Consider the following 56,803-nt stretch of genomic DNA (forward strand, 5'->3'; position numbering starts at 1 on the left):
TGTTCGAGCAGGATCGCGCCGATGAGGCGAACGACGGCGTTCTCGTTGGGGAAGATGCCGGCCACCTCGGTGCGCCGCTTGATCACGCCGTTGAGGCCTCAATCGGGTTGGTGGAGTGCAGCTTGGTCCGGTGCTGCGGCGGGAGGTCGTGTAGGCGAGCACGTCGGTCTCCGCCGCCTCGAAAAGGCGCAAGCTTCGGCAGCTTGTGGCGGAACTGATCGGCGACCTCGCGCCACTGCATCTTGGCAGCCTCGGCATCGTCCCGGGCAAACAGTTTGGAAGGTGGAGACGACGCGCCGTCCGGTCTTGCGGCATGCGCCAATGCATCGCGCATGAAGTCGAAACAGCAGCGCTGCCAGCCGGATTTAAGCAGATTTGCGACGGTGGCCTTCATGCCCTCGTGGGCATCGGACACACGAACTGAACGCCTCTGGCGGCGTGCCCCGAGCGAGTGGAATGGAAACCATAACGACCAGGCACTTCTAATGCTTGGCGTACTGTCATAGGTTTCCTGTGTGTCTAACGGGCTGACCCTTGACGATTGTGCAGAGTGCTTGCTGGCATACGGCGGCACGAGCAGCAAAGCACGTAGGAGTCACTGATGTCGTTCCGCTTCATAACCAAATCTGTCCACGCTTACCTGATCGACTATCCCGCCGCGATCGTCCTGATCGCAGCGCCATTCGTGCTGAACCTGGGCCAGAGCGAACCACTCGCGATGTGGCTTTCCGTTGTCGTAGGTGTTGCCGCGCTGCTCTTGGCCGCTGCAACCGACCATCCCACCGGTCTCGTCCGTATCATCCCCTACTGGCTGCACCTTCGGCTCGATCGCGCCCTTGGGGTGGTGTTTGTGATCCTACCCTTTGCCCTCAAATTCGGTTGGCTCGACGCGTCGTATTACTGGATCCTCGCTGCCGCTGTCCTGCTCACGACGTCAATCTTTGACGCGCCTGAAGAGCCGGTCGTGAGGCGTCCGGGATTGCACACGCGCACAGCGGGTTAGGCATGAGGCCCCCCGCGCCGTGCAGCAAACCTTGCGCCGCGTTTGAATGCAAGTCCCGGGATGCTGCAGCAGCGCCGGCTTGCTAAGCGTCGAGCTATTCAGCCACGTGAAGGCATGCATCGACCACAACCCCGTCGCCCGAGCGCCTCCTCCGGAAAGGCGGCCGGCTCAAGCGTGGCCGATCGTCGGGGTGGGTCGCGGTCTTCCCGCCCAGAAGATGTTCCAGGAGTTCAGGTTGCGGCTCTTTGTGAATTTTCCTCACGTCGGAGGCTATGCATCTCCGTTTCGAGTCTGCCTTCTCGCTCGTCGAAGCGACCGATGAACCGCCGTAAATCGGGCCGGCATCGGAGTAACGAGCGAGTTTAAGACAAGGTATGAGGGCCCTCGCACTTTGGCAGTTCGGGACTTTTTCTAGATGACAATAAACGGCAGCCGAAGCGTTTTACCCTCATTGTCACCGGCTCAGCTCTCTTCGGCGCCGATGTTCATTTTACTCTCCGTCACTGCTAGGTTCAATCACCAGATCGCGATTGAAGATCACGTTGACTCTGCTGTCGGGTCTGGCTCAGAAAATTTTCCGTACCCGATCGAAGCGCCTGGACGACGGCCTGTTATACGCGCCAGCGCTGAGCTCTGACCCAGCGCCCAGGACCGTAGGCAACAGCCCTGCCCTTACAATTCGAAGCCGATTTAGTCCTCAAGACCAGAGTGACGGCCGAGTCGGCGCCCTCCTGTCGCTCCGAAAAGATCGCGCGACCGTTTGACGTTATTAGCCGCGTCCACACCCGCAGCACGCGTCACTGCTCGAATGTGACCGTGGTAGGTTCCGTCAAACGCATTCGCTCTCGATCTAGCTGCGGGCGGTAGGGGTTTCAAAATGATCTCTCTACTTGCGCGGCCATGGCTTGATCTAAGCGGCAAGACAATCATTCATGCGCCCGGAGTCATCGATTGAAGAACGTCGTCGCGCAAATAGAAGTGGTGGAAGAGAGCCGCGGCTGTATGCACAGCGGCAATCCAGAGGATGGCGTTGCCGAGGGTGGTGTGTATTTTCATGATCAGCTGCCCAAGTCCATGCGCCTTCGCGATCAGGGGGGCGATGTCGAATCCGGGAAGGGTGACGGGAATCCCCTCCAGCCAAGTGCCGAGCACCGCGGTTGCCGGAATTGCGATGAGGAGCGCGTAAAGCGCGAAGTGAACGAGCTTTGCGGCCGCAGCCATCCATGGCAACATCGGCTGCTTCGCGGGCGTAGTCTCGATCAAGCGCCATAGCAGCCGCAGCACGACGACAATGAACAGGACAACCCCAAGCGCCTCATGAACCCTGCGGAGCCCGTCCGCGGCCGCGGCATAGAGCGAATAGCCGTCGCCGGTGCTCAGCACATAAGCGGCGAGAACTAGCATGACGGTCAGCCAATGCAGGACTTTGGCCCCGGCGCCGTGGCGAGAGGAATTGCTGCGCAAGCCGATCACCTCGCTCCGATCCCGCCACACGGTTGGTGAACCGTCGCGGCGTCTAGCCAGAGATTTGGGCAGTGGTAAGCCGGCCGGTTGCCCCGGCGATCAACTTTACCTCCGGCCCATTGCCCAGGGGCGCAAAATGGGGCGTCTGAGCCTCTGGTGATATTTAACCCAGACTGCAAGCGGGAGATGATCATCGCCAGGGCCGCGGAGATTGGAGGGGAGGTCGTAAAAAAAGAACCGCCGATTAGCTTCGTTCCGTCGTGCTCACAACTGGCGTGATAAGCGCACAGCGTAGTTGTCTTCGCTCCGCATTGACGGAAAGCATGTTCGCCGGATTCTCGGAGGACGGCCAGCGAACGCCGCCTTCTAATCTAAGCGCCCCTGCCATCCCGTCTTCCAGTTACGCAGCGCCATGCGGCCAAGCGCTCGGCCGGATGCTGATTCATCCAGTCGGCGAGCTGCGGCGCGCCCATCAGGCAGGACTGCATCGAGACCTCGGCGAAGTCCGAGTTGGTGACAATTTGCTCGTGGCAATTTGCCGGAGAGGAAAGACTGCAGAGCACGGCGATGATCTTGATCATGATAACTCGCCCTCGTCACCAGGGGTGCCGCCTACTTGGTGACTTGTCAGTGCCTTGTCCTGCCGCTCCGGCGGGAAGATACTGTCGTGGATCGCGCGAGCCTCCCGAATCGGGCGAACTCGCTCGCGCTCAGATTGTGGGACAAACGCAATGACTTCGCCCATATTCCCTCCGAAAAGCTGCCTCGTGAATCAGCTTCGCTATGATATGACCATACTCATTTCATTCAGATCTACCATCTGAGCTCCAACTTTGAAGCCGTGCGGGCGGTTCAATAAAACTGCTCGTGACCGGGGTCGCGCGCCGGACGTTCGAAAGATCGCCTCGATTTCTTCCGAAGACGAGCGACGAAGCAGCCCGTCAGGTCATGCACGCCACTCACCTCAGTTGTTGGCAACCGATCGAGCCGATGCCGTTGGGTTGATCGAGACGCGAACGTTTTCATCCTGCGACTGGTAGTCGTCGGCAAGGGACTTGAGCCGGGCCGCAATCACAGAGTCAATCACCGCTTGAGCCGTGCGGAGCAAAGTCCGCCCTGCTTCCAAGCACACAGTGCCGCATTGCGAGCTCCGGAGCGTCATGATGGCCCCGGCCGTTTCTCTGGCAGTTGGTTGAAGGCGATCGGGAGCCAGCTTACCCAGTCGCGGTCACTTTCCCTGCGAGCTCTGAAGCGATCGACGCATTTCTTGGAACATAGCCCGGTTCGCCACGAATAGTGTCGGACGAGACCAAACTTGCCGTCACAAACTGCGCATCGCGCGGCTCTGCCAGACTTAGGAGTTTCGGAGCAATAGGGCATCGCAGTCTCCTTCTGGTTTTAGTACAGTTGTTCCTCGATCCTCTTTTTTCCTCATCGCACTTCATAAACTCGTGTGCGCTCCAACACATGCAGCCTAAGACCATCGGGGCCAGCAGCTCAATCGGACATAGGTAATCATCGGACACCAATAAGGGGGCACGGAACGATACGAAGGTTTATGGTGTTCGTCTTTGAGTCGACGGCTCCACTTTGCTCGATTCGCGCTGAAAAACTGCGACGGCCGGAAGGAGGTTTGTTCGGCTCCCGATCTCAGTCAGGTGGACAGCGAGTTCGGCGGCGCGCTCGTAGCAACCCGTTGGTTTACAGTTCGACTGCGAGCTGGGCCACCAACCGGCCGCAGCGGGGCGTTCTATCCCGCGGGGCGCCCGCTTGTCAGCGGAGGAACGCACTCGATCGCCTAGAGCGTGGCGGGTCGCTCGAAGCATCCGAGCACGAAAAGATTTTCTGGTCGGAAGCGCGCATGCACCCGAGAATATCCTTGAGCACCTTGAACCGAGAGGATGCGGAACGTTGATCGAATAACCGCCGAGCTCAGCGGAGCTGGTTCGTTACACACACAATTGTTGCCTATGCGGTTACGCTCGCGGCGAGTTCATTGGTCACTGTGGGTCTTAGGGCCATGCCAGACGAAATCCTACAATGCTTTCTACCTTGCATGGCGTTGGTTTCGCGTTCGTTTCGGTGAAGGCAGTCGGTTTCCACGGCATCATGGTTCAAGACGCGCCGTAAGGCGGCGCTCCTCACCATGAGGGTCTTGTGTTTCAGCGCCCTTTTCTCCGCAAAACAAGTCCTCATCTGAGGAGCTCGCCTCAAGCGGGCGTCTCGAAGGACGCTCCGCAAGGAAGAATCTCTCTTCAGCCCCGCACGCGCCTCAGCATCTGCTCCACGTGGGCGATCGGCGTCTCCGGCTGGATGCCGTGGCCGAGATTGAAGATGAAGCGGCCTTGCGCAAAAGTCGCCATCACATTGTCGACCGCGCGGTCGAGCGCTGTGCCGCCCGTGATCAGCACCAGCGGATCGAGATTGCCCTGCACGGCGACGCGTGATTGCACGCGCTCACGGATGAAGGCCGGCTCCGCGGTCCAGTCGATGCTGACGGCGTTGACGCCGGTGGCTTCGACGTAACCAGGCAATTGCGCGCCAGCGCCACGCGGGAAGCCGATGATCTTTGCGTCCGGCACCTTGGCGCGCACGCCTTCGATGATGCGCCGCGTCGGTTCGACCGACCAGCGCGCGAATTCGGCGGGTGGCAGCACGCCGGCCCAGGTGTCGAAGATCTGCAACACATCGGCGCCTGCGGCGAGCTGCGCCAGCAGATACTCGATCGAATTGTCGACCAGCACGTCGATGATTTTCGCAAAGGCCTCCGGATGCCGGTAGGCCATCATCCGCGCCGGCGCCTGGTCGGGCGTGCCGTGGCCCGCGACCATGTAGGTCGCCACCGTCCAAGGGGCGCCGCAGAAGCCGATCAGTGCAATCTTGGGATCGAGCGCCCCGCGCACGATGCTGAGCGCCTCGAACACCGGCGCGAGCTTGCCGAAGTCGGCCTGCGTGGCGAGCGTTCCGACCTTCGCCGGATCATCCAGCGGCTCGAGCCGCGGGCCTTCGCCGACCTCGAACCGCACCGAGCGGCCGAGCGTGTAGGGGATCACCAGAATGTCGGAGAAGATGATCGCCGCATCGAAGCCGAACCGGCGGATCGGTTGCAGCGTGACTTCGGCGGCCAGCTCCGGATTGAAGCAGAGATCGAGGAAGCCGCCGGCCTTGGCGCGGATCTCGCGATATTCCGGCAGGTAACGGCCGGCCTGCCGCATCATCCAGACCGGCGGGATAGCCTGTCGCTCGCCGGAGAGCACGTCGCTGAAAGGCTTGGTCGGAGATTGGGGCACGAACCGTCCTGTTGCAGATTGAGGTTCCTGATACACCGGCGAGGGCCCGAGCGGAAAAGGGGAACGAGCGGTGCGACTATGCCGGGCTTCAACTCGGCTCAGCTTGCCACGTTGAAGAGTAACTCCTTGGACCTTCCAGAACTTCCCTCGCCCGCTTCATGGAATGTCGTGGGTGGCTGGGTAAACGTCATCCACGCGCCTATGTAGCCGTTGCGGCCTCCAGAAACACGTTAACTTCCAGTTATCCGCGCGCGAAGCTACATTGTAAGCGCCGGGCCCTGAACCCATCTCACGTTCATTAGGCTGGTGCGATAGCGTTCTCACCGCGCACCCGCGAGGTCAGCCGCATCAGAAGACCAGTAACCGCGATAACTACAAGGTAGACGATGAGCTGCATTTGCGTCGGTTGATCACTATAGCCGATCAGCGTGTGCAAGGCGCGGCCAGGAATGCTGGCTTCGGATAAGAACCAGCCCGAGTCCCACACGACGCTGTCGAGCGACGTTAGCCAGTTCGCCCGCTCCAGGAAGGCGACGGCCTGCGCCGCCAAACCCGCCGCCAGGAGGGTGATCAAAACAGTCGTCGTTGCGAACAACGCGCGCGGTGGAATCCGCACCAGGCCCAAATAGGTCAGCAGGCAAACCGCGACCCCGAGCAACAGGCCGAGGCAGCCGCCGAAGGTAAGGCCCAGGGCCGAGCCGCCTTCGGAGGTCCCGACCCCATAGAGAAACAGCGCGACCTCGCTGCCTTCGCGCAGCACCGCGACGCCGACCACAACCGCCAGTGCCCCTAGCGGCTTGCTGCCCTCGGCCACCGCGTGGCCAACCGCGCGCATTTCGAGGGCAATCTCGCGGCCATGGCTCGCCATCCACACATTGTGCCAGGTCAACATCACGACGGCGATTCCGAGGATGGCGGCGTTGAACAGTTCCTGTCCCATGCCTGCGAACAGCTGCGATAAGCCGCCGGCAAATGCCGCGACAAGACAAGCTCCCCCGATTCCCGCTAGCACGCCGCCGACAATCCAGCGACCGCGGTGGACGACATCACGCGTGACCGCGAGCACGATGCCGACGATGAGGCCAGCCTCGAAAACCTCGCGGAAAACGATTATGAGCGCGGCGAGCACGAGACGTGGGCCTATTCGACGACAAGAACGCCACGCGCGCTCTCGTTAAAATCGTCGTAGAACTCATAGCGTCCTGGCTTCAGAGGGCGGACGTTGATAACACCTTGGCTTTTGGCGGCTACGACCTTTTCCACTCTTAGTGAGGTGCTTTCAAACTCCATCGCCTTGCCCTCGAGATTCCTGATCCGGAATAGGACAGGCTTGTCTGCTGGGGCACGCACCTCGCGGGGCTGAAACTGCCCGTTGGAGTAGGAGATCTGGATTTCGGTCGCCTGCTGCGCCGATGCTGTAGAGAACGGCAGCATAGCCGTACAGAGCGTTGCGAAGACCAGCTTCCTGCTCATGGTCAAAACGTACATTCTGAGCCCTGGATTTGAGGGAATTAGAACTCGACGGCGAATTTGAGTTTGGCGCGATTCCGCTGGAATTCGGCAAGATTGAGCGAGAACGGACTGCTGACTTCGCGACCCCATACTTGCGTATTCCACGCCGCTGTCATGAACATCTTTGGCGTAAACCGCACGAAGAGCGTCGGACCGAGCATCACGGCATCACCCGTAAAGGCCGAGAGCGCGAAGTCGTCATAATGACGCAGATACCAGACTTCCGCTCCGATGAGGACGTTCGGCGTGAGGCGGAACGACAGCGCGGCGGAGCCGCCGAGCTTCGTTTCTCGGATGGTCTCGTCAAGCAGGGTGTGGGTGTATTCAGGCTCATACAGGAGATTGAAGCCGGCGAAGAGCCGGTTTCTGACCAGCTCGAGGTCAGCATTCAGAGTGGTCTCGAATTCGTAGTTGTGAACCCGCTCACCACTTGTCTCATCGACTAGTCGAACCGTCGGTTCGAATGCAAGCGTCACCGACAGCGGGTTGTTCGACGTCCGCTCAAGCGCAAGGTAGCGGAATTCACCAAACCCGCCGCTGAACGCAACTTGGCGACGGTCGTCGAGATCAGTAGCATTCCGGATGTCATGGGTCGATCCAAGCGCCCCAAATTCGATTTGCACAAATTGAGACGGGGTGAATTCGAACTCGTACTTCGTCTCCGTCGCACTGTAGCGTCCGCCGCGCTTGCCAAACCGGCCGATCGTGTCGGTCGTGAACTCCTTTTCGCCTTCAATCCCGATACCTGAGCCGGTGGTAAATCCGAAAATGTATTTTGTCTCGATCTCGCGCCATGAGCTTGCATCCGAGCTGGCGGGGCCGCCAGCGCGCGCAAATCCGCTGAGACCAATCAGTACAATGAACGCGCCCATTAGCGCGCTCGAATGCCGTACACGTCCAATTGTTTGGCGCATTCCGTCGGCCCTAGCCTATTCGGCTGCATTGATTAGCGGATTACAGCACTCGATCCAAAGAGATTCCCGTCCCGCTAATTTGGAATGCTTCAAAAGCGGGCGTCAACACGCTAAGCCGGTGTGCGATGGATAAGAAAGGTTCCGGCCAAGCATGGAGTTCCGCGCGACGAATGAGAAATGACGTCACGGTGAAGTTGATAACCCCGCGTTATGATGCCCGTAGGCATCTGAACTCCGCTCCGCGTTGTCTATGCGAACCGGCGCAGTCCCACTGCATCGTCCTCTGCTATTCCGACAATTGGCGGCTATCGGCTTTTTCTTGGGTGTTTGGCGACGCTGCCACGAATATGCAAGACACCAGCGGCGCGACCGACTTGTCGGTCCCCCCGTGTGTACTCTTCGGCCAGCGGGATTCTTGCAGACGACCAGGCGCATTAGCGCATTTCACCGCTCCGCGCGCTAGTTGGTTTGAACCGGGAGACCGCTGGCGCACTCGGCCGGCGCGGGTCGCGCGCGGCCTGTCGCCGGGCCGAGCGGGCGCACGGCCGCGGGCTCCGCGCGGCCGGTCCCCGCCCTAGGGGAACGTCAGGCCGAAAGCAGCCGGATCGAGCTGCTCGCCTTTGCGAGGGACCAAGAAGCGCTCCAGCCCACCCGGCACGAAGCTGAGCAGCAGGATGGCCTGATCGCCGACCACCTCTATTGTATGCGGCACACCGCGGGGAAGAGCCGCGTAGGCGCCCTGCCCCACCTCAATGCGGGCATCGCCGACTCGCGCGATCAGCTGCCCCTCCACAACGAAGAGCAGCTCGTCCTCGTGCGAGTGGGTGTGCAGCGGCGGCTCCTCCCCGGCCCGCACCGTCCACAGGATGGTGCCATATTCGCCTCCAGTCTGGCTGCTCTCCACCTTGATCTCGTGCGTTGAGCCCCCGCTCGACGTCACCGTCTCACCGCCGTGGGGCGGCGTAAGAACCGGCTGCTTCACTGCCATTTGTAGCCTCCTGATTGTGGACCCTTTGCTCGGGTCTCGGAGTGGCGACGTAAGTTGCCGCTCACACTCGTCAGCATGAGATTGCGCGCGGCGTATGGGAAATGACGTCACGCCATGAAGTCGATAGCCGCGCGTTATAGTGGCCGGGAGCACGTGAACGTCTCTTCGCGGTCGCGGAGAGTTCCGTTTCAGGGATTGATTGTGGATCCCCTGCGGCACCCAGTTTGGTCTGCAAGATCCTCGAAGCCGCAAAGACCCGGCGAACGACACCGGACAAGCTGCGGGAGACCGGCCGAAAAGCCCTGACACACGTGGCCTTGATCGGGCGAGGTGCGGGTTGAACTTGCAGGTGACGGTGTTGAAGATCTTGGTGAGCTACCCGGACAGGTTCGCTGTGGTGGCGGACCTCAACCGCATGTGGCGATCCTCGCCACCAGCGGACGGAGTGGGCCGAGCGCACCAAGCGACTGGCCGCGCGCGTGCCCGGACTGGACATCTTTTCGGACGGCCTCGTTGAGCGTCAAAATGGCGCTTAGAGGGTCACTGCCAAAGGGCGAGCCGTGCTCGACGCATGGAGGCGCACCGAAGCCAAGACCCTGCGATTGAGAAGGACCCAACAGAAACGGCTGGCGCGCCGGTGCCTGCGTTGCCGCAGCCGATAGAGCGAGCGAAGCGCCGACGCGAACGTCGCCAGCGTCGCTGAGAAGCCCGTGAACGCGCGAGGGCGCATGCATCATAAACGTGGGGGCGGCGCTCAAATTGTCGATTCCGTCACACTCCGCTCAACCGTCAGTCTGCCGAGCGGCTATTTTTCCCAACTGTTCTGGGAAACGCATCCGTCTCTCCTCGTGGAATGCGCGATCCGTGGCCGGCTAACTCGCCCGAAATCCATTGTATCAGACGAATCTTGAGCAGTTCGTGACTAGAATCCCCTTGCAATGGGTCGCGGTCGTGATCTCCCTCCGGTCGGGCGTGGCGCCGAAGAGCTGGTCGCCGAGCCCGATGTGCCAGCTGGTCTGCTGACTGGGGTTATCGCTGTACTGATCCAGCCAAGGATCACGTTCAGCGAGGGCTAGTTCGTGCGCCTCTCGGTCAGTCAGCGCCTTGGGTCCGGCGCTCAGATTAGCCCAGCGGACCTCAAGTCCAGGGAGCGCCTTGAGCCGACGGAACGCTGGTGAGTCAAAGCAGGCGGCTGATAGCCCCGCTGGCTCATCAACGAAGTAGTAGCACGCGCCAACGGCATGGGCAGACCATCAAATTGGCGCCGACATGGATCAACAGGCGATCGGCGCTAAGTCCCACCGTCCGCCGCCCGCATGCGGCACCGCCACGAGCACAAGGAGACCTAAATGCTGTATTCGTCTTTCAACAGATCGGCGCTGCCGCGGCTCGATTGACTTGATCGGGATCAAGCAGCATTAGGGTGGGCATGTCAGACAATCCCGGGATCCACCGTTGATCTCGACAGCTGGCATGATCTTCGTCGCCTCATCTTCCGGAAACAGACTTCCACGGCGCTCCGCGCTCAGGTCGGCAGGGAGCCACCAGGCTGTGAGCAGATGCGAGAGCTAGTGTCGCGGCGTTCGTCCGCGTATACGGTCGAAGCCCTGCTTGATCGCTGCGAAGCGGTCGTCGATGAACGATTCGTGCTCGGTATCCGTGAAAATGTAGGGCCAGTCGTTTTCGATGGCCTCGCGAACCAGTTCGCCCACATACAGCGGATCAATGCCGTGGTTGATCCGTTCCTGTAATGCTTTGATGAAGTTGGCGCGGGGTCCTTCTGTCGGCGGAGGGGGGCCGACAGCCAAAGCAAATCGCTGCGGCACGTTGCGCCGAGAGTTCATGATCTGCGTGCGGATGACGCCCGGACACAGAACGGAGACCCCAATCTTCCTCGGCGCGAGCACGTTACGCATCCCCTCGGACAGCGCCACCACTCCATATTTGCTCACATCGTACGCCAAACTTGGTCCCGCAATCAGCCCGGCGACGGAGGCCGTGGAGACAACCTGTCCTCCTTCGCCGTGCGCTTCGATCAGCGGACCGAAAATCTCGAAGCCCCAGATCACCGACATCAGGTTGACGCCGAGGACCCAGTTCCAGCCTGCATCAGTCCACTCACCATAGGTGCCGCCGCCGCCCACGCCCGCATTGTTGACCAATATGTGGATTCTGCCGTACCGGGCGACGGTCGCGTCCGCTGCCGCCTGAAGTTCGCCTTTGAGCGAGACGTCGGCGTTCACGCCGTCGACATCGACGTCGGTCCGTGTCTTCAGGTCCGCGACCGCTTTTTTCAGCGCCTCTTGTTCGATATCGCAGAGCATAACCTTCACCCCGGCCTGTGACAGCGCGGTCGCGATCCCCAGTCCGACCCCCGAGGCAGCGCCTGTCACGAATGCGGTCTGTCCAGCCAAGTCTCTCATGCGCTTTCCACCTTGCTTTCACTCAACAAATTCACCCGCCAGGCCGCGCCGCAGAGTGGCACAATGAACGCGGCGTGGTCTAATGTTCCGCGCCCCCGCGCCAAGCCTAGAAATAACCGGTCGCGAGTTTCAAACTAGCACATTGGAAACCACTGGATAACGAGGGTCAGGGTCGGCTTTTGGAAGCGCTGGCTCCACAATAACGATAGACACATTCATTGGTTCATAAGGAGAAGCGAGACGTCCTTCGTCGCACGACGATTGGCGGCGTTTTCGACCGCCATTATAATGCTTGCTGCCAGCGGAGGCAGCGTATTTGCCAGAAGAAATACGATGCCGGCGCAACCGACACCGAAATCAAGATCGGCAACATCACCTCTACAGCGGCGTCGGCTTACGGTACTACAGGCAAGACCGAGGCCGCCTACTTTCGCGAGATCAACTGCGAAGGCGGCATCAACGGCCGCAAAATCAACTTCATTTCCTATGACGACGGTTACAGTCCACTAAAAGCGGTCGAGCGGGCGCGCAGACTGGTTGAGAGCGAAGAGGTTTTCCTCATCTTCGGTGCGCTTGGCACGCCGTCCAACACCGCCACACAGAAATACATGAACGCGAAAAAGGTGCCGCAACTGTTCGTGCAGACCGGCGCGACCAAATGGAATAATCCGCAGAACTTCCCGTGCACTTTAGGTTAGTCGCCCAACTATCAAAACGAGGCGCGGATCTAGGCGAGGTATATTTTGAAGGAAAAGCCGAACGCCTAGTCGCCGTTCTCTACCAGAACGACGACTACGGCAAGGATTACCTCAAACGCCTGAAGGATGGCCTCGGCGCCAAGGCTGCGTCGATGATCGTTGCCGAAGACGCCTATGAGGTGGCCGAGCCGACCATCGACTCGCACGCGGTCAAGATGAAGTCGCTCAATGCCGACGTATTCGTTGACATCGCCACGCCAAAGTTCACGGCGCAAGCCATCAGGAAGGCGGCTGAGATCAGCTGCGTTGGAACTCCTGGGGCCCTGCGACGCACTCGCCTCTGCCGAGGCCAGTGCGCACGCCGGCATCGGAAGGACTTCCTTTCCAAGGTCGGTGAGCTGCGTCAGCTGGCGCTCGCGGTACAGCAACGGGTCGCCGAGTTCCAGCTCGCGCCGGGCAAATCGCTCGTAATCGTGCTAAACGAACAAGGATCTACGTCCGCCCTACCCGGCAAGACAAAGGGAAGGCTGGCATTTCTCTGGTGATGGAGTACCATTTCTCGAGGCGGAGAGAGGCCGCGCGCGTGGCGCGCGAAGAGCTTGATCAGCCGACTTCAAGCCGAAGCCCCCACGGCGGAGTTTGACGGATGGTGCAGCAGTCGCTGAACGTCACGTACTCGGACGGCGGCTCTGAGGTGTTGTGGGAGGACGGCGAGCGCGTGTTCAGTCGCGGCTGGCGACTGGACGACAATGGCAACCGGCTCGCCGTGCTACTTGTTGCGCCTGCCGCCGACCACCCGGCCCGGGCGAGACTCGATCGCCTCACGCACGAATACGAGCTGAAAGATGAACTCGACGGGGCATGGGCGGCGCGGCCGCTCGCCCTCATGCGCGACGCCGGTCGGACCGTACTGGTGCTCGATGATCTCGGTGGCGGGGAGCCGCTCGATCGTTTGCTCGGGGGGCCCATGGAGGTAGGACGCTTCTTGCGCCTTGCTATCGCTGTTACCTCTGCTCTGGACAAGGTTCATCAGCGCGGGCTCATCCACAAAGACATCAAGCCAGCTAATATTGTAGTGGACTGCGCGGATCAACACGTGCGGCTCACTGGGTTTGGCATCGCATCGCGCCTGTCCCGCGAGCGGCAGGCGCCCGAGCCGCCCGAGACCATCGCAGGTACGCTTGCCTACATGGCACCCGAACAAACCGGGCGGATGAATCGCTCGATCGACGCCCGCAGCGATCTCTACGCCCTCGGCGTCACGCTGTACCAGATGCTCACGGGCGTTCTGCCCTTCACGGCGGCTGATCCGATGGAATGGGTGCACTGCCATATTGCCAGAAAACCAGTGCCGCCAGGGGAACGGCTAGAGGATGTCCCAGCGCCCGTCTCGGCGATCATTATGAAGCTGCTCGCCAAGACTCCCGAGGATCGTTACCAAACCGCCGGCGGTGTCGAGCGCGATCTGCGACGCTGCCTGGCGGAATGGGAAGCGCGCCGCCGTATCGATGACTTTCCGCTCGGCCTGCTGGACACGCCGAACCGGCTGCTCATCCCCGAAAAGCTGTACGGACGAGATCGTGAGATCGCCACGTTGCTTTCCTGCTTCGATCGCATCGTCAAGACCGGTGTACCAGAGTTGGTGCTGGTCTCCGGATATTCCGGTATCGGCAAGTCCTCTGTCGTCAATGAGCTGCACAAGGTGCTCGTACCGCCCCGCGGTCTTTTTGCATCGGGTAAGTTCGACCAATACAAACGCGACATCCCGTATACCACGTTCGCGCAGGCCTTCGGCAGCCTTGTCCGCCCGCTTCTCGGCAAGGAGGAAGAGGAGCTGAGCATCTGGCGCGATGCCTTTCGCCAAGCGTTGGGGCCAAACGCGGAGCTTATCATCGATCTTGTCCCGGAATTGAAACTAATCATCGGAGAACAGCCTCCGGTTCCTGTCCTTCCGCCATTGGATGCGCAACGCCGATTCCAATTGGTATTCGGGCGATTCATCGCCGTATTCGCGCGGCCGGAGCACCCGCTTACGCTGTTCCTCGACGACTTGCAGTGGCTCGATGCAGCAACGCTCGATTTGCTCGAAGATCTTCTGAGCCGGCAGGACCTGCGGTACATGATGTTGATCTGCGCCTACCGAGACAACGAAGTGGACTCCGCCCATCCTCTGACGCGCAGGCTCGAATCAATCCGCAAAGCTGGCGCGCTAGTGCAGGAGATCACCCTCGCGCCCCTGGCCTGTGAACACTTGGGACAATTGATTGCGGACTCCCTTCATTGCGAGCCGGAGCGCGCCACATCGTTGGCGCAACTAGTTCACGAGAAGACTGCTGGCAATCCATTCTTCGCTAACCAGTTTATTTATGCGCTTGCCGAGGAGGCGTTACTGAGTTTTGACCACTGCAACGCGCGATGGTCTTGGGATATAAATCGCATTCACGCAAAGGGTTACACTGATAACGTGGTGGAGCTCATGGTCGGGAAGCTGACTCGGCTGCCCGTTCGAACTCAGAACGCATTGCAGCAGCTTGCCTGCCTAGGCAACAGCGCGGATTTCGCACTACTTACGAAGGTTTACGGAGGCTCGAAAGATGTAGTGCATCGAGATCTGCTGGAAGCGGTCCGAGTTGGGCTCGTTCTCCACTCCGAAAGCGCGTATAGCTTTCTGCATGATCGTGTCCAGGAAGCGGCTTATTCACTAATACCTGAAACGGCCCGCGCCGAAGCTCATATTCGAATCGGCCGCCTCCTCGCAGTCGGCATTCCGCCAACGCAGATCGAAGAGAAGATCTTCGATATCGTAAACCAGCTCAATCGTGGCTCTCATCTCATAGTGTCAGATCAGGAGCGTGAGCGGGTCGCAGAATTGAATCTAATTGCAGGTAGACGCGCGAAGATCTCAACTGCGTATACTTCAGCGCTTTCGTATCTCGCCGTTGGGCGGGCGTTTTTGACCGAGCAGAGTTGGGACGACAACTACGAGCTCATCTTCGCCATCGAATGTCTCACAGCCGAGTGCGAATTACTGACCGCGAGTAAGGTGGCAGCCGAAACTCGACTTTCGATGCTGGCGCGTCGTGCTAGAAGCGGCCCCGACACCGCCGCCGTCACACGTTTGCGGCTCACGCTTTATACCACTTTGGACCGGAGCGATCGCGGCCTCGAGATATGCCTTGAATACCTCCAGCGCGGAGGCATTGATTGGTCACTTCATCCGACTCGTATCGAAGTACAACGCGAATACGATCGAATCTGGTCCCAGCTTGGAAGTCGACAAATCGAGGAACTCGTCGACTTGCCTTTGATGAGCGATCCGGACTTACTCGCTACTCTAGATATATTAGCCGAGTTTCCGGCAATGCATATCGAGGAGAACTTATCTTCGCTCGTTGTTTGTCGAATGGTGAATCTGAGCCTCGAGTATGGCAACAGCGATGGGTCATGCTTCGCTTATGTATGGTTCGCCCAGATCGCGGGACCTCGCTTCAGCAACTATCAGGACGGTTTTCGTTTCGGCCGGCTTGGCTATGAACTGGTAGAAAAGCGCGGCTTGAAGCGCTATCAAGCTCGAACGTACATGTCCTTTGGTAACATTGTCATGCCGTGGGCAAAACATGTCTTAGAGGGACGTGATCTGGTACGTCGCGCCTTTGCTACTGCTGACCGCACAGGGGACGTCACATTTGCGGGTTATAGCTGTAATCACTTGATAACCAACTTTTTGGCAGCGGGAGACCCGCTTGCTGAGGTGCAGCGGGAAGCCGAGAGGGGTTTCGAGTATGCGCAGAAGGTTCGGTTCGGTTTCGTCATTGACAATCTCGCCATGCTGCTCGGATTTATTCGGACGCTTAGCGGACTGACTCCGACGTTTGGCTCCTTCAACCACGAGGGTTTCGATGAGCTTCGATTCGAGCGCCACCTAGCGAGTAATCCGGTCTTGAAGCTGCTCGAGTTTCGATATTGGGTCCGTAAGTTACAAGCACGGATCTTCGCTGCGGATTATGCTTCCGCCATGGATGCGTCATTGAGAGCGCAACAGCTACTTTGGACCTCACCATCACATTTCGAAACGGCTGAGTATTGCTTCTATAGTGCGCTCGGCCACGCGGCAGCATGGAATTCCGCATCGCCGGACGAGAAACAGGAACATTTTGAGGCTCTTGTGGCCCACCGCAATCAACTCGAAGTATGGGCGGCGCGCTGTGCGGAAAACTTCGAGAACCGCGCTGCCTTGGTCGGTGCCGAGATCGCCCGCATGGAGGGCCGCGTACTGAACGCTGAGGAGCTGTACGACAAGGCGATCCGCGAGGCCCGCAAACATGGGTTCGTGCACAACCAGGCCATTGCCAACGAGATTGCCGGGCGTTTCCACGCGGAGCGCGGTCAAGAGAAGATCGCTGCGACCTATTTGCGGGCCGCGCGGGCCTGCTACCTGCGCTGGGGAGCCGACGGAAAGGTTCGCCAACTCGAGGAACGTTATCCGCACCTCAAAGTGGACAAGGAGTCCCCGGCGACGATAGTGAAACCCTTCGAGCAACTCGATTTGGCTACCGTAATCAGAGTTTCGGAAGCGGTGTCAGGCGAGATCGTTTTCGAGAAGCTAATCAACACGCTCATGAGTGCGGCAATCGAACACGCGGGTGCCGATCGAGGTCTCTTGATTCTTCCGCGAGCCGATAAATATCAAATCGAAGCGGAGGCCATAGCCAGCAGTGACAACGTGACCGTGGTCCTGAAACAGGCGCGCGTCACGACTGCAGATCTACCAAGCTCGGTGTTTCACTACGTGCTTCGCACAAAAACAAGCGTTCTCCTGCACGATGCGTCCAGTCAGAACCCGTTTTCAGCGGACGACTATATTCGCGACCGTCGCTCACGGTCAGTGCTCTGCCTGCCGATACTGAAACAGACCAGGTTGATTGGCCTGCTGTACTTGGAGAATACGCTTACGACTGCCGCATTTACTCCTACTCGAATGGCGGTGCTCACGCTGCTCGCCTCCCAGGCGGCTATCTCAATAGAGAACGCTAACCTGTACCGCGAGCTGGCCGAGCGGGAGGCGAGGATCCGACGGCTAGTGGATGCCAATATAATCGGCATCCTCTTCTGGGATATAGACGGCCGGATCATCGATGCTAACGAAGCGTTTCTCCGCATCACCGGATACGGCCGCGACGATGTTGTCTCCGGTCGACTGCGCTGGCGGGATCTGACGCCCACCGAATGGCGCGATGCCGACGACCGACGAATGGCGGAGCTCGAGGCGACCGGAACGGCGCTACCCTACGAGAAGGAGTACTTCCGGAAAAGCGGCAGCCGCGTACCGGTGCTGGTCGGGGCAGCGACGTTCGGCGGGCGGTCCGACCAGGGCGTGGCCTTCGTGGTAGACTTAACTGAGCGCAAGCGAGCAGAGCAGGAAATTCGCGAAAGCGAGCGGCGCTATGGCGAGGTGCAGATGGAGCTCGTGCACGCAAATCGAGTCGCGACACTGGGGCAGCTCTCGGCTTCGATTGCCCATGAAATCAACCAGCCGATCGGGGCGACGCTCAACAATACTTCCGCTGCGTTGCACTGGCTGAGCAAAGAACCGGCAGATTTGGAGAAAGCTCGGCAGGCTCTCAACCGGATCTTTGCAAACGGCAATCGCGTCAGCGACGTCGTCGCTCGGATGCGCGCCCTTTTCAAAAAAGCACCTCTACGGAAAGAAGACGTGGACATTAACGCTGCAATTCTCGAGGTCATCACCCTGACCCGTGGCGAGATCGTGAAGAACGGCATTTCGGTCAAGACGCAGCTTGCGGACGACTTGCCGCTTATTCAAGGAGATCGGGTTCAGCTGCAACAAGTGATCATGAACCTGATCATCAACGCCGTCGAAGCGTTGAGTGCGGTCAGCGAGGGGGCGCGAGAATTGGTGATCACCACTCACACCGGAGAGCCCTCCGGCGTGCTCGTCGTGGTGCGGGATTCGGGTCCAGGTCTCAGTTCAGAGGGTCTTGAGCGTATCTTTGACGCCTTCAACACCACAAAGCCTGGCGGCTTGGGGATGGGTCTGTCGATTTGCCGCACCATCATTGAAGCGCACGGAGGGGGACTCTGGGCCACCGCTGCCCAGCCCCAGGGCGCAAGTTTTCAATTCACGGTGCCCGACCAGTCAAATGAGGCAGCGTAAATTGAACATCTGCAGCAGGCCATCACCGGAGCGAGCGCCTACAGAACTGACGAATCTCGATATGATTCTTGCAGTTTTGTGATTTCAAGCACGCGGCATTGCCCGCGACCGGTTCGCAGCAACTATGCTGCAAAACCGGACACAAATGTGCCTCTCGTCTAGCCACCCTGATGAATGGTGGAGAAACTGAAGGATGCCTGGAGTCGTCTCGTCTCCGCATGCGGAGCGAATGACGGGTCCTTCGGATTCGCTTGAAGAAGCAGACGAAGAGTCGGGGAGCCACCTGCAAAAAGTGGTGCGGGCTTGAGCCTCCCGATGGGAGAACCGAAGATCGACGCCGAGATCGAGGAGCTGATCGAAGACGCCGCGAAAACCGACAGTCGCCATCGAATCGCGGCCGCTGGCTTACGACACGCGCGGGGCGGCGCTAGGTGGTCGGAAGCCGGGAGACCACTAGGCGCACCCGACCGGGGCGTGAAATCAATCATCCGACGCTCGCGCGCGGCCCGTAGGCCGGGCCCGAGCGGGCGCACGGTCGCCGTTCAGCGAAAATGCGCCGCCGACAATCGGGCACCTCGCAATCGAACCTCCGCGTGATCACGCAAAGGCGCATTTTCCTTGCCTGTATAGGCCAAATCCGCAGCCTGTCGGTCGTATGGGCTATGATTCTTGATCTCGCCCGCACGATGCGCACGCGGCCACGCCGCTTTCCGCTCGGGCCGCTGCAACAATCGAGTCACATGAATCACCTGCGCTCTGGATAACTGACCCACTCCTCACAAAGAAGGAAATCCAAATGCTAGCTTGCATGAGCCTGAGTCCTCCGCTGGAGAAACGCAAGCTCGGCAGAAACATCGTCGGATCTGAGTCCGACCCAATGTTCGAGGCCGATACACACTCAGTGCCTGCGGAACGACTGAACCGGTTACGGCGAATGAGACACGCGCCCGCTCGTATTATTGAGGCGTCTCTGGGTCGACGCGACGGAAACAGGGCCGGACGCGCATAAAAACAAGCCGACAAAACACTCCTGCAAGAGATTGCGTCAGAAGGCAAACTGCGTGCGCATCGCCACGGCATCGAATTTCGAGCCGACATCGGCAGTCGAGACCGGCGAGGCCTGCTTGGAGATATTGCCATGCAGGTAGTCGAGCATGAAGCGGACGTTGCCGTTGACATACCAGTTGAGCGCGAGCGTGTAGACGGTCTGGCGTCCGCCGGCGATGCCATTGGCGGTCGCGAGCTGATCGTTGAGGTCGATCTGGCTCACGCGTCCGGCGACTTCCCAAGCACCCCAGCCGCCGCCATCCAGCGAGAACGGATGCGCCGGCTTGACGCCGTTATAGGCCGCGTTCGCCGCATTGTAGCTACGACCTTCGCCGGTCAGCACGTAGCCGGCCTGCGCGTAACCGCCCTGGAACTTCAGGCTCGACGCACCGACCAGCGGCACGCCGGTGTTGGCGGTGCGATCGACATTGTACCAGAAATACTCGCCCTGGAGGATCAGTGGTCCATAGGTGGCGGCCGCCTCGAGACTGTAGACCTGCGCGCCCGAGACATTGGCGATCGCACCGGTGGACACCAGCGTCGTCGGGTCCAGACGCAATTCCGGACGGTCGCTCAGCGTGACCGTCTGTGTGTTGGCGATGAGATTACGCGGCGGCTGGATCAGCCACTGCGCGTCGGCACCGATATGCACCGAATAGTCCTTGCCGCTGATGGGGTTGCCTGCAACGCGCGCCACGGCGCCATATTGCTCGCTGGTGCCGGCTGGCGCGGCGCTCGAGGCGGAGTGGATCGCGCCCGTCGCTGGTCCGGTGACATAGCCGCCGACCCAGAGCTGGTCGTTGTACCACCGCGTGCCGGCCGCGGAGCGGAAGTCGCCGGCGGCAATGTTGGTGGCGATGATGCCCGGCGAGGCCCGCTCCATGAACATGATGTCGTTGGAACTCGTGGCCTCATCGAGAGTGTAAGGCAGGTCCATGATGCCGGCTTCGACTGCCATCCTTCCGCCGAACGGCTTCAAACCGGTGTAGCTGAGATAGGCATTCTCGAGGCCGGAGACGCCGCCGCCGGGCAGCGATCCCGGAGCTGCGCCGCCAAATCCATCGGAGGTGCCGCCGAAATCGTAGACCAGTGCGAAATTCCAGTCGTTGAAGAATTTGCCGGCGAGCCCGATGCGGGCGCGGCGGACGTTCTCGCCGCTGTCGAGCTTCTGCGGCACCGTGGCCGCGGTGTTGGGACGATAGTCGTAGCCGCCGACATCCCAATGCACGCGGCCAGTGATGGCGACGCAGTTCGCTCCATCGGCGGTGCAGATGGTTGGCCGGTTGTTCGGCATCGTTACGACAACGCCGGATGCCGGTGCAGGGCCCTTGAGCGGGATCGCAGCACTTGCGTTGGCGACGACAGCCTTGGCCTCCGACCGCGCTTCGGCCTTTGCCTCTGCCCTTGCTTCGACTTTGGCCTTCGCCGTGGCGGCCGTGTTCGCGGCAGTCTGGCTCTGGAGCTTATCGAGCTTCTGCTCCAGCATCTTCAATTGCTGCTTCAGGAGCGCGATCTCCTGCTCGCTGTTGCCTGCCGACTCGGCATGAGCTTGCGATATCATGAGGGCACCGGCGATGCCCAGTGCCGTTGCAAATGCTTTCCTGAGCATTTCACATCCCCTGCTTTCCATGAGACGTCCACCCTCATTCAACAGCCCGAGCGCCAGGATCACATAAACTACGTCGGTCGCTCGGAGCCGTCGTCAATTCCTCCGACGCACACACCTGCAATAACGTTGCGCCGAGTGAGCTCAAATGCCGTCGAAGAATTGTCGCACTACTTGACCATAAACTAGACCTTGTGGCCAAGAGCGCTAGACGCGATGCCGATCCTGTCGTGCGCCCCCGTGCTGATCGATGCGACCTTCGCAGGAATTCTCTGTCACATCAAGGTATCTGTCGTCATGATTAAGCGGCTACCGGCGCGGTGCCGAAGCACTATAACGAAGGATGCAGAGCAGTTCGAAGAAGGCTTGAACCCTCCGTTCAGCGCTCTCGCTCTTGCAGTCTGACATGTTCACTCTTGTGGGTTTGATAATCCCCGTGCTTGTCACGGCCCAGTTTTTCACCGCGAACAGGTTCCATTACTGTCGCGCGCCTGAACGAATGCCCCTTCTCGAGGTGTTGGGCGATGCGCTCCTTTGCGGCTGCAATGATGCTCTCACGTGCGCGCTCGTCCTTTGGGAACGCGCGTGCTAGCAGCTTCTCGATGATGGCGACTTGCGACCGTGCCGCGACCAGATCGGGATCCCGGGCGGCCGTAGGTCGGTCGGTTACGCGAAATTTCTCCGCGGTCACACGCCAGCGGTTTCGCGGCACCTGCCGCCTTTCCGTTCGCGCACCTCCGGCTGCATCGATGACCTTGATAGTTTTGAGGACGCGCTCGACGCCCTCCCGGCGCAGTTGGATTTGGTCGCCGGGCCCTGCCTTGCTGTCGGCGATCGCCTTTTCCAGACCCACGCCCCACACTTTATGCCGCTGGCCGTTGTCGAGCTCGATGGCCAAGTAGGCCGTTGTCTCGGCGTTGCTCCGATTGCCGTAGGGTGCCTGGCCGAAGTCGATCAAACGCCCCGAAATGCCTTTGTCGTAGTCGAGCCTTGCCGTGGGCGCGTCCTTGTCAACATTTGAACGAGTCTCGACCTCACGCGTGCGAGGGTATGTTCGATTCCGGACTTCTCTTCGGTCGGCCAGCGCCTGCCGATCGAGATCGGTCGGCTGATACCCCTGAACTTCGATTCCGCGCGCACCAGCCTCAAGCCAGGCCTCGCGTCGGAATTCCGCGGAGCCGCGGACGTGAAGTGCCTCCCATTGGCGATGTTGTGCCACGCTGACCATGTCCCGGATTACTTCCGCTGCGGCCAGCCGGGTGACCAGTCGATCTTCCGTGATTTTGAAGGCCAGATACTCGCCACGTTCGTCGGCATAGAAGCGCGTTTCCCCGCTATGCCGGTCTCTTCCGGTCTCATTTGAAATGACGTAATATTTGCGACTGATACGCTCGGGGAGCGCATTGTCATCAACTATCGCGGCGGACGACCTCGCAGCCGACTTTGACTTCGCTTGCGCCTGGTCGCCCGGTTCGTTTCTCCCCGGATCGCGCCCGGCGCGACGTTGCCGCTCCAGGCTGAATTCCTCGCCAGCGTCATGCTTGTCGTTCATGCTGCTCACCCTTCTGCCTGCGGCCGGCCCGCCGCGGCGGCGGAATGACCTGAGCGTCGATGTAGTTCAGGGTCCAGGCCTTTAACTCGTCTTCGGAGAGCCCTTCGAGGTCCACGTCCACGTCCCCGAAATCGAAACTGGCACCGGCAGGAATGGTGGAGGGGTCGGCCACCTCCTCGTCGGTCATCGGTCGCGACCGAAATACCATGCGGAGCTCAGCGACTTCGGACCGAAGCTCTTTGATCTCTGCCTCAATCAGCGCATTCGAACGGCCTTTGGCCATCTCCGAAACAGGCGGCGGGAGCAGACGCCGCAGGAAAGCCTTGTCTTCGTGATACACGATCTTGTCGGCGATGACGGGCGGCAGCCCCGAGGCTAGGATGAAGGCTTTGGACCTAGGCAAGAGTTTCAGTTCCTGCGGCAGCATCAGGGCGCGGCGATGCTCGGAGACGGTCTCGCTGGTCGCGCGCCTCGCCAGCCCTTTTGGTCCGCTCCGGCTGCGCGCCTTCACCGTGTCGTAGCCAATGCGCTCTGACAGCTCATTGGCGACATCCTGTTCCTTCGGCGCAAAAACGACCTCGACGGCGTGGTTGGTCATGAAGTTACGGGCGGCGTCCACGCCGTAAATTGCGCGAAGCTGAGCCGGACTTTGGACCACCGTGAGAAGGCGGATGCCGTATCCGGCAATGAAGGCGACCGATTTCGCAAGCACATTGACATTGCCGAGCGCCGGAAACTCATCGAGTAACAGCAGCACCTTGCGATTGAGTTTGGGATTCTGCTCCGGCAGTTCGCGGGTGTTAAGATCGACCACCTGCTGGAAAAACAGATTGAGAAGCGGCGCCATACGGTCGAGATTGTCTGGCGTGACCCCGAGATAGATCGACATCGGCCGTTGCCGCAGCTGCCGCAAATCGAAATCGTTGGTCGAGGTCGCGGCATCGATGCGAGGGTTGAGCCAGAGACCAAGCCGCGCCGTCACGGTCTTGCGCACCGAGTTCATGGTGTTTTCGGAAGCGGCGAGGAAGTCGTTTAATGCCGTTATGCAATGCCGCGACAGTTGCGAAGGGCCTGACTTGCGAGCGGAGATGATTTTCTCGAAATGAGACTTGAGGTCGCTTGCTGCCGAGAGCTGGTGCAGGATCTCGCCAATCGTCAAGGGCAGGCCAGGCGTTTCCGCGACATAACCGCCAATCGCCACAAAGGCCGAACGTGCCGCCTCGAACCAGAATGGGTCGCCCCGGCTTTCTGCCGGAAACAGCATCACCGCGATGCGCTGCAGATCGTCATAGAGATCGGCGGGATCGCTGCGGACATAGCCCAGCGGGTTGTAGCGTGCGGTCCGACCGTTCTCGTCAAGCGGGTCAAACAGATGGACCTCTTGCCCGTGGGCTGCGCGAAATCCCGCCGAGCGATCCCAGTTCTCCTTTTTCACATCCAGCACGACAACTGAATCCGGCCAGTTGAGCAGGTTCGGAATGACATAGCCGACGCCCTTGCCCGCCCGAGTTGGGGCGTAGACCAGGACATGCTCCGATCCGCCAAAGCAGAGCAGTTTGGCGTCCTTGCGGCCGAGCAGCACGCCCTCCTTGGATCGCAGGCCGGCGGCCTTGATCTCGCGCTCCGAGGCGAAACGGGCGCTGCCATGAAGCGGCAGAGATCGCTGCCGGAGGATAGCGCCGAGCAGGCCAAAGACGACGATCACCCCGGCTAGAGTTGAGAGCGTCAGCCAGCGGTCAAAGCGTGGGTCAGTACCGTACCGGGGCCAGCCGGTGGCGATTTCGGACCAATGGATGCCTCCGTCGTGATGCCTGAGCCCGAGCAGCAGAATATTTGACGCGACCAGCAGAAACAGCCCGATGGCGCCGACCGCAAGCGCAGTACCGAGCGCGAACCTAGTGGGCGTGGTCGCGTTTGCGAACGGGGTCATAATAGATTTCCGAGATGCGATAGCGGCCGTCGCGCTTCTGCATCTGGACGACGACGTCGACCAGAAGCAGCAGCAGCGAGCGGATATCGTCGCGATGAAGGTCGCGGCCTTCCGCGCTTTCCTTCACCAACAGGGTCAGTTGCTCGAAGGCGAGCGGGGCACTGTCGGCATGGACCGTTGTGATGGACCCTGGATGTCCGGAGTTCACGTTCCTCAAATAGAAGAACGCCGTCCCATCCCGAAGCTCCTGCAGCAGGATCCGATCTGGCCGCATCCGCAAGCACGACTCGAGCAGTTCGCGCGGTCCAATCTTGGCGACGCCCTGCCCGTCCTTGGCATAGAGCAGCCGCACGCAATTCTGATGAGGGATGACAAGCTCGGCGGTATCCTCAATCGTGATGAGCCGCTCGTGCGGCGGGATCGCCGCGATCAGCGCCTTGGACAGGGTGGTCTTGCCGGAACCGGTTGCGCCAGAAATGAGAATGTTGCGGCGAGCTCTCACGGCCAGCTCGAGGAACTCGCGCCATGCGCCGGCTTCCTTCAGGGCAAGTAAGCGATGCTCGTCAGGGCTGAGCTCATTGCCGGTGACACGGATCTCGTCGAACAGTTTTGCCTGTTCGAAGGCGTCAAGCGTCATGGTCAGGGTCGAGGGCTTGCGGATCGTCAGACTGATCGTCCCGGTCGGTACAGCCGGCGGGACCACGATCTGACAGCGCTCCTCGCCGATCAAGCTGGTCGAGACGACCGGATGCTCTGGACCGACGTCCTGACGGGTGTGACCGGCGGCGGCAGTTGCCAGATGCGACAGATAAGCGTGCGTCAACGCCGGCGCCTCATGCCGGATCCAACCGCCCGGCCCTTCCACGAAGATCTCGCCCGGGCGGTTGACGACGATTTCGGTCAGGGTCTTGTCCGCCAAGTATGATGCCAGCGGCTCCAGATAGCGCTCCAGGACCAGGCGGCCACCGTCGCGTTCGCTCGGTACACCCGCGCTCATTTCGTCACCACAGCCGGTGCTGCGACGTTCCCGGGAATGGTGCGGTCGAGAATCTGGGTCCGGGTCTCAATTCGCCGAAGTTGATAGACCGAGGAGAAATCGACGTCGCGTGCGACAAAGATATTGACGAGTTCGCCCTGGTTCTTGTTCAGCGTCGGCGGGATGTTGATCGACTGCTCGACAGCGATAGCGGCGGCCGTATTGGTGGCCCCCGCGGTGTTGTTGATTTGGATGGAGCCGTCCTGCATCTGCTGACGGCCGATCGATGAGGCATCGCTGACGATCGAGAGCAGGAGCGCCGAGCCAAACCGCTCAAAGAAGTGGGTGTCAATGTCACCGTCGAAGCCGGCGCGGCCCAGCGCATCGGTGGCCGGCGAGGCCAGTGCTGCAATCACGCCGGTCGGCGTCTTGGCGCGCGTCCATAGCACGAACAGGCGTTTTGAACCGCGCCGCACATTGCCGCGATACTCGCCAACCACCTGCGTGCCTTTCTCCATGAGCACCACGTTGCCGGAATCCGACATCACGTCCCGTATGACGACGCAGGAGACGAAGCCGGCCACGTCTGACGACATCGCAGTTTCTAGTACGCACGGAATTGAAGTGCCTTGGGTGACGAGCAGATTGCGGTTGGGAAGCCGCGCGGCGCGCACGCCCTCGATCGGAGTGGGCTTCAGCCTGTCGGCAAGATCGTTGCGCGGCTCGCTCCGTCCAAACTCATAGGGCTCGGTCAGGACGCTTCCGGTGGCGCTATCGCGGGCGGGGCGCCCGGAAGAAATCGGCCGATTATAAGCGAGTACCGGCGCCCGCCGCGCGCTCTCTAGGAGCTGGTCGGACGGAGGTGCCGGTGCCGCTGGGGCGGCTGCGACCGGTATCGCTATCGAGGCTGTGGTGATCGGCGCCGACGGCTGTTCCGGGGCGGGTTCGAAGGCCGCCGCCGGCCGGATCATCAGCTTGCGAGCGGAGTCGCTCACCGGCTTATCGCTCTTCCAGGTGCTCCAGATGATCAGAAAGGCAAAAGCGGTCAGCGCCAGCGCGCCGAAGCCGCGCTTGAGTATCGCCGTTCGACCATTGTCCCCTCCTCCTACGGGGGTAATGCCGCGGTCGCCGGCAATCGTCTCGTCCTCATGCTCGGTCATGTCGCGCCCGCCTATCGTGACTTCAGGGTTGGAGGTGATTTCTTCGCCCGCCTCTCAATCGAGAGACTGGTGGTATTGGTGCCGGGGTTGATTCCCACCGCGTCGAACGCCTCGTTGAAAATGCAGAGCACGTTATCGCCCTTGCGCAGGCGAAACTCTCGTGCTGTGGCATGAACGACCACGAGCTCGCCGCGGACATCCTTAGGGACGAGGCCTTCCGAGCCGTCGGAGTTGATCAGATAGATCGCCGGCATTTCGCGGTTGCCCGCAAAGCGGAATGTGGTCTCTTTGCCGTCATCGAACACGGCTTCCGGCTCAAGATCGATCGAGCCCTGCGCCGAAAACCGCCAGTTGCGGGCGCCATAGGCATGATGCAGGTCGAAGGTCTGCTCGATCAGCGCGCCTTCCCGCTCGGCGCCGCGCGCGGCGGCCTCCGTGCGACGGCGCTCTATCTCGTCGCCTGGATAGGCGAAACGGACAACAAAATAGCTGTCCGCCAGCGTGGTCTCGGCGATCGACAATTCGAACTGGTACGAGCGCTTGCGGCCGTCAGGACGGGTGGTCACAACCTGCAGATTGGTCGGCGGATGCTTTTCGCGCGGCTTGAGGAATAGGATCGAACCCGCCGGTGCGACTTCCCATGCGACCGAGTCGCCGATCGCGACATGCGCGACCTCCTCGTCATCGGCAAACAAAATCTGGGTTGAAGCCCGGATGACACCATTGACCCGCACAACGTTGGCCGGATCGTAAGTGACCGTGCGCACGCGAGCGTCGCGTTGACCAGGTGCGGGCTGCTGCAGTGCCAGCACCGGCCCCGCGAATCCCAGCGCAAAGGACATCAAAAGGAGGAAACGTTTCATGGCACGACCTCCGGATCGGCGCGATATTCCGAAACCACAAAGCCGAGGGGGTTGATGAGACGATCGGCGGAGGACATGGGCGCACTGGCATAGGAGAACGTCAGGGTCGAGACCCAATGGGTGATGCGGGTCTCCTCACCTTTGCGGCTCTCCTTCATGAACCGTACGGAGGCGACATTGTCGGCCAGGAGCGAGATCGCCTTGATGCGTACGGTGGCGACCCCGAAACGGCCTTGAACGACCTGCGGGCTTTCGGGATTGGAGCCGCGGTACCACGCCGCGAAGCGGGCTTGCTCGCCCGCCCCGGACAGCAAGGAAATGGTTCGAAAGTTGGTTTCCGCCTCCGGATAGCTGTAGCCCTCGCGCGCACGCACATAGCGGCCGAGAAAATACTTGGTCACGGCTTCATCGTAGCGCGCCGGCGTCGATTTGAGCGCGGAGACCGTATCAACAATGCCGGTGGCATTATCGACCCGGATGACGAACGGCTCGACTGTCTTGAGTGGCGCAAGTGCTGCCACCGCACCGACCGAGGCGGCCGCCAAGACGCAGGCACCCGCGGCGATCACCCATGCCGTTCGGCGCGAACGATGGGCCGACAGCAACAGATCCTGTTCCCACCGGCGCGCGTTGTCGAAATAGGTCTTCAGATCATCCTGCCGGACCATCTCACGCCTCCTTGCCGCAGGCGCGGTAAGAGGCTGCAATGTCCAACCGAGAGCTCGAATTGGCGGTATGGCTGGATGGCGCTGACGGCCCAATCTCGCCCTTGCGGATGATGGGTGCTGGCGGCGACGGCGGAATTGGCGGCTCGGGCGCGGCCAATGGCGTGCCGTTCTCCCAACCCCAAAGTGAACGATTGAGCGGTCGGCGCGTCAGACCATCACAGGACGGCGGCCCCTTTGACCAGTTCGCGCACCCCCCAAGCTGCCATGCGATAACGCAAATGATGAATAGTCGACGCCACATCGTTCTGATGCCCCTGTCTTTCTTGTCGCCTGATGCCGGCGATCTTTGCTTACGCTGTCGTAGTGCCCTGGGATCGGACCCGCCGCATACTGCCGCCCTGCCGGCTGGCTCTGACTGCAGCAAGACCCTGGCTTGCCGACCAGCGTGCGCCGGCATAAGCGCCGCCGGCTGCGGCCGTGGCATTGGCAATCAGGGGACTTGTGACCAGCCGGCTTGCGAGCGATGCCCCACCCCCGGCAAGACCGCCTGCGATGATCGGCAGTTGCAGCGAGATGTATCCGGACAGACCGAGCACTGCGCTGATCGCGACCGCGGCCACCACCATCTCGCCGGCTGTACCCGCATTGGCTGCGAACCTGTCGATGAAGCCGCTGACGGTCGTTAGCATCAGCCCGACCAGAGCGACCACCAGCACCAACAGGATCACGAAGTTGGCGACCTGCCGAATCCAGGCTTCCGTAAACGGCCGCGTGGCGTCGAATAACCCCAGGGCAATGAAGATAGGGCCGAGCGCGATCACGACACCAAGACCAACCTTGGCGTAGAGCAGGATAGCAAATTGCAGGAAGGAACCGACTGCCACGAAAACCAGGAGAATAGCGGCGATCAGTGCCGGCGCGATGTTGGTCAAACCGGCTTGTTCGTAAATCGTGTTGGCGACGTCGATGCCTTTGGAGAGAAGTTGATCGAAAGGCGCCCCGGAACTGGTGTTCAGTCCCGAGCCCGCTAACACATTGCCGATTTCCTTGGGCAAGGAGTCGAAGAACAGGCCTGTGACGTATTGCTGGAATGCGCTTGAGTTGGTCGCGAGCAGAACCACGACGACGATCCGCATCGCACGCCAGGCGAATTCCATGATCGGCTCAGAAATCGCGCCGCGCATTACAGCAAAACCGTAGAGGACAACATAAAGCATTACGGCGATGCGCAGCGGGCCATCGATGTACGACGCGAGATTCGACACCGAGGTCGAGACGAATGCCGTAATGGGTTGCTCGAATTCTTTCAGAAAACTGTCAAAGACGTTTATGGCCATCGCAGCGGTCCTTACTTCAGGGCGTCTTTCATCTCTTGGATGGTGACCTTGTTACGCGCTTCATTCGCGTTGATGCAGTCGGGCGTGTTCCCACGTTCGCCTGGGTTATCGCGGCACGCCTTGAGCGTTGCTTGAAGCTCGTCCCGATGCTCGAAAAACCAGCTGACGGTCTTCGTCTGCTGACTCCTGTCGGATTCGTTACAACCCGTGAGAGCGGCGGCAACAGCGATCAGCAGAATGGATGGTTTGATCATCATTGCAGGGCCGCCTTCATTTCATCGATGAGTTGCCGCTGCTTTTCCCGCTCCCGCTGCCCGTCCATCTCCGTGCGAGCCTGCTGGATCATCGCGAGGCCCTGCATCCGGAGCACATCGTTCTGCAGCAGCGCCTGTTCGGCCTGCAGCCGGGCTGACAAGTCCAATGTCTCCTTGACGTCGGTGGCCGTGCTGATGCGAGTTCTGAGTTCTTCAAGTGCGTCGATACGCTGCGAGGCGGTATCGTACACAGCCTGGCCCATGGAGTGCTTGGCGCCGGTCTGCCGCGCGATCCGGTCGAGCTCGCTCTGGTAATACGAATTGCCGCTGTTGCCGGCATATGCGCGGTTCTGTGACAGATAGTGGTCGATCGCGTCGGCAAAGTTGCCGCCACCCTGCCCCGCGACGAGACGTTCGATCTCTGAGAATTGCTGGGGCAGAACTTTGCGGAACTGCGGTGTGTTCAAGAGCGACCCGATGTCGTTGGCATTGGTCCGCTTGTTGAAGCTCTCATAGAGCTGCTTGGCCTGGTTCAATTGGTCCTGCGCCACCTTGAGCTGCGACGTCAGGGTATCGACCTGCTTCTTCAGCTCCGTCAGTTGCTCGAATTGCCGCGCGAAGACGTTGGGGTCGAACACAATCTCGGCTGCTGCCGGAGACGCGATCAGGAGGGCTGCGACTGACGCGGAGGCAAACATCCCCGACATGCGCTGAACCATCATCGAACTTTCCTCCGCTCCGCGTGAAATACCGGCAGCCATTGGGCCGGATCGTTGCCGACCTCGCTGCGAATGCGATCGAGCAGTTCGACCGTTTCCGTCCGCCCTGACAGCACGGCAAGGGCGTCGTCGAAACCGCCGAGATCAAGTTCCGCCACGACCGAGTTGTGGCCCTGCTTGACCAGGAACCGCCGGCTTTCGGGCGCGAGCTCCTCCTTGATCAGGCGGAATTCAGTGTCCGTCAGATGGAAGCCGTCGATGTAGTCCGAGCGCGTCCCACGCGCGTTCGGCAGGAATATCTGCGTCGGGCATTGCTCCACAATCGTGTGCGCGATCGGCGAGGCCAGCGCGTCGCGTGGCGACTGCGTGCCGAACACTATGACGCCGTTCTGCTTGCGGATAGTTTTCAGTTTGTTGTTGGCGAGATCCCGAAATGCCTCGTCGCCGAGCGCCTTCCAGAACTCGTCGATGTCGATGATAAGGCGCCGGCCGTCGATCAGCCGCTCGACCCGATGGAAGAGATACATCATCAAGGGCGTGCGAACGGTCGGATGATCCAGGAGGTCGGTCATGTCGAAGCCCATGAACCGGGCCTCTAAGGCGACGGCATCCTGGTCACCATCGAGCACCCAACCGAAAGGCGCGCCCCGGCACCATCGCTCCAATCGGGCACCAATGCCTTCCCGATCCTGCTGGCCGAGAAAGGCCCGCAGCGCCCCGAACGAGCGTTCCGCCTGCCGCAGTTGGCCAAGAGCTCTTAACCCGGAATCGATCCGCTCCTCCTCAGCGACCGTCAGCGGGCGGTTTTCCGGCGTGACGAGTTTCCGGATCAGTTCGCCCAAAAAGGAAAGGTTCGCTGGTGTCAGCTCCAGCGCCTTGAGCGGCGCGCAGCCGGTGGCAATGCCGTTGTGGAGCGTTAGATACGTGCCGCCAGCGGCGCGGACGAAAATCTCAGCCCCGCGGTCCTTGTCGAAGAAGACATAGGTGGCCCCGAGCCGCTCGGCCTGGGACAGCAGGAAGTTCTGCACGACGGTTTTACCGGAGCCGGACGGCCCGCAGATGAAGGTGTTGCCGAGGTCGCCGTGATGGAACGAGAAGTAGAACGGCGAGCCCGAGGCTGTTTTGAGCATCGCCACCGCCGGACCCCAATGGTTGCCGGCAGCCCTTCCGGTGGGATAGGTGTGCAACGGGGAAAACGCCGCAAAATTGCGGGAGGTGATCGCCCCAGTTCGTGCCCGATACTTGAATAGCCCCGGGAGCTGCGCCCAATAGGCCGCTTCAAGTCCAAGATCTTCGCGCGCGACCACGCTGCCGGCATCGGCCAGTGCGCGCCGCGCCACGCTCATGTGCTCCTGTAGCTCCGAAGGGGTTTCCGCATAGATCAGAAGCGAGAGGTGATGATCGCCGAGCGCAAATCTGTTGGATTCGAGATCGTCGAGTGCGTCAGCGAGTTCGTCGATCTGCGAGGCCGCCGGATCCTGAGCCGAGACCAGCTGGTTCTGCTTGCGCGTCAGGACCGTCTTGGCGTCGGCTTTTGATAGAAACGCAAAAGATTGCGTAAGGATGATCTCGAAGGGCGCGGAAAGCAGCGCGTTCAACAGCCCAGGTCTGGTGGACGCCGGATATTCCTTGATCCCGAACATGCCGGCGAAGCGCGATCCGCCGGCCCCCCGGATTTCGATGGCTTCGCGGCCGAAAATGACACGGTTTGAATAGAGCGCGGGGCCGATCGGCCCTTGCGGCAATGGGACCGGGAGCCACTCCCCGCTTGTGATGGCGTGGAGCAGTTCCATGGGTTCTGAAAACACGATCCCGTTGCGCTCGACCAATCCAAGGGTATGGGCACCGTAATGCTCCAGGGCCGCGACCATGTCGCGCCTGGCATCCTCGAGCCGCTTCAAGGCGTCGATGTCGACCTCGAGGGAATGCCCAGCGTTTCGGCCAAGCTGCTTGAAGAACGCCGCGGCCACGTCCGTGGTGGCACGGCCGGGATGCCAGACCAGTGTCAGATAGAGATCATTACGAAAGAGCGCTTCGTGACGAAGCCGATCGCGATATTGCGCGTCAAGCGCGGCTGCAAATGTCGATCGGAATGTACCGGCCGGATAATCGGACGTGCGGCGGCGCACCAGATGGGTCCATAACGCCAGCCGTGGATCCGCAACGTTGCGTAAGGTGAGGTTCAGCTTGGCGTGAAGGTCGTTCAGATCCGCCGTTTCGGCGGTTTCGAACGAAGTTCCGTCAAGCCTGATCACCGTGAGCAGCGCTCGTGTCGTGAGACTGATCACCGTATCCGTGACATGCCGGCCGAACGGCAGGTAGACGTCAGGCCCGATCTCTCTGGTCTTGAGCGCTGCGTTACGCATATCCAAGGTCTCTTGTTCGATATCGCCGAACGAGCTTGAGCGGCGTGCAGGACGATCCACCCCAAAATGACGTGTTGCGCGTGCGCCCTCGCGTTTCGATCCAGGCCAGCAGAATCCTGAACATGTTGGGGTCGTGCCGGCAGATGATGCGGCAAAGCCCATGGATGGGAATCGCGACCAAACCGTAGAGAATGCTGCCAGCTACTAGAAACAGGATGCAGGAAAACATCACGTTGAGCGCCATAGCCTCCATCGTCACGCCGGCGACCATGGCCGGACGCGTGCAGGCCAGGAACAAGGTGTCCTCCGTGAGACGCGCGGACTCGGTCATCAATGACCCCCGGTCAAGGTCGAGACCACCTCGGAGGCGCCGAACGTGATGGCGACTCCGAGCACGACATAGGCAGCCTTGCGCAGATCGAGATAGCCGAACATCCAGGCGATGCCGACGATAATGACCGCTAGCGTCGCCAGCAGGCGGGCGACGTTGCCGGTCAGCATGTTGACGATGTTTTGCAGCACGCCTTCGATGTTCGCCGTCTGCGCGAACGCCGGCTCAACCAAGGCGACGCTGAGAACGGCGCCCAAGCAAAGGAGGGCAGCGGAGTGTTTAACAGGAGAAGTCATGGCACGGCTCCGATTGGCACTGCAGCCGGACCCCAGCAGCCCGGACCGCGGCAGTGAGTTGAGAAAAAACGGCGATCCTCATCGTTCGTAAACAAAGGCTGACGTGCCTATTCCCGAGCGATAGACGTCCCAGGGCCGGCGCTCGCTGGCAGACCCTGCGGGTGGATTGACTATCGTATCGCCGGTGGGGCGATCACGACCGGTGGTCGCGATCGGCTCGACACGAGGCTCCGAGAGCTGACCGGAAGCCTTGGGCGCGAAGCTCGCGATGACTTCGGCAATTGCCTGGTCGCGGTCTGCGCGTTTTACGCTCGCCGCTTGCAGTCGCGCGTCGAACAATCTGCCAAGCCCGGCAATGTGCTGACACGCATCGAAGGTGGTACTAGCGGTCAGCCCGGCCTTTCGTGTTTCCTCCGCATCAAGTTGACCGAGACCCGTTCGGACCTGCTGACCGGTCGCGATGGCCTCGGTTGCGAGCTGGATGGCTTCGTCCCGGTCGGTTGCCTGAATCGGAATCGGCTTGCGCCCCTGAATCGTGATGAGCAGCGGCTCGAAGGAGCTCGCCTGCCGGACGAGTTCCGTCAGCGGCCGAGCCATTGCCGTGGGGGCGCATCGTTCGACCAGAGCCGCGAATGCAGCTGGATCCATGGTTGAGAGCCTTTCTCTCAGCAGCTGAGATGTTCGATGCTAGGCGGCGATCGCCAGGCTTGATGGCGCGCCAATTGCGCAGCTTGAGATCTGCCCGGCCGCTCGGATCGCGCCGAGAGCCTCCTCGGTAATCGGCAACAATCCGGCGACGGCTTTGGTCGCCCCGATTTGACGAGGCGTGCCGAGGCGATCGAGATGCCATCCGGCCCGACGCAGGATGCGTTCCATGCGCAGATCAGTGACGGTTGCGATGGCCTGAAGATTCTGCTGCTGGCCGCATTCGATCATGGCTGCGAACAGCATGAACGTCGCTTTGCGCAGACCATTCTCTGCTGTTGCCGCAACGGTCTTTGTATCAACGCAAAAGCGCGAGCTCTCCCAAATCGTGGTCGCCTTCGGCGCCGGGTTGCCATCCAGCAACACCGGGAACGTATCCGCGAGCATGTTGCGCCCTGTGGTGGGCAGCAGACGAACACAACCAACAACGTCGTTCTGCTCGAGTGCGAGGAGATAAGTTGGCTTGAAGGTGTCGTACTGATCGATCTCCAATCCGTTGCAGACAGAGACGTCCCAGTCGAGCCGTTCCTTGAACACACGCCCACGCAGGCGGTGCATTCCTAGCGTTAGTTCGGAGTCGCGCATGAGTGCCGCACGGCTACGCACAATGACCTTCATTCTTAACCTCAAACTTACGAATCACAGCTTCGAGATCAGGAAAGCAGCCACGGTCACGGCGTTGCGCTGTCAGTTCTGACAGGGCGCTATGGATCTGCTGGGTCACGAACCGTGTTCGCAAGGCACGGTTATCCGCGCGCGCACTTTGGAACTGTATAAGTTCCGCGATGCGCGGATCTAATAGCGCAGAGAAGGAAATTCCTTAGCCTCTACCAAGAGGAGAAAATATTTTGTTTAGAGTGGCTGCAGTCAGAGGTTGTTCTCCTCCGTCGTATGTGCGCGTTGCTGCTGTAGGTTTGAAAGGGGCGATATCGAATTGTTCGTGCCGCAAAGCTGCCGCAACGTCGCAATAAATGCCTGCACGTGGAGCGCGAATCATCAAAATATTCGCGTTGTGGGAACTAAGAAAAGACTGAAGTGGCGCAATGAAAGACGTCAAAAGAGCATGCGATGAATTTGTCGATTGTCTGCACGCTGCCCATACGGAAGATGATTTTCGGCGTGTTGCGGAACGAGCTGCGCATGCCCTGGGATTCCGGTGGTTTGCCTATTTTGGTCAGCGCGCCAATGGCCCCATTCTGATCTCATCCTATCCGAAGAGCTGGACCAGCCACTATTTTCGCGAAGGCTATCACAACATCGATCCCGTTCTTCAGGAGCCGCGAAACACGAGCCGTGTGTTCCTGTGGGATGGACGTGAGGCGCGAAGCGCAAAGTCGGCGAAAGAGCGCCGCCTGTTCGATGATGCGCTCAGCTTCAAGATCAGGACCGGCCTGACCATTCGCATTCCCTCAAGCCAAAACCGGTTCGCGGCGTTCACGCTGGCGGTGGATGAGCGCAGCCTTGACCTCGATCGCTTCGTCGAGAGCTCGCAAGATATGTTGCAAATGGTGGGGCTCACCTACCATGCCCATGTGAGCGCTGCCGGAATTGGACGGACGCCTCGGTATGCTCAGCAGGTCTACACCTTGACCCAGCGTGAAAGGCAATGCTTGGGGTGGATCTCCGAGGGCAAGACGATGCAGGATATTGCGCAGCTCCTCGGTGTTCGCCCGCGGGGTGTAAAATTTCATCTGGACAATGCCCGGCGGAATCTTGCTGCATTAACCCTCCCGCACGCTGTGGCTCTCGCTCTTCGGCAAGGATTGCTCCCGTAATGCGCAAAACAGCCGTCCAATTTGTAAGATGTGCCCAAAATCGACCGATCAATCGGGATGGGAGACTGGGCGGTTGCACTCAGGGCGCGGGATCCTTTGGCACATAACCACGGCGCCTTTTGCGGACGAGCCACGCCTCCAGCGCTTCGACGGCCTGGACCCTCCCGGCAAACAGATCCATCCGCCGGCGGCCGCGGTGGCCGAGACGCCCCCATTCGCGCACCAACGCCGTATCACCGAACAGAGTCGGTTCGATCGTGAGTACATAGAACCTGGCCATATTGCAGGCCGGATCGGACCGTTGGAGCACGAGGTAGGGCACTGTGAGTTCTGACATGCGCAAGAATCGCAACTGTCGAAACCAGCGTCCAATTAATTTATCGAATCGATCAGGCCTCTCGATTCAGAAGTTTAATAGGGGTGATGAAAGCCATTGAGGTGTTCAGCGGTCTCCAAAACTATAGGGTGTTGTGCGCCTCTGACTGCGAAGAAAGTGGGCGTCGCCCTGCGGGTCGGGCTGGAGGCTGCGCTGAAGCCCCGCGAGCGGGTCTTCCCCCTTACGGGCTGCCATCCCTGACGCGAAACGGCCCGAGTCCCCGAACAAGACAGCTGCTGAGTCATCGAAAGCTACGGCATATTCGCGTCGGACCTTTCGCAGAGCAACCTCCAGGTGGGCAAATCCACTTTCGCTCCCGACAAAAGGACGGCGGCAGTTCTCGCTCTCAATCAGACTAACACTGCGTCCGCTGGACGAAAGATGTGCGCCCTGGCTCGCCACGCTTTTCGGTGATGGACCAACCCCGCTCTCGAATGGGCTTTCCTTGGTTCTGGTGCGGCCTTCCACGATCAACCCGCAAGGGGTTCGCTACGCAAGCGTGCGACCTCTTCGGCTTCGCCTGCGAGGTGACCGCAGCCACCCCCGAACACGTCGGCGCCTGTCGAGCGGGGATGGTCCCCGCCGCAAGACGGGAGCCTTTCGATGTCGCACGATCTCACCCTCGCTCAGAACCACGCTTTCGATCTGGCCCGCACGCTGATGGTGCCGGTCATCCTTTTCCAGGCTGAGAGCGAATTCGGTGTGACGGTCTCCAGCGAATACGACGGCGACCAGGACGCCATCGTCCATGAATACGACCCCTGGTGCCCGGCTCATTGAGCCGGGTGACCGGCTGCCGCTGGCGCCATGCCGGCTGCAAGGGAAGCTACGCCGCGCCCAGCTATCTGACGAATTCGACAGCTTGTACGCGCGCCCTTGCATTCGGCAGGCTTCGCGGCCGGTCGGGGATGTGCCGCAAGGCCAGGAACAAGTGAGACCAACAGAAGAAGGGGCCGGACGCCGCGTGCGCGACGCCGGTGCAAACAATGGAAAAGAGAGAAATCGAAGAGCTGCGCGAAAACGTTAGCTGCGGAGCCATGCTGGAGAAAGACGGTTGGAAGGTCGATCTCAAGGAAAGTACCCGGCGTGCGATCAAGTATCGCCGCGACACCAACATCATCATTGTCATCCACCAGGGCCGCGGCTGGTTCGATCCCCTGTCGCCGGCAAAAGGGGACGTGTTTTCGCTTGCCCAACATCTTGGCGCCGTTGGATTCGCTGACGCGTATCATCGCGTTTCCGGCGTCGTCGGCTTCATGCCCAGCGCGCCCGCCTGGCGACCTGCCGCAAAGCCAAAACCGCTCGCCTCGACCGCGCAGCGTTGGCGTCGCCGATCCGAACCTCGGCCCGGCTCCGCGAGCTGGCGCTATCTGGTCGACGAGCGGCATATCCCCGAACGGATCATCGTCGCAGCCATTGCCGAAGGACGACTTCGCGAGGGCCCGCAAGGCAGCATGTGGGCGGCACACAGCGATTCCGCCGGCGTCATCACCGGCTGGGAGGAGCGTGGCCCGAACTGGCGCGGGTTTGCGACGGGCGGTGCGAAAGAGCTGTTCCGCCTGGGCGCCGCCGATAACTTACGCATCTGTGTGACGGAAGCCGCAGTCGATGCGATGAGCCTTGCCGCTCTCGAAGAGCTGCGTGATGACACTCTGTATATCAGCACGGGCGGGGGATGGGCGCCGGCAACAGAGACGGCGGTCCGCGCTTTGGCCGGGCGCGCCAATGCCGTCATTGTCGCCGCGACCGATAACAATCGGCAGGGCGAAGTGTACGCCCGCCGGATTCGGGAGATCGCGGACGAGGCCGGCTCTCGTTTCCTACGGTCGCAGCCGCGCACCGACGATTGGAACGAGGACCTCAGGGCCGCCCGAATCGGAGGTGGACAGGAAGGCACGGCATGGTTCCGTGCTGTATGTCGTCCGCGCGAAGGCGAACGAATATGAGGAATGAGAAAAAGCGAGGGATCGCTGCCGCATGCCCGGCCGGCGCGTCAAGGGTGAAGCTTCGCCCGCGTGCCGCGGCCCTTGACCCGTCGGACAGGCGGCTGCCGAGGAGGTGTGACGAAGGACTGAAGTGATGAGGAGATCAGGCGGATCGCTCGCGCTTCAGCCCGGTCAGGCTGAAAAGGAGCCGCCGATGCACACCTCCCCCAGCATCCGCAAAGTCTTCGAAGGCGTTGCGACGCGCCACGAGATGCACCGCTTGTTTAACCGCCATCGTGGTGACCCCGCGATGGCCGTAGGTGAAGGCCAGCATCTCTTTGCCCGCGAGTGGTTCGAGATCGCGGAATGCGATCATGATTATATGCTCGAGATCCTGCCGCCGCTATGGATGCGCGCCGACGTGTTCGCGATGCGCGAATTCATGACCGGCAGCGTCACCAGCATCTTCTTCGCGCTCACCATCGACGGCAGGCGGCGCTGGTTCCACAGCTATTGCGACTTGTCTGACCGGGGGTCGCCGGAGCGGATGAAGGCAGAGATCATTGAGCGCGAATCGCGGCCGGTCCGCGCCATGACGCGCGACGAGCGGCTCGAGCACATCTGGTCGTGCACGCATGACGACTATCGCGGCTATGCCGGCGAGCGCTGGCCCGCGCCGATGTGCGGTCGCCGCACCGTGCTTGTCTACGCCCTGCGCGGGCACGGTCCTGAAGCTTCTCGACGACCTCTGCGAGGCGGAGATCGCGGCCAAGCTGCCGGTGCAGCTCCGCCATCTGCCGGAGACGGTCGCGGCCTAGCCTGACCCTTCCCTTCCCGACCGCGAGCAGCCCGGCCGCGCGCCGGGCTTCGCATTCCCACATCCGGCCGTCGCGCCGGTCCTCCCGTCAATCCAGCAACGCCATGCCGTCCGTCGCCGCTCGCGGCGGCGGTTGGCCGCGCGTGGAGGAGGCGCGCCGCCAGACGCAGCGCCAGCTCGACATGATCGACCGGCAGATCATCCGACGCATGACGACGCTGATCCCGCAGCTCGGTCGCAAGCGCTCGGGATACCGCCGCGGCATGCCGCCCGACCCGAGTGCGTTCCTCGAACGTTACCGTTCGAACCTTGCGGCGATCACCGCAGAGCGCCAGCCGGAGATCGATGCCCTCTCGCGCAAGCTCGCCCGGCAGGATGCCGCAATCGATACGCTGCAGGCTCGATGCACGTCAGAGTCTGGCCCCGCTGGTGACGACCCGGAATGCACATCGCGCGGACGAATGTCGCACTCCTGTCGTCTGGGGAAGCAGCATGGCACCGCGGCATAGCAGGACCAACCGACCTTGCGGCTCGCTCAGGCGAACGTCTCGATCATGGCGCTGCGGCGGCGGTCTGCCAGGGCGAACCTTTCGGGTATCGCCACCCGCCCGTACTCTGTCGCCTCTCCCCTCGGGTTTGCTGCGGTCTACGCCCCCGACGGTCTGCTTCAAGGCCAAGTCGCAAGCAACCGGAGACCGCCGATCTCGGCAAGGCCCGGCCGCATCCGGCGCAGGGCCCAGTAGCGTGGCCCCGCTTGTCCGCAACCGAACCTCGCTCGCCTGGCGGTGCCCGGACCTTGAAGCGGCCCTCATCCCGGCGGCGCCGGGCGACCGCACCCGAGGGGAGAGCCGGCAGGGGCCGGACCGAACCCGACGGCGAAACCAGAAAAGGACTTCACCATGACCAAGACCGCTCGCGCCCCCCGCACCAACGCCCGCGTCGTCCCGCTTCGCCGCGGCACCACCGTCGAAATGGTCCGGCTCGTTTGCCCGGACGCCGCCCAGGCCACCCGCATCGCCGAGAGCTTCGGCCTCCCCGTCCTCGACAGCGACGGCATCCGCGATCTCCATCAGCGGCTCATCAGCGAGACCGCCGACGCGCTCGGCGAAAGCGTCAACGAACGCGCCATGCAGATCCACCTGCAGCGGATCGTCGGCTCCTATGTCGGCTCAGCCCACGGCGCCGGGCAGTTCTACAGCCGCGCGGTCACCGAAGCGCGCGAGGCGACGGCAAAGCTCGCCAACGACACGCGCGACGAGGACCTCGACGGACCTGTCGGCTTCGAATCCGCGGCCCAGCGCAAGCGCGAATTCGCCGCCGAGGTCGCCGTTCAGGCACACGCACTGCGCATGGCGGCCGAAGGCGCCGCCGCAGCCTACGAGCACGTCGTCGGCGAGAGCTGGAAGCCGTTCGAGCGCCAGCCCGAACAACCCGGCGAGACCGTCAGCCACAAGGCGGCCGAGGTTCAGATGGCGGCGTTCGGGTGACGCCGCCGGCGGGGCTTCGGCCCCGCCTTTGCTCGTTCACAATCCGACGTCGGCCGGCCCGTGCGGGCCGGCCGTTTTCATGTCGCACATCGCGACAGCGCAAAAGCGCAAAGAGAAATGACCGGGATGGAGCCCCCGTCGCGGCCCGTACCGGCTTTCGGTCCATGCTCCGGCCGGCGCGGCAGCGCAACGGCTTTGCCGTCCTCCACTGCGTTCCGGTCCGGCGTCTCTCCCCTCACCCCGACGACCAGCGTCACCGGATGCGCGACCCCGCAGGCCTTCGCAGCGGACCGCCGTGACGGGCCGCGACAGGCGCGGCCTCCAACGAAGGTTAGAATCATGACTGGTAAGGAAACCAAACCCCGCGCCGACATCTATGCGCGGATCACCGATCGCATCGTCGCCGACCTTGAGCGCGGTGTGCGTCCGTGGGTCAAGCCATGGAATGCGGCCAACGCGGCTCGGCGCATCACGCGTCCACTGCGTCACAACGGGATGCCCTACCAGGGCATCAACGTCGTGCTGCTGTGGTCGGAAGCCGTCGCGCGCGGATTCAAGTCGCCGATCTGGATGACGTTCAAGCAGGCGCTCGAACTCGGCGGCCATATCCGCAAGGGCGAGAGCGGAACGATGGTGGTCTACGCCAACAAGATCACCAAGACCGAGACCGACGAGCATGGCGACGACGTCGAACGGACGGTTCCGTTCCTGCGCGCCTATACCGTGTTTTGCGTCGACCAGATCGACGACCTGCCGGATCACTATTACGGACGCCTGGCGCCGACCATCGCGCCGGCGCAGCGCATCGCGCATGTGGACGCCTTCTTCGCCAACACCGGCGCGACCATCCGGCATGCCGGTGACAAGGCTTTCTTCGCGCCGGCGCTCGACCTGATCCAAATGCCGCCATTCGAGAGTTTCCGTGACGCCGAGAGCTATGCCGCCACGCTCGCGCATGAATGCGTGCATAATGCCGCGATCCAGATTATGCCGCATGGCCTCTGTTGGAGGCTGGATATCCCGGTGTTGGCCATGCGGCTGTTCGGCATAATCAGAGCCCTTCAAGGAACGCGAGCAGTTTGTCGTCCGGCCGGAACCGACCCGGCGGCGCGGATGGTGCGGCGACGAGAGCGAGCGCCTTTTCCTTCATCCGCATATCGGCGTGGATGTAGATCTGGGTGGTCTCGACGTTCTCGTGACCAAGCCAGAGCGCGATCACCGCAGGATCGACGCCATGATGGAGCAGGTCCATCGCCGTGCTGTGGCGCAGCGTATGCGGTGTGACCCGCTTGGTGCCGATGCTCGGGCACGCGCGCGACGCCGTGAGGCAGTGCTTGCGGACCAGATGCTCAAGAGCGTCACGGCTCAGCCGTTCGCCCCGGATCGACGGGAACAGCGGCTTGCTCTGGTCTTTGTCGTTGCCGATCCACGTCGCCAGCAGCTTGGCTGTCTCGCGGCGAAGTGGGGTGGCGCGCTCCTTGCGGCCCTTGCCCATGCAACGGATGTGAGCGCCGGTTCCAAGCGCGACATCGCCCCGGGTAAGGCCGACCAGTTCGGAAGCTCGCAGGCCTGTCTGGATTGCGAGCAACAGCAGAGCATGATCGCGCCGGCCCGCCCATGTGGTGCGATCCGGAGCCGCCAGCAACGCCGCCATCTCTTCGGCATCGAGGAACGTAACTGCACGCTTCACATAGCGCTTGTTGGGCATGGCCAGGATACGCTGGCAGTGTAGTAGCCAGGTCGGATCGGTCATCGCGACGAAGCGGAAGAACGATCGGATCGCCGCGAGCCGGGTGTTGCGGCTGCGGGCGCTATTGCCCCGCGTGGTCTCGGTATGGGCGAGGAAGTCCGCGACCAGATCGGCGTCGATATCTTCGACCGTCAGGTTGACTGGCGGCTTGTTGCGGCGAGTGCTCGCGTACCTGAGCAGTAGCCGGAACGTATCGCGATAGCCAGCGACCGTATGTCGGCTCGCCTCCAGTTGCGTGCAAAGCCGCTCGGTGAAGAAGCGCTGGATCAGCGCAGGTAAGGCGATGGTGCTCATTGTGCCATCTCCCCGCCGCTCGCGGTGGCGCGGCCCATCGCTAGATCGAGCAGCTCCGGGACCGCCTCCAGATACCAATATGTTCCAGAAGGGTTGCTATGACCCAGATAGGTCGTCAGCCGGATCATCTCGCGCGCCGGGTCCTTGCCAGTCCGGTACCAGTTGATCATCGTACGCACGGCGAAGGCGTGGCGCAGGTCGTGGATGCGCGGTCCCCGGCCGTGCCGCTGGTACTGCTGCTCGGATCGCAATCCGATCTGCTGGCATGCTTGCGCAAAGTTGTAGCGGGCCCCACAGTCGGTGAGCCGAGTCGCCTTGTCAGTTATGAACATCGGCTTCGCCGGATGACCGATCAACCGGTCGCGTTTGACGCGATAGTCTAGCAGTCGCTCGACGGCGCTGGGGTCGAGCGGCAGCAGTCGCTCCTTACCGTTCTTACCTTGTCGGACGCGTAACGCACCATTATCGGCATCGAGGTCGTCTCCATCGAGCGCGAGCGCCTCGCTGACGCGCAGGCCCGTGATCGCGATGAGTGCGAACAGCGTCGAGCAGGTCAGCCCGCGCAATCCGCAAATCGACGGAAGTGCCATTGCGGCCGCGATGATCGAAGCGACTTCCGCGTCGCTGTAGATATACGGTCGGGAGCGCATCACGGTATTCGGCAACAATCCCCGGGGCGGGGCTTCATGCGCCAGATCGAAGCTACTTAGCCACTGCGCGAAGAGGCGCACGACGGTAAGCCGCGCCGCTCGCGTCCTGCCGTTGGCCTCGTCGAGCGTAGCATGCCAGCGCAGGAACAGCGCCGTGTCGATATGCGTCGCACGCTCGCGGTCGGCAAACCGCGTGAAGCGGCGGAGGATGCGCTCGCTGGTGCTCAGGTCGTAGCCGAGGCTGCGCCGCACGGCCAGATAGCGATCGAGTTGGGAGGTGAGGCTCATTGCGCGCCTCCCACTACGGGCCAGGGCATTGCTATCGATCGCAGCCCATCTATGTCGAGACGGGCATATATCATGGTCGATGTGCGTGAGCGATGCCGCAGCACGTCGCCCACCTCGTCGAGCGATGCACCCGAGTTCACCAACTGGACCGCAAGGCTATGACGCAGCAGGTGCGATCCCACATAGGACGTCACCGGTTTCTGGCCGGTCGCCTTCAGGGCATCCTTTAGGACGGCGTTGACGATTTGGCCGTCATTGAACGGACGATGTGGCGCGCGATGGGTAACGAACATCATGCGGCAGGACGTGGGGCCGCGCTCCTCGCGCAGATAGCGGCTCAGCGCATCGCCAACCTCCGAGCTGATCGGCACGCGATCGTGGAGTTTGCCCTTGCCACGAACCAAGAGTTCGCCCGCGCGCCAGTCGACGTCGTCCAACCGGATCGCGATGACCTCGGCAGCACGCAAGCCAAGCCGGGCCATGATGAGCAGCATCGCATAGTCCCGAGCCCCGTGCCGCGGGTTGTGGCGCACGCAGGCGAGCACCGCCTCAACGCCCTCGGGCACCAGATGGCGCGGCAGTCGTGCTCCCCAGCGTTTCGCCGTTCTAGGCAGACTCAGAGCTAGATTGGTCGCTGTCGCGCCACTGCCGAACAGATATTGCAGGAAGATACGAACATGCGTCGCTACCGTCTTGTCGCGCCGCGCACTTGCCATTACGTGCTCAAGGAAGCTGATCACGTCGGCGGCCCGCAACCGCCCCGGATCAACCATCGCATCGCCAAAGCGATGATCGAGGAACCGGTTGGCGAACCGCAGCGTGTGATAGATCGTCCGCGGGCTAAGGCCGCGATGCTTGACCAAATAGGTCTCGAAGTCCGCCAGTAGGGCCGCACGCGCTTGCTGCGCCTCGCTCAACGGCACTGGATGCGTCACGCCGATATCGAGGAGATGCTGCGCGAACCGGCGGGCCAACCTATACGGCCATATCGTGCCGGTTTTCTTACGCGGCACCTTGCGTCCCAGATGCTCGGCCATATCGAGCGTCAACGCTGAAGGACCGATGCCCTGGACATCCATCGCGTGACCCACCTTTCGTAGGATCGATAGGTAGGTCTTGACCGTGCCGGCGCTGTAATTCTCCGCCGCAAAACTCGCTGCGAACGAGCCAAGATGCGGCTCGATGCAGGTCTGCAAATATTGAGACATGATCTTCGTGCTCCTTGTTGTTGGAGCGACGAAGATTATGCCGAATGGGATTGGCGGGATCATGCCGCCAACCGGGCCCAGCCGAGCAGATGCGGCATAATCTGGATCGCGGCATTATGCGCCTTATGCCGATATCGGCATAACGTGCATTGGACCGCGCCGGCGCATCGCGTCAATCGCGATCTCAGCCGCTACGCAAAGGATCGCAGCGAGCGCGCCCGTGAAGAGCTGGTTGCGGAACTTGGCGCGTGCTTCCTCAGCGCGGACCTTGGTATCGTGCCCGAACTCGAGCCGCGTGCCGATCATGCGAGTTACCTTGCATCGTGGTTGGAGGTGCTGGCCAACGACCGGCGTTTCATCTTCAGCGCGGCCGCCCACGCTCAGCGGGCAGTCGCCTATCTGCACGATCTTCAACCCAAGTCGGCCGAGATCGACCAAGCGGCATGAGGCGCAACGATCCGTGTCTCAGCCGCTTGCGCTCATCGTTCACCTTTCCAGACAATGACGAAGGCCTCGTCTCACGGCGGGGGCCTTTCTTTTGCGCGTCGTCATGCCTGTGCCGGCGACTGGAGAGGCGGCGCTTCCCATCTCGGCGGCCTAGGCGAGATGCGTCGGGCGGGTTCTTATGGCTTCCGAGATGCCCGTCTGTTTCTGGGCGAGCGTCTTTCCGAAGCCGCAGAAGGCTGGTGTCATCACGATACGACAGTCAGGGGTTGTTGTTGCGTCTGCTGGACTGACGGAAAGCTTACGCGGCGCGCGCGAGTGCCGTTCACCAATGCGCCCGTCGTCGTGCGGTGTGGCTTGCCTGTCGCTCAGTCGTATCCTCATCGTTCGGCCTGTCGCGCCCAATGCGTCCTCGATTTGGCATGTCTAACCGAAGGTCGTCGTCGCTGCGCTCCGCCTCGATCAAAAGACCGCAACGGCCGTTCTCGGCTTTCTTCCCCTGGCCGCTGCGCGCCCATTCCTCGCGAGACAAGAAAGCCTCGCCCTGGCCGTCCTCTACTGCGTGGCGGCCCTTCGGGTGCGGCCCGATCGCCTCCGGTCAACGACAGCCATCGAGGTCGCGATGGTCGCGGCCCGAGAACGAAAGAGGACACGAACATGGCTACCATCGGCAACTTCACCGTCAACGGCACCGGCTTCGTCGGCACCGTCAAGACCCTCGCTCTAGGCACCGTCAAGACCAAGATCGTTCCGGCCGAACGCACTTCAGACAAGGCCCCGGACTACCGCATCTTCGCGGGCGCGAACATCGAGTTCGGCGCCATGTGGAAGAAGAAGTCTCAGGACACGGGCCGCGAGTACCACTCGGTCAAGCTGGACGACCCGAGCTTCCCGGCTCCGATCTACGCGACGCTGGTCGAGGTCGAAGGCGAGGAAGGCCACTCGCTCATCTGGTCTCGCCCGAGTCGTGACTGAGACGCCGCGCAGGTGGCCCCGCCGCGAGGCGGGGCCTTCACCGTAGGCGGAAAGGAGAAGCGATTCGTAAAGTCGGCAAGCGCTGCCTCATCGTGCCGCCTATCCCTTCATGGATAGCTGATGGGGAGGCCGGAAAGGCCTCGTCGGCAGTTACACCACATCACTTACGGCCCGTTGCGACGGCCCACCTACGCTCATCCAAATAGCCGGGCCAGCGCATTCGATTGCTCGGCGAATTTTCGGGCGTTGGTCTTCCGAAGCCTTTCCAGGTTTTGCAGCTTCCATCGCACGCCGGGAAGCTGCTCCAAGTGCGGCACGCCCAGAAGCGACCATTCGGGCTCTGCGGCAACCAGCGAGAGCAGGAAGCGGCGCTCATCGGCGCTCAGACCTTGCTGCAGTTCGCGGATCATTCGCTCGCGCGCTGCCAAGAGCGCGTCGAGTTCAACGGGCTCGGTGGTCATGCCCGCGAAATTGTGTTCGAACTCCTGGCGGAGATCCCGCAGCGATGGAAACAGGACCTCGTGCACCGGCCGGTTATGGCTCGCGAGATAGACGACGAAAGCGCGGCGAATGCCCGCCGTGATTCCCTCGTGCGCAAAAAGCTGCGTGACATCGAACAGATCGCGGGGATGCTGCCGGTCCATCGCCGCAACCAGTTTGCCGCCATATACGTCTTCGAACGACACCACCGGGATTTCGAGATCCGCCTGCAGCGTGTCGCGCGCGGCCGCTGTCAGCGACGCCATGTGCACCGGATGGACGGTGCCGCGCATGACAAAGTTGACCTCGATCTTGACCTCAATGCCGCCTCGCCGCACCATCAGCTTGGTCTCGCCGGATTCCGTCGCGGCCGGCGCATGGGTCAGAAAGCCCTGCTTCTGCAGGCGCGCGGCCGACTGACGCATGGCCTCATTGATGCGCCGCAGCGCCTGCTCGCGTGGCAGTGTGTGGTCGGGAAACACCAGGTCGAGATCGACCGAGAGCCGCGGCATGTCGCGCACGAACAGGTTGATCGCCGTGCCGCCCTTGAGTGCGAACGTATCGTCGACGAGCACCAGCGGCGCCACGCGCGTCAGCAACCGCGCGCTGTCGAGGTAGACCTGGTTCATGGCTTCAGCACCAGGAGCCCATCAGCGGAGGGGGACACCCAGGCCCGGTCGCTGCCCTTGGGCAGTTGAGATGGATCGAGCTTGCTGGCCCAGGGCTGAGAGAGTTCGCGGCCAAGCTGCAGGCACAGGCGCACGGTCTTGACGCTGGTGCAGCGCTTGAGCAGGTCTCGCAGCAGATCGGCACGCAGGCTGTAAGTGCTTTCGACCAGCTCGCGCGCTTCTTGCAGGGGCTGCCGGATGCCGACTTCGCTCAGCACCTCCAGCAATGCACGTTCCGGCGCCGAGACGAGCGGGCCGCCCTTGCGGCTCTCGAAGGGCCGGACATGAAGCAGCGCGCCGGGTTCTTCCTTGAAGAGTCGCTTGCGGTGGTACTCGGCCGGGAAGCGCTGGGTGAACCACTCCGGAAGGCGTCCGGCTTTCCAGCCGTACAGATGGAGGACGGGCCGCTGGGGGACGTACTGGCGGATGCCGTGCCAGTCGAAGGCCGACTTGCCGCCGACATGCAATCCTTCGAAGCTCCGCTGCAGCAGGACGAGGCTCGGGTGCAAAGTGGGCGGATCGTTTGGCCGGCAATAAACGCCGCGTGCCAACCGTTGCAACCAGCCGGCACGGACATAGTGGACGGCAAGGTCGGCCGATATCCCGAGGGCGGCGAGGTCATCGGAAGTCAGCGGCGCTCCCGGCGCCAAGCGGGTACAGAGCCTTTTTAATTTGTTTCGGTGAGTCGTAGCCATGCTACGATAATAAGAATAATGTCAAAGTTCTACAAGCTCGAATTGGAAGTCAAAGTCGTAGTCAGGCTACGATAACCCGGATCAAGCTAAGAGAACCCCAAGATCGGCCAGGAACTCGTCAGCTGCGGTTGGGCTGTGCTCGGTGATACCCGCCAGGTACCATGTGGTGCGCAATTCGGGTCTACTCACCGGAGCACGAACGCCTACTCTCCGCTGACAAGAAACCTTGCCGGCGAATACACCCCATGCAGAAGTCACCGCCCGATCCTCAATGTCGCCGATGCCGCGCCGACCGCGCCAATTCTGACCGGCTATGACGAGCAGCACCTCGTCACCTAACTCTGTCTGCTCGACGCCGCAGCCGATGGCGCCGACTGGAAAGAGGTCGCGCGGACCGTGCTGCATATTGACGTCGCGCGCGAGCCCGATCGGGCGCGCCGGGCGTGGGAAACCCATCTCGCTCGTGCCCGCTGGATCACCGAGCATGGCTATCGGGACCTGCTGCGGGGCGGGGCACCGCACTGAGGGCGCCTACAGAATCCCCCAGGCCCGATATCGTCCCCTGCCGGTCACCTCCCGAAGGTCAAGCTCGCCAACCAGGTCCTGAGCGGCGCGCGGCGTGATCTTAAGCTCCTTCGCGATCATACCGGCCGAGGCGATCGGCCGGGTCAGGATATAGTCGAGCAGCCCCGGCAGTTTTGACGTGGCGCGACGGCCAGCGAGTTTTCGGGCGAGCAGGGTTCGCTGGTTAAGCCAGCGGTCGTGGTCCTTGAGACCGGCCGCCGCGGCAGCGGTGATGGCCTCGAGTTGCACGGCGAGTCGCGCCGCCGCGTCGCGCGGCCGCCGGCGTTCGCGGGGAATGGCCTTCAGCCCGTCATGCAGGCAGGGCAGATGCCAGCGGGTCTTGGCCCGCGCGCGCAACACGCTGGCTGCCAGCAACCGGCCGAGCCAAGGCGTGTGCTGCAGCGGGGCGATGGCGTCCCAGGCCTCAGTGGCAAGCGCGGCCGCGAGCGTCGGCGGCAATATGCGGGCCTGCTCGACCACGGCGCGCCAGTCGTCGAGGCGCGCGTCCTCGTCCCAGTCGGGGTCGTAGACCAGCGGGTCCCGCTCGGACGGGGTGCGGCTCCCGCCGGCGAGTGTCCGTTCCGCCCTGGCATTCGCGGCGTCGGCCGCCGCGAGCGCGGCGGCCAGATGCGGGTCGGACTCGGTGCCGCCGAGCGGCCCCTCGAGATCGGCCTCGTCCTGGTCTCCGCTATCATCGCCCCCGACGAAGCCTCGCTCCGCTTCCTTCCGGGTGCCCCTCCCTGCCTCCCACTCGCCCTGCCCGCTACGGCCGCGCAGGCTGTCGAGCCCCGTCGGCGATGGTGCCCAATCCGGCTTCGCGTCGGCCATGCGGCGCCGGGTCCGTAGCACGGCGTGGGCGCGGGTGAGTTCGTGGGTTGGGGCGCGGATGTCCATGCCGGCGTCGTGGAGAACCAGATCTTCGAGGTGGACCAATTCGCCTTCCAGCCACAGACTGGCGCAGGCGTCAGTATAATGTGTGCGCGCAATCCAGCCGTCGCGGATCGGGCTCTTGGCCAGGCGTTCGTCGAGCCGGGCAAGCGCGTCCTCGGCGATGGCGAGTGGGCCGGCTAGCTGAGCCCAAGGCAGTGGATCGGGAATTGAGTAACCGTTTTGCAAGGTCTTGATAACCTTAACATGAATCGTTCAAACGGAAGCTATCACAGGAATAACTTCGGTCATAGCGACAGGCTGGTTCCCCGTGGCGATCGCTGTCAACAACCACTGCTTATCGATTGAGCAGGCCGTTAAAGCGCATCAGCGATCCGAGGGCCGCTGCCCGGTAAACTCCCTGCCCTGTCCGGACAGCCCCCTTCTTTCCGCGCGCCGCGGCCGCCCCAGCCGGGTCGCTTAGGCGGCTTCGATATCGGTTTGCGGAAAGTCACCGCCCTTGAACATCAAGGGCTGCCCCAGATGCCGGGCGCAAGCGTAGGCAAAACAGTCCCCGAAATTGAGGCTCGCCGGATGCCGGCCCTTGCCGAATCGGTCGAAGGCGTCGAGAGCGAGCCTTGCCGTTTCAGCCGGCACCGCGACAACGGCGATCTCCATCAGCGCCAAATACTCTTCGACCGCTTCGGCGGCGGCGCTGACCGAAAGATCCAGCACGCGCGCGACCGCGACCGCCGCCTCCCATACCGCCAACGGTGACGTCAGACGCGTTCCGGTCTGCTGCAGGCGAGCCAAAAGCTCTCGTGCCTCCTCCTCGTCGGTCAGGAGCGCGGTCAAAGCCGAACCGTCGATGAACATCAGGTGTCCTCATACAAATTGTCGCGGAACGCCTTATCGGCGGGCTGTCCCTTGGCGGCGTCGCCCCTCGCGCGTAGATCCCGGCAGAACTGGACGCCAAGGTCGACCAAAGACGGCTTGCCCTGCTCGCGCTCGAGCTCATGGGCGAGCGCCACGTGCACTGCTTCGGTGAGGCCGAGTTTCTTTAGCGAGGCCACCTTGCGAGCGAGCGCGTCGGTCTCAGGGTTCTTGATGTGGAAGGCCATGGCGAGCTCCTCTAGACCGCATCGTGTATACCTGTATATCATCACGGATACACCAATGGGAAGGGCCGGCCTCGTCGTTTGCGCCCCGAAGACGTGCGGCCTTCGTGACGTGTGAGGGCAATTTTTATGGTTAGTTGTTTATGAACACCTGCCCTCTCCCTCTCCCGGATGCTGCTTCCCTGAGGGCTGTCCTCGCAGATCATCTGGCCATCGGGACAATAATGACCATCCGACCCTCGCCCGCTCCTTCCCCGCTTTGATTCTGCGCGGCGCGGATCGACGTCGAGTACCGATGGGCTACCGATCGTGACTCGACTGGTGCGACGCGCCTTGGCGAATTGAAGCGGCTGACGACCGCAGGTCCAAAATTGTTGTCAGCTGACAACATCCATCCTTGGTAGGGCCTTGTTGTCAGCTGACAACAATCGCCCAGGCGGGTCGCTGCTGTCCGCCATGATCCAACGGCGTCCATGGGGCAGCTCGGTTTCGTTCGAGAGCCACGCAGCTCGATATCCGCGCCAGCACCCACCATCGAGAGATCGTATTCGTTCGACGGCCTTGCCGCTCGCCAAAAGGAGCTCCCCCACGCCGGGCGCCCTCCGATCAACCTCCCACCCCATTAGACCGGGCATTCAACCGCGAGCTCGGCCTGAACCTCGCCCAAGGTCCTGAATGCGTTCGCCTGCTTGGCCCCTTCCGCCGGTCCATTGTTGCGCCGGTCGATTCGAGTCAACAGGAGGTTCCCGCCTGGCGCTACGATGCGGGCTTTCGAGGAAAACCGTCCATATCCGGAAGCCTGGGCGATCTCGGCGCGCGATGGCGCGAATGGATCTGAAGGCCCGGCGTCGAGCCTCCCGGCTCAGCATTGATCCGCACCACGGCATGCCGGCCGAGGTGACGGCCCTTTGCCGTTCCTTCGCCGGATCGCACGCGCCCGGGCCGAAGCGATGATTGATGAGCTGCGACGCTCCTGCATTGCTGGAAAGGGCAGGAGGGTCCCGTTGCAGCGCCGAGCCCTGAGGTCGATGTCGCGGCTGGCGATCCGTCGGTGTGGCCACACGGCAGTGGAAGAGAAGGAGCCAGCGCGGATGACCTGGGATGTGTCTGGTCGGTTGCTTGCGACCTGTTCGTCCGGCCGGCCAGTGGCCCCCTGCGACGGTGCGGTTCTTCTGCTCGCCTGTTTTTGGGGCGAACTGCGGCGCAGCGAAGTGACGCGCCAGCCCCCGATCGACACCGGGAAGGTCCGGCGCGCCGCCGATCCAAGGGAGACGACATCGTCGCTTTACGGTGTTTTGCCATTCAGCGCGGGCGTCTGAGGCAGTTGTCGTGAACGAGGCGGGGGGAAGGTGCTTCTCGCGGGACCGCGGCGCTAGACGTTGGGCAATGGCGGGCAGGAGCCGACGGCTACATGCCGGCGCGATTCTCTAGAATTTGCCCTACATGACCTGAGATCAGAGCATTGAACGGAGGCTACAAGCCGGGGCGTGTCCCGTCGCCCGGACTCCAGCTGTGGCAGCACCGTTCAGCGCAGCGGTTGGCGAGCTACAAAATGACGCTCTGGGGACTCGTGAAGGCGAGCCGACTCACGCCATAGTCGAGGCTCATCCCATTCGCGCTGAGCCGTTGTTGTCAGCTGACAACAACAGGGCGGTGCACCAAAAAAAGGGCCCGCGCGCCGTTTGGCACGTCATCGAGCGTTAATAACTCGTTAACCCTTTAATTCTTGCTCAAATCACAGAATCGTGGCCATCTCTCAAGACGGAGACTAAGCGTCTGACGAGCAGAAACCGTCTTGAGAAGGCAAATGGCGATCTTAGCGGAAGATTCGGCTACCATGAGCGAGACTGCGTCTGCGCGGATCACTCGGCACGCGGGCATTCTTTCCGGCCAGCTTCGCTCGCTCGCGACAACTCTTTTCCCGCCTTCGGCGAGCAAGTCGCTCCGGTCGTTCACCTCTGGAGAGGTTGCGCGAATTGCGGGCGTGTCCGATGGGTACCTTCGGCAGCTCTCTCTTGACGGACTTGGACCGACCCCAGCGACAGGAACCGGGGGGCGACGGTCTTACACTCTGGGTCAGATTCATGAGTTGCGCGAGTATCTAGCCACTGCGCGGCCGCGCGAAGCAATGGAATTCCTTCCGCGCCGGCGCCCAGGCGACAAGCTCCAAATCATCACCGTCGCAAACTTCAAAGGCGGCTCCGCCAAGACGACGACGGCATTGTATCTGTCGCAATACCTCGCCCTTGCCGGCTTTCGGGTCCTCGCGATTGACCTCGATCCGCAAGCTTCGCTTTCAGCAATGTTCGGGTACCAACCCGAGTTTGACATTGGGGCGAACGAAACCCTGTACGGGGCCATCCGATATGACGAACATCGCCGGCCACTGCGCGAGATTGTCCGGCCGACCTATTTTGACGGGATAGGGCTCGTTCCAGGCAATCTCGAGCTTATGGAGTTTGAGCACACTACGCCCCGAGCAATGGTCGAGCGGCGAGAACGCGGACACGACCTGTTCTTTCGCCGCGTCGCCAGTGCCATCGACCAGGTTGCAGACGAATACGACGTCGTTGTTATCGACTGCCCACCCCAACTTGGTTACCTGACCATGGGCGCGCTAAACGCGGCGACCGCTATGCTCGTGACCATCCATCCGCAGATGGTCGATGTCGCATCCATGAGCCAATTTCTTCTCATGACGTCGGATCTCATGTCCGTCATCGAAGAAGCTGGCGGGCGCCTCGATCACGATTTCATCCGGTACGTCATCACGCGTCACGATCCCAATGACGTGCCTGAAGCTCAAATCGTGGCTCTCCTCCGCACCCTCTTTGGTTCAGATGTGCTCCAGGCGACTGTGTGGAAATCGACCGCGATCGCCAATGCTGGTCTCACCAAGCAATCACTTTATGAGCTGGAGCGCGGCGCCGTAGGGCGGGGCGCCTACGACCGGGCATTAGAATCGGTCGACGCGGTCAATGCCGAAATCGCGCAACTTCTTAAGAAGGTGTGGGGTCGATGAGCAAACGTACTGACACGATCAAGAGCCTTTTCACGGCCCCGCAATCAAGTGCGTTGTCAGCTGACAACATGCCCGCTGCCTTGCCGCGGGTCTCGTCGGGCTCGGTTCGCTCCTTGAAAGACTCTTTCTCGGAGGTTGAGAAAGAGAACGAGGAGCTTCGCGAAAGAATTGCATCTGGGGCTGTGATACTTGAAATCGACCCCTCGCTCGTCGATCCGTCACCGCTGGCCGACCGTTTTCGCGATCAGGATGATAGCTCGTTCGAAGCGCTCAAACAGTCGATCGCACAGCGTGGCCAAGAGGTGCCCATTCTCGTTCGGGAGCATCCTGAAGCGAAAGGGCGCTATCAGAGCGCCTATGGTCATCGCCGCGTCCGCGCCACGCGCGAACTAGGTATTTCCGTCAAAGCGATTCTGCGACCGTTGTCAGATGAAGCGCTTGTCGTGGCGCAAGGCCTCGAGAACGCACCGCGCGAAGATTTGAGTTTCATTGAGCGCGCCAGCTTCGCGATGCATATCGAGGATGCCGGGCATAGCCGCTCAATCGTGCAAGATGCGTTGTCGGTCGATCGGGCGGAGGCCTCGAAACTTCTTGCCGTGGCTCGATCGGTTCCTGCCGAGGTCATTCAAGCAATCGGGAAAGCTCCGAAAGTTGGCCGCGGCCGTTGGCAATCATTCGCTGAATTGATCAAGGATTCCGCGGCGCTCAAACGGGTCAGAGCGGCGATCGCCGAACCTAAATTTGCAGAGCGCGAAACCGACGCACGATTTCTTGCAGCATTCTCCGCAGCAACCCGTCCATCTCGCGGGGAGCCCTCGAAAGAGCCGGACGAGAAGCCGGTCTTTTCCGTGTCCGGGGAAAAGATTGCGCACGTGCGTCAGGCCGAGCGCGAATTGAAGCTTACCATCGACAAGAATGTCTCGACGACATTCGCGGCATTTCTTGTGGACCAACTCCCGGCCCTGTTCGACGCATTTTCCAAGAAGAGCAGTGGTCAGGAAAGTACCGAGGCCTGACGGTCTCGTCCCGTAAACACGAACCAGGAGCAGACAAGGCAAAAGAAAAAGGCCCCCGAAACGGAGTTCCGGAAGCCCTTCTCTTCAAGTTTGGCGACTGACAGAGAATCACTTTCGCGAATCGCAGTCAAGAGTTTCTACGCGATTTTATCGTCGTTTCGGCGAGCGGATTTTCTTTGCCCAACTGAGGCAAAGACATGCAGTCACACTCTCCAACGACGCCCTTTGGGCGGCGATCGCTGACGCTTGCCCATGTGGCAAGCCAGATGGTCGCAACGCAACGTCCACCCGAAAAGATCGTACACAAATGGAAGATCTTCCACGCCATCTGCACGGCACGGCCGCGCATTGGGGTGCCGGAGCGCTCGCTCTCGGTATTGAACGCACTCCTGACCTTTCATCCCGAGACCGCGCTGACAGGGGAGAATGACCTGATCGTCTTCCCCTCGAACCATCAGCTCGCTCGGCGAGCGCACGGCATGCCGGCATCGACGCTGCGACGCCACCTCGCTGTGCTGGTCGACGCGGGGCTAATCGTTCGGCGCGACAGTCCAAATGGCAAGCGATATGCGCGGAAGGACGATGCTGGCGAAATCGAGCTCGCGTTCGGCTTCGATCTGTCACCGCTCGTCGTGCGCTCGGAAGAGTTCGAGAGCCTGGCGGCCGATATCGAAGCCGAGGCCCGCGCACTCAAGCTCGTGCGTGAGCGGATTACACTGTGCCGGCGCGACATCGCGAAGATGATTGCAACTGGCATCGAGGAAGCCGTCCCGACGCGAAGGGGAGGGCAGGGGCCTGCCGATTGGCAGGTCGTGCACGCTGCCTTCCGCGCGATCGTCGATCAGATTCCGCGCACGGCGACGCGCCAGGAGCTCGAGCCGATCGCTGACGAGTTGTCGCAACTTGCTGACGATGTGCTCAATCTTCTGGAAGCACACATCAAATCCAAGAATCCGAGCGCCAATGAGTCCCATTCTGAGCGCCACATACAGAATTCAAATCCAGATGCCCTCATTGATCTTGAACCTGTCTCTCGAGAAGGCAGGGCGGCGGGAGCTGAGCCAAAGCCTCAACCATCGCGAGTCGGGGAGGGGGCGTATCCGTTAGGAATGGTCCTGAGTGCATGCCCGGACATCGTTGATTATGCGAAGGGTGGGATTTCGAACTGGCGCGATTTCCTGGCCACAGCGGCCGTTGTGCGATCGATGCTAGGGATCAGTCCGAGCGCCTGGGAGGAGGCTCAAAAGGTTATGGGCGAGGTGCCCGCAGCCATCGTCGTCGCGTGTATCCTGCAGCGGGGGACGGCGATCAATTCCGCCGGCGGTTATCTGCGCGGTCTGACGCGAAAAGCCGAGGTCGGCGAATTTTCGCTGGGCCCGATCCTGATGGCGCAGATCAATTCTCGCCGACGAGACAAGCAGCGGGCGTGAGGCGATGAGGCGCCGTTCCCAGACCTTGCCTTTTCGTGTGATCGAAATACCCGCACTGACCCGGCTTCTGCGCTGTGTCGATGCAAAGCCGTTCTCGGAGAGATCGTCATGGCAAAACACGCTCCAATCGTCCTCAGGCCATTTTTCCAGCCTCGTGATGAAGGCGCCGCGGAGGAACGGATGTACGTGGCGGGGTTCGCGGACGAGGCGGGCGAGGCCTGGGGGACGCTGATTCCGTTGGATGCGGAGATGGTCGAGCACGCCGTGCTGGGACAACAGACTTTCACTGTCTGGTGCAACTCCGACGGACGCATCCAACCGCAGCCGACCAGCGATAGCCTTTTTGAGGATCTTCTGGAGAAAGATCAATTGAAGGAGACGCCGCTCGATGAGCTCGTCGCCGCAGCCGTCGAGCAGGGCAAGAATGAACCCAATGATGACCATTCTCGATATGTTCGAGGCCCTGCATGAACGGCTGGTGCGGGCGGAGGGCATGGTCGCTGACGAGATCGCGCGGCGCAGGCGATGACTCCTCGCGCCGCAGTCAGCGCGGTTCAGTGCTGGAGGGCCAGCTTGTACTAACGCGAGCACCGCGACCGCGCGCGGCCGATACCCGGACCGGTCGATGAAAACATAGAAAACCGACGACCGGGCCGCGCTTCGACTACTCTTAAGCT

47 protein-coding genes and 7 pseudogenes (2 of these 54 only partly in view) are annotated in these 56,803 nt (G+C 61.6%); 19 read left to right on the plus strand and 35 right to left on the minus strand.

Annotated elements, in window-relative coordinates:
* Window positions 1-394: pseudogene (locus AC0L30_RS17810) on the minus strand (transposase) (it extends 448 nt beyond the left edge of the window).
* 207 nt (window positions 395-601) lie between these two features.
* Here AC0L30_RS17810 and AC0L30_RS17815 point away from each other — a divergent pair.
* Window positions 602-1,003 (plus strand): hypothetical protein, encoded by a 402-nt coding sequence (locus AC0L30_RS17815; RefSeq protein WP_354202001.1) that lies wholly within the window; start codon window positions 602-604, stop codon window positions 1,001-1,003.
* Window positions 1,004-1,933: 930 nt separating this feature from the next.
* Here the strand turns inward: AC0L30_RS17815 and AC0L30_RS17820 are convergent.
* The 7 genes from AC0L30_RS17820 to AC0L30_RS17850 all read right to left on the minus strand — a co-directional run bounded on the left by AC0L30_RS17820 (window position 1,934) and on the right by AC0L30_RS17850 (window position 9,171).
* The gene (locus AC0L30_RS17820; protein ID WP_354202044.1) at window positions 1,934-2,476 is read right to left on the minus strand and encodes a cytochrome b; all 543 of its coding nucleotides are present in this window, start codon (window positions 2,474-2,476) and stop codon (window positions 1,934-1,936) included.
* 362 nt (window positions 2,477-2,838) lie between these two features.
* Window positions 2,839-3,048: a hypothetical protein gene (locus tag AC0L30_RS17825; RefSeq protein ID WP_473404830.1), complete on the minus strand. Its 210-nt coding sequence runs from the start codon at window positions 3,046-3,048 to the stop codon at window positions 2,839-2,841.
* A 1,674-nt stretch (window positions 3,049-4,722) separates the two neighbouring features.
* Window positions 4,723-5,757 (minus strand): uroporphyrinogen decarboxylase, encoded by a 1,035-nt coding sequence (gene hemE / locus AC0L30_RS17830; RefSeq protein WP_354201999.1) that lies wholly within the window; start codon window positions 5,755-5,757, stop codon window positions 4,723-4,725.
* Between the two features lie 298 nt (window positions 5,758-6,055).
* Complete coding sequence (locus AC0L30_RS17835) at window positions 6,056-6,886, minus strand: FTR1 family iron permease (RefSeq protein ID WP_009859410.1); 831 nt, start codon at window positions 6,884-6,886, stop codon at window positions 6,056-6,058.
* An 11-nt stretch (window positions 6,887-6,897) separates the two neighbouring features.
* A complete protein-coding gene (locus tag AC0L30_RS17840) occupies window positions 6,898-7,230 on the minus strand; it encodes a cupredoxin domain-containing protein (protein ID WP_157158512.1) in 333 nt (110 codons plus the stop codon).
* 38 nt (window positions 7,231-7,268) lie between these two features.
* The gene (locus AC0L30_RS17845; RefSeq protein WP_473404831.1) at window positions 7,269-8,141 is read right to left on the minus strand and encodes a hypothetical protein; all 873 of its coding nucleotides are present in this window, start codon (window positions 8,139-8,141) and stop codon (window positions 7,269-7,271) included.
* Window positions 8,142-8,757: 616 nt separating this feature from the next.
* Entirely contained in the window at window positions 8,758-9,171 is a 414-nt protein-coding gene (locus AC0L30_RS17850; RefSeq protein ID WP_473404832.1) for a cupin domain-containing protein, read from the minus strand.
* Window positions 9,172-9,508: 337 nt separating this feature from the next.
* Between AC0L30_RS17850 and AC0L30_RS17855 the strand changes: the two are divergent.
* Window positions 9,509-9,874: pseudogene (locus AC0L30_RS17855) on the plus strand (hypothetical protein).
* Window positions 9,875-10,739: 865 nt separating this feature from the next.
* Here the strand turns inward: AC0L30_RS17855 and AC0L30_RS17860 are convergent.
* Complete coding sequence (locus AC0L30_RS17860) at window positions 10,740-11,594, minus strand: SDR family NAD(P)-dependent oxidoreductase (RefSeq protein ID WP_473404833.1); 855 nt, start codon at window positions 11,592-11,594, stop codon at window positions 10,740-10,742.
* A 288-nt stretch (window positions 11,595-11,882) separates the two neighbouring features.
* On the opposite strand from AC0L30_RS17860, the pseudogene AC0L30_RS17865 reads away from it, so the two are divergent.
* Both AC0L30_RS17865 and AC0L30_RS17870 read left to right on the plus strand, forming a co-directional pair.
* A pseudogene (locus AC0L30_RS17865) lies at window positions 11,883-12,591 on the plus strand (ABC transporter substrate-binding protein); the annotation flags it as partial.
* Window positions 12,592-12,938: 347 nt separating this feature from the next.
* Window positions 12,939-18,467, plus strand: a complete 5,529-nt coding sequence (locus AC0L30_RS17870) for a trifunctional serine/threonine-protein kinase/ATP-binding protein/sensor histidine kinase (RefSeq protein WP_473404834.1) — start codon at window positions 12,939-12,941, stop codon at window positions 18,465-18,467.
* A gap of 1,045 nt (window positions 18,468-19,512) precedes the next feature.
* Here AC0L30_RS17870 and AC0L30_RS17875 read toward each other — a convergent pair.
* The 15 genes from AC0L30_RS17875 to AC0L30_RS17945 form a co-directional block, all read right to left on the minus strand.
* Window positions 19,513-21,123, minus strand: a complete 1,611-nt coding sequence (locus tag AC0L30_RS17875) for an OprO/OprP family phosphate-selective porin (protein ID WP_247480437.1) — start codon at window positions 21,121-21,123, stop codon at window positions 19,513-19,515.
* A gap of 376 nt (window positions 21,124-21,499) precedes the next feature.
* Window positions 21,500-22,672 carry an LPD7 domain-containing protein gene (locus tag AC0L30_RS17880; RefSeq protein WP_354167207.1) on the minus strand — a complete coding sequence of 391 codons (1,173 nt, stop codon included), beginning with the start codon at window positions 22,670-22,672 and terminating at the stop codon, window positions 21,500-21,502.
* Complete coding sequence (locus AC0L30_RS17885; RefSeq protein WP_473404835.1) at window positions 22,656-24,602, minus strand: type IV secretory system conjugative DNA transfer family protein; 1,947 nt, start codon at window positions 24,600-24,602, stop codon at window positions 22,656-22,658. Before AC0L30_RS17885 ends, AC0L30_RS17880 begins: the two co-directional genes overlap by 17 nt.
* Window positions 24,568-25,599, minus strand: coding sequence for a P-type DNA transfer ATPase VirB11 (gene virB11 / locus AC0L30_RS17890; protein ID WP_473404836.1), 1,032 nt, complete (start codon window positions 25,597-25,599; stop codon window positions 24,568-24,570). The genes AC0L30_RS17885 and virB11 overlap by 35 nt, the downstream gene beginning before the upstream one ends.
* A complete protein-coding gene (gene virB10, locus AC0L30_RS17895; RefSeq protein ID WP_473404837.1) occupies window positions 25,596-26,738 on the minus strand; it encodes a type IV secretion system protein VirB10 in 1,143 nt (380 codons plus the stop codon). The genes virB11 and virB10 overlap by 4 nt, the downstream gene beginning before the upstream one ends.
* Before the next feature lie 11 nt (window positions 26,739-26,749).
* The gene (virB9, locus tag AC0L30_RS17900; RefSeq protein WP_473404838.1) at window positions 26,750-27,601 is read right to left on the minus strand and encodes a P-type conjugative transfer protein VirB9; all 852 of its coding nucleotides are present in this window, start codon (window positions 27,599-27,601) and stop codon (window positions 26,750-26,752) included.
* Window positions 27,598-28,269, minus strand: a complete 672-nt coding sequence (locus AC0L30_RS17905) for a VirB8 family type IV secretion system protein (RefSeq protein WP_028143676.1) — start codon at window positions 28,267-28,269, stop codon at window positions 27,598-27,600. The genes virB9 and AC0L30_RS17905 overlap by 4 nt, the downstream gene beginning before the upstream one ends.
* 350 nt (window positions 28,270-28,619) lie before the next feature.
* Window positions 28,620-29,606: a TrbL/VirB6 family protein gene (locus tag AC0L30_RS17910; RefSeq protein WP_473404839.1), complete on the minus strand. Its 987-nt coding sequence runs from the start codon at window positions 29,604-29,606 to the stop codon at window positions 28,620-28,622.
* Between the two features lie 11 nt (window positions 29,607-29,617).
* On the minus strand, window positions 29,618-29,863 hold the full coding sequence (locus AC0L30_RS17915) for an EexN family lipoprotein (protein ID WP_473404840.1): 246 nt from the start codon (window positions 29,861-29,863) through the stop codon (window positions 29,618-29,620).
* Entirely contained in the window at window positions 29,860-30,582 is a 723-nt protein-coding gene (locus tag AC0L30_RS17920; protein ID WP_473404841.1) for a TrbJ/VirB5 family protein, read from the minus strand. Before AC0L30_RS17920 ends, AC0L30_RS17915 begins: the two co-directional genes overlap by 4 nt.
* A complete protein-coding gene (locus AC0L30_RS17925; RefSeq protein WP_473404842.1) occupies window positions 30,579-32,945 on the minus strand; it encodes a VirB4 family type IV secretion/conjugal transfer ATPase in 2,367 nt (788 codons plus the stop codon). Before AC0L30_RS17925 ends, AC0L30_RS17920 begins: the two co-directional genes overlap by 4 nt.
* Window positions 32,938-33,276: a VirB3 family type IV secretion system protein gene (locus AC0L30_RS17930; protein ID WP_009859428.1), complete on the minus strand. Its 339-nt coding sequence runs from the start codon at window positions 33,274-33,276 to the stop codon at window positions 32,938-32,940. The genes AC0L30_RS17925 and AC0L30_RS17930 overlap by 8 nt, the downstream gene beginning before the upstream one ends.
* A complete protein-coding gene (locus tag AC0L30_RS17935) occupies window positions 33,276-33,572 on the minus strand; it encodes a TrbC/VirB2 family protein (RefSeq protein WP_009859429.1) in 297 nt (98 codons plus the stop codon). The genes AC0L30_RS17930 and AC0L30_RS17935 overlap by 1 nt, the downstream gene beginning before the upstream one ends.
* Before the next feature lie 78 nt (window positions 33,573-33,650).
* Complete coding sequence (locus AC0L30_RS17940; protein WP_473404843.1) at window positions 33,651-34,220, minus strand: lysozyme family protein; 570 nt, start codon at window positions 34,218-34,220, stop codon at window positions 33,651-33,653.
* Between the two features lie 39 nt (window positions 34,221-34,259).
* Window positions 34,260-34,895, minus strand: a complete 636-nt coding sequence (locus AC0L30_RS17945) for an acyl-homoserine-lactone synthase (RefSeq protein ID WP_473404844.1) — start codon at window positions 34,893-34,895, stop codon at window positions 34,260-34,262.
* Window positions 34,896-35,320: 425 nt separating this feature from the next.
* Here AC0L30_RS17945 and AC0L30_RS17950 point away from each other — a divergent pair, with 425 nt between their 5' ends.
* Window positions 35,321-36,052 (plus strand): autoinducer binding domain-containing protein, encoded by a 732-nt coding sequence (locus AC0L30_RS17950; protein WP_354201984.1) that lies wholly within the window; start codon window positions 35,321-35,323, stop codon window positions 36,050-36,052.
* A 79-nt stretch (window positions 36,053-36,131) separates the two neighbouring features.
* Here AC0L30_RS17950 and AC0L30_RS17955 read toward each other — a convergent pair whose 3' ends face one another.
* Window positions 36,132-36,389 (minus strand): WGR domain-containing protein, encoded by a 258-nt coding sequence (locus AC0L30_RS17955; protein ID WP_377830905.1) that lies wholly within the window; start codon window positions 36,387-36,389, stop codon window positions 36,132-36,134.
* A gap of 642 nt (window positions 36,390-37,031) precedes the next feature.
* Here AC0L30_RS17955 and AC0L30_RS17960 point away from each other — a divergent pair.
* Window positions 37,032-37,208 carry a hypothetical protein gene (locus AC0L30_RS17960; RefSeq protein ID WP_473404845.1) on the plus strand — a complete coding sequence of 59 codons (177 nt, stop codon included), beginning with the start codon at window positions 37,032-37,034 and terminating at the stop codon, window positions 37,206-37,208.
* Between the two features lie 206 nt (window positions 37,209-37,414).
* Complete coding sequence (locus tag AC0L30_RS17965; RefSeq protein WP_354202042.1) at window positions 37,415-38,374, plus strand: DUF3991 and toprim domain-containing protein; 960 nt, start codon at window positions 37,415-37,417, stop codon at window positions 38,372-38,374.
* Window positions 38,375-38,516: 142 nt separating this feature from the next.
* On the opposite strand, the gene AC0L30_RS17970 is transcribed toward AC0L30_RS17965, so the two are convergent.
* Complete coding sequence (locus AC0L30_RS17970) at window positions 38,517-38,729, minus strand: hypothetical protein (RefSeq protein WP_354202050.1); 213 nt, start codon at window positions 38,727-38,729, stop codon at window positions 38,517-38,519.
* Between AC0L30_RS17970 and AC0L30_RS17975 the strand changes: the two are divergent.
* From AC0L30_RS17975 to AC0L30_RS17990, 4 genes and pseudogenes are all read left to right on the plus strand, one after another.
* A pseudogene (locus tag AC0L30_RS17975) lies at window positions 38,625-39,171 on the plus strand (DUF1419 domain-containing protein). The gene AC0L30_RS17970 and the pseudogene AC0L30_RS17975 overlap by 105 nt on opposite strands.
* Before the next feature lie 103 nt (window positions 39,172-39,274).
* Window positions 39,275-39,679 (plus strand): hypothetical protein, encoded by a 405-nt coding sequence (locus tag AC0L30_RS17980; RefSeq protein WP_354201981.1) that lies wholly within the window; start codon window positions 39,275-39,277, stop codon window positions 39,677-39,679.
* A 390-nt stretch (window positions 39,680-40,069) separates the two neighbouring features.
* Window positions 40,070-40,657: a hypothetical protein gene (locus tag AC0L30_RS17985; protein ID WP_473404846.1), complete on the plus strand. Its 588-nt coding sequence runs from the start codon at window positions 40,070-40,072 to the stop codon at window positions 40,655-40,657.
* Between the two features lie 339 nt (window positions 40,658-40,996).
* Window positions 40,997-41,626: pseudogene (locus AC0L30_RS17990) on the plus strand (ArdC family protein); the annotation flags it as partial.
* 82 nt (window positions 41,627-41,708) lie between these two features.
* Here the strand turns inward: AC0L30_RS17990 and AC0L30_RS17995 are convergent.
* From AC0L30_RS17995 to AC0L30_RS18005, 3 genes are read right to left on the minus strand one after another with little or no spacing between them, the layout of a single operon-like run.
* Complete coding sequence (locus AC0L30_RS17995) at window positions 41,709-42,701, minus strand: tyrosine-type recombinase/integrase (RefSeq protein ID WP_247297730.1); 993 nt, start codon at window positions 42,699-42,701, stop codon at window positions 41,709-41,711.
* The gene (locus AC0L30_RS18000) at window positions 42,698-43,639 is read right to left on the minus strand and encodes a tyrosine-type recombinase/integrase (RefSeq protein WP_473404847.1); all 942 of its coding nucleotides are present in this window, start codon (window positions 43,637-43,639) and stop codon (window positions 42,698-42,700) included. Before AC0L30_RS18000 ends, AC0L30_RS17995 begins: the two co-directional genes overlap by 4 nt.
* A complete protein-coding gene (locus AC0L30_RS18005; RefSeq protein WP_473404848.1) occupies window positions 43,636-44,835 on the minus strand; it encodes a tyrosine-type recombinase/integrase in 1,200 nt (399 codons plus the stop codon). The genes AC0L30_RS18000 and AC0L30_RS18005 overlap by 4 nt, the downstream gene beginning before the upstream one ends.
* A gap of 156 nt (window positions 44,836-44,991) precedes the next feature.
* On the opposite strand from AC0L30_RS18005, the pseudogene AC0L30_RS18010 reads away from it, so the two are divergent.
* Both AC0L30_RS18010 and AC0L30_RS18015 read left to right on the plus strand, forming a co-directional pair.
* Window positions 44,992-45,294 (plus strand): annotated as a pseudogene (locus AC0L30_RS18010) (zincin-like metallopeptidase domain-containing protein); the annotation flags it as partial.
* Between the two features lie 654 nt (window positions 45,295-45,948).
* Window positions 45,949-46,266, plus strand: coding sequence for a DUF736 domain-containing protein (locus AC0L30_RS18015; protein ID WP_473404849.1), 318 nt, complete (start codon window positions 45,949-45,951; stop codon window positions 46,264-46,266).
* 194 nt (window positions 46,267-46,460) lie between these two features.
* On the opposite strand, the gene AC0L30_RS18020 is transcribed toward AC0L30_RS18015, so the two are convergent.
* Window positions 46,461-47,375: a nucleotidyl transferase AbiEii/AbiGii toxin family protein gene (locus tag AC0L30_RS18020; RefSeq protein WP_473404850.1), complete on the minus strand. Its 915-nt coding sequence runs from the start codon at window positions 47,373-47,375 to the stop codon at window positions 46,461-46,463.
* Complete coding sequence (locus AC0L30_RS18025) at window positions 47,372-48,109, minus strand: type IV toxin-antitoxin system AbiEi family antitoxin domain-containing protein (protein WP_473404851.1); 738 nt, start codon at window positions 48,107-48,109, stop codon at window positions 47,372-47,374. The genes AC0L30_RS18020 and AC0L30_RS18025 overlap by 4 nt, the downstream gene beginning before the upstream one ends.
* A gap of 245 nt (window positions 48,110-48,354) precedes the next feature.
* Here AC0L30_RS18025 and AC0L30_RS18030 point away from each other — a divergent pair.
* Window positions 48,355-48,634 (plus strand): annotated as a pseudogene (locus AC0L30_RS18030) (DNA -binding domain-containing protein).
* A 6-nt stretch (window positions 48,635-48,640) separates the two neighbouring features.
* Here AC0L30_RS18030 and AC0L30_RS18035 read toward each other — a convergent pair.
* The 3 genes from AC0L30_RS18035 to AC0L30_RS18045 form a co-directional block, all read right to left on the minus strand.
* Entirely contained in the window at window positions 48,641-49,789 is a 1,149-nt protein-coding gene (locus tag AC0L30_RS18035) for an RHE_PE00001 family protein (RefSeq protein WP_473404852.1), read from the minus strand.
* A gap of 231 nt (window positions 49,790-50,020) precedes the next feature.
* Complete coding sequence (locus AC0L30_RS18040; protein ID WP_473404853.1) at window positions 50,021-50,416, minus strand: type II toxin-antitoxin system VapC family toxin; 396 nt, start codon at window positions 50,414-50,416, stop codon at window positions 50,021-50,023.
* Window positions 50,416-50,661, minus strand: a complete 246-nt coding sequence (locus AC0L30_RS18045; protein ID WP_473404854.1) for a type II toxin-antitoxin system VapB family antitoxin — start codon at window positions 50,659-50,661, stop codon at window positions 50,416-50,418. The genes AC0L30_RS18040 and AC0L30_RS18045 overlap by 1 nt, the downstream gene beginning before the upstream one ends.
* A gap of 1,088 nt (window positions 50,662-51,749) precedes the next feature.
* On the opposite strand from AC0L30_RS18045, the gene AC0L30_RS18050 reads away from it, so the two are divergent.
* The 5 genes from AC0L30_RS18050 (at window position 51,750) to AC0L30_RS18070 (ending at window position 56,597) form a co-directional block, all read left to right on the plus strand.
* The gene (locus AC0L30_RS18050) at window positions 51,750-51,977 is read left to right on the plus strand and encodes a hypothetical protein (protein ID WP_473404855.1); all 228 of its coding nucleotides are present in this window, start codon (window positions 51,750-51,752) and stop codon (window positions 51,975-51,977) included.
* Between the two features lie 488 nt (window positions 51,978-52,465).
* Entirely contained in the window at window positions 52,466-53,680 is a 1,215-nt protein-coding gene (repA, locus tag AC0L30_RS18055) for a plasmid partitioning protein RepA (RefSeq protein ID WP_009859460.1), read from the plus strand.
* Window positions 53,677-54,696: a plasmid partitioning protein RepB gene (repB, locus tag AC0L30_RS18060; RefSeq protein WP_473404856.1), complete on the plus strand. Its 1,020-nt coding sequence runs from the start codon at window positions 53,677-53,679 to the stop codon at window positions 54,694-54,696. The genes repA and repB overlap by 4 nt, the downstream gene beginning before the upstream one ends.
* Window positions 54,697-54,893: 197 nt before the next feature.
* Complete coding sequence (gene repC / locus AC0L30_RS18065) at window positions 54,894-56,126, plus strand: plasmid replication protein RepC (RefSeq protein ID WP_473404857.1); 1,233 nt, start codon at window positions 54,894-54,896, stop codon at window positions 56,124-56,126.
* Window positions 56,127-56,234: 108 nt separating this feature from the next.
* The gene (locus tag AC0L30_RS18070) at window positions 56,235-56,597 is read left to right on the plus strand and encodes a hypothetical protein (RefSeq protein WP_473404858.1); all 363 of its coding nucleotides are present in this window, start codon (window positions 56,235-56,237) and stop codon (window positions 56,595-56,597) included.
* A gap of 199 nt (window positions 56,598-56,796) precedes the next feature.
* On the opposite strand, the gene AC0L30_RS18075 is transcribed toward AC0L30_RS18070, so the two are convergent.
* Window positions 56,797-56,803, minus strand: partial view of a hypothetical protein gene (locus AC0L30_RS18075; RefSeq protein WP_473404859.1) — the 3' portion only. It continues 194 nt past the right edge of the window; only the last 7 of its 201 coding nucleotides appear in the window; its start codon lies off the right edge, out of view; the stop codon is at window positions 56,797-56,799.

This window comes from Bradyrhizobium sp. MI1.11, from assembly GCF_055811255.1.

What these genes read in the sequence shown, in the direction of transcription:
- AC0L30_RS17815 (WP_354202001.1), top strand. Translation starts at nt 602, where the DNA reads ATGTCGTTCCGCTTCATAACCAAATCTGTCCACGCTTACCTGATCGAC.
- AC0L30_RS17955 (WP_377830905.1), bottom strand. Translation starts at nt 36,389, where the DNA reads ATGTCAGAACTCACAGTGCCCTACCTCGTGCTCCAACGGTCCGATCCG.
- repA (WP_009859460.1), top strand. Translation starts at nt 52,466, where the DNA reads ATGGCGATCTTAGCGGAAGATTCGGCTACCATGAGCGAGACTGCGTCT.
- AC0L30_RS17980 (WP_354201981.1), top strand. Translation starts at nt 39,275, where the DNA reads ATGCCGTCCGTCGCCGCTCGCGGCGGCGGTTGGCCGCGCGTGGAGGAG.
- AC0L30_RS18070 (WP_473404858.1), top strand. Translation starts at nt 56,235, where the DNA reads ATGGCAAAACACGCTCCAATCGTCCTCAGGCCATTTTTCCAGCCTCGT.
- repC (WP_473404857.1), top strand. Translation starts at nt 54,894, where the DNA reads ATGCAGTCACACTCTCCAACGACGCCCTTTGGGCGGCGATCGCTGACG.
- AC0L30_RS17950 (WP_354201984.1), top strand. Translation starts at nt 35,321, where the DNA reads ATGAAAGACGTCAAAAGAGCATGCGATGAATTTGTCGATTGTCTGCAC.
- AC0L30_RS17965 (WP_354202042.1), top strand. Translation starts at nt 37,415, where the DNA reads ATGGAAAAGAGAGAAATCGAAGAGCTGCGCGAAAACGTTAGCTGCGGA.
- AC0L30_RS18025 (WP_473404851.1), bottom strand. Translation starts at nt 48,109, where the DNA reads ATGGCTACGACTCACCGAAACAAATTAAAAAGGCTCTGTACCCGCTTG.
- AC0L30_RS17850 (WP_473404832.1), bottom strand. Translation starts at nt 9,171, where the DNA reads ATGGCAGTGAAGCAGCCGGTTCTTACGCCGCCCCACGGCGGTGAGACG.
- AC0L30_RS17915 (WP_473404840.1), bottom strand. Translation starts at nt 29,863, where the DNA reads ATGATGATCAAACCATCCATTCTGCTGATCGCTGTTGCCGCCGCTCTC.
- AC0L30_RS18015 (WP_473404849.1), top strand. Translation starts at nt 45,949, where the DNA reads ATGGCTACCATCGGCAACTTCACCGTCAACGGCACCGGCTTCGTCGGC.
- virB11 (WP_473404836.1), bottom strand. Translation starts at nt 25,599, where the DNA reads ATGAGCGCGGGTGTACCGAGCGAACGCGACGGTGGCCGCCTGGTCCTG.
- AC0L30_RS17840 (WP_157158512.1), bottom strand. Translation starts at nt 7,230, where the DNA reads ATGAGCAGGAAGCTGGTCTTCGCAACGCTCTGTACGGCTATGCTGCCG.
- AC0L30_RS18040 (WP_473404853.1), bottom strand. Translation starts at nt 50,416, where the DNA reads ATGTTCATCGACGGTTCGGCTTTGACCGCGCTCCTGACCGACGAGGAG.
- AC0L30_RS17875 (WP_247480437.1), bottom strand. Translation starts at nt 21,123, where the DNA reads ATGCTCAGGAAAGCATTTGCAACGGCACTGGGCATCGCCGGTGCCCTC.
- AC0L30_RS17945 (WP_473404844.1), bottom strand. Translation starts at nt 34,895, where the DNA reads ATGAAGGTCATTGTGCGTAGCCGTGCGGCACTCATGCGCGACTCCGAA.
- AC0L30_RS17880 (WP_354167207.1), bottom strand. Translation starts at nt 22,672, where the DNA reads ATGAACGACAAGCATGACGCTGGCGAGGAATTCAGCCTGGAGCGGCAA.
- AC0L30_RS17935 (WP_009859429.1), bottom strand. Translation starts at nt 33,572, where the DNA reads ATGACTTCTCCTGTTAAACACTCCGCTGCCCTCCTTTGCTTGGGCGCC.
- AC0L30_RS17860 (WP_473404833.1), bottom strand. Translation starts at nt 11,594, where the DNA reads ATGAGAGACTTGGCTGGACAGACCGCATTCGTGACAGGCGCTGCCTCG.
- AC0L30_RS18020 (WP_473404850.1), bottom strand. Translation starts at nt 47,375, where the DNA reads ATGAACCAGGTCTACCTCGACAGCGCGCGGTTGCTGACGCGCGTGGCG.
- AC0L30_RS17870 (WP_473404834.1), top strand. Translation starts at nt 12,939, where the DNA reads ATGGTGCAGCAGTCGCTGAACGTCACGTACTCGGACGGCGGCTCTGAG.
- AC0L30_RS17885 (WP_473404835.1), bottom strand. Translation starts at nt 24,602, where the DNA reads ATGACCCCGTTCGCAAACGCGACCACGCCCACTAGGTTCGCGCTCGGT.
- AC0L30_RS17985 (WP_473404846.1), top strand. Translation starts at nt 40,070, where the DNA reads ATGACCAAGACCGCTCGCGCCCCCCGCACCAACGCCCGCGTCGTCCCG.
- AC0L30_RS18000 (WP_473404847.1), bottom strand. Translation starts at nt 43,639, where the DNA reads ATGAGCCTCACCTCCCAACTCGATCGCTATCTGGCCGTGCGGCGCAGC.
- AC0L30_RS17930 (WP_009859428.1), bottom strand. Translation starts at nt 33,276, where the DNA reads ATGACCGAGTCCGCGCGTCTCACGGAGGACACCTTGTTCCTGGCCTGC.
- AC0L30_RS17845 (WP_473404831.1), bottom strand. Translation starts at nt 8,141, where the DNA reads ATGGGCGCGTTCATTGTACTGATTGGTCTCAGCGGATTTGCGCGCGCT.
- AC0L30_RS17940 (WP_473404843.1), bottom strand. Translation starts at nt 34,220, where the DNA reads ATGGATCCAGCTGCATTCGCGGCTCTGGTCGAACGATGCGCCCCCACG.
- AC0L30_RS17825 (WP_473404830.1), bottom strand. Translation starts at nt 3,048, where the DNA reads ATGATCAAGATCATCGCCGTGCTCTGCAGTCTTTCCTCTCCGGCAAAT.
- AC0L30_RS17925 (WP_473404842.1), bottom strand. Translation starts at nt 32,945, where the DNA reads ATGCGTAACGCAGCGCTCAAGACCAGAGAGATCGGGCCTGACGTCTAC.
- AC0L30_RS18050 (WP_473404855.1), top strand. Translation starts at nt 51,750, where the DNA reads ATGACCTGGGATGTGTCTGGTCGGTTGCTTGCGACCTGTTCGTCCGGC.
- AC0L30_RS17920 (WP_473404841.1), bottom strand. Translation starts at nt 30,582, where the DNA reads ATGATGGTTCAGCGCATGTCGGGGATGTTTGCCTCCGCGTCAGTCGCA.
- AC0L30_RS17910 (WP_473404839.1), bottom strand. Translation starts at nt 29,606, where the DNA reads ATGGCCATAAACGTCTTTGACAGTTTTCTGAAAGAATTCGAGCAACCC.
- AC0L30_RS17905 (WP_028143676.1), bottom strand. Translation starts at nt 28,269, where the DNA reads ATGGTCCGGCAGGATGATCTGAAGACCTATTTCGACAACGCGCGCCGG.
- repB (WP_473404856.1), top strand. Translation starts at nt 53,677, where the DNA reads ATGAGCAAACGTACTGACACGATCAAGAGCCTTTTCACGGCCCCGCAA.
- AC0L30_RS17995 (WP_247297730.1), bottom strand. Translation starts at nt 42,701, where the DNA reads ATGAGCACCATCGCCTTACCTGCGCTGATCCAGCGCTTCTTCACCGAG.
- AC0L30_RS17970 (WP_354202050.1), bottom strand. Translation starts at nt 38,729, where the DNA reads ATGATCGCATTCCGCGATCTCGAACCACTCGCGGGCAAAGAGATGCTG.
- virB10 (WP_473404837.1), bottom strand. Translation starts at nt 26,738, where the DNA reads ATGACCGAGCATGAGGACGAGACGATTGCCGGCGACCGCGGCATTACC.
- virB9 (WP_473404838.1), bottom strand. Translation starts at nt 27,601, where the DNA reads ATGAAACGTTTCCTCCTTTTGATGTCCTTTGCGCTGGGATTCGCGGGG.
- AC0L30_RS18045 (WP_473404854.1), bottom strand. Translation starts at nt 50,661, where the DNA reads ATGGCCTTCCACATCAAGAACCCTGAGACCGACGCGCTCGCTCGCAAG.
- AC0L30_RS17960 (WP_473404845.1), top strand. Translation starts at nt 37,032, where the DNA reads ATGTCGCACGATCTCACCCTCGCTCAGAACCACGCTTTCGATCTGGCC.